Origin of the sequence: Marinobacter sp. 1-4A, assembly GCF_016597725.1 — a bacterium.
Classification (GTDB): domain Bacteria; phylum Pseudomonadota; class Gammaproteobacteria; order Pseudomonadales; family Oleiphilaceae; genus Marinobacter.
In genome coordinates this window covers 516,877-574,547 of sequence record NZ_VCGY01000003.1, presented here as the reverse complement: position 1 = coordinate 574,547, position 57,671 = coordinate 516,877, and the positions used below count along the sequence as shown (strand labels likewise).

At 50.5% G+C, this 57,671-nt stretch carries 48 protein-coding genes (2 of these 48 only partly in view); 24 read left to right on the top strand and 24 right to left on the bottom strand.

The window, feature by feature from the left end:
• The 8 genes from FE845_RS09585 to FE845_RS09550 all read right to left on the bottom strand — a co-directional run.
• On the bottom strand, positions 1–583 hold the 5' portion of the coding sequence (locus FE845_RS09585; RefSeq protein ID WP_200364004.1) for a ParB/RepB/Spo0J family partition protein. Its footprint begins 293 nt before the window's first position; only the first 583 of its 876 coding nucleotides appear in the window; it begins with the start codon at positions 581–583; the stop codon falls past the left edge of the window.
• A 60-nt stretch (positions 584–643) separates the two neighbouring features.
• Positions 644–1,438, bottom strand: coding sequence for a ParA family protein (locus FE845_RS09580; protein WP_200363840.1), 795 nt, complete (start codon positions 1,436–1,438; stop codon positions 644–646).
• A gap of 76 nt (positions 1,439–1,514) precedes the next feature.
• Entirely contained in the window at positions 1,515–2,156 is a 642-nt protein-coding gene (gene rsmG, locus FE845_RS09575) for a 16S rRNA (guanine(527)-N(7))-methyltransferase RsmG (RefSeq protein ID WP_200363838.1), read from the bottom strand.
• A gap of 8 nt (positions 2,157–2,164) precedes the next feature.
• Positions 2,165–4,051 (bottom strand): tRNA uridine-5-carboxymethylaminomethyl(34) synthesis enzyme MnmG, encoded by a 1,887-nt coding sequence (gene mnmG / locus FE845_RS09570; protein WP_200363836.1) that lies wholly within the window; start codon positions 4,049–4,051, stop codon positions 2,165–2,167.
• Positions 4,052–4,409: 358 nt separating this feature from the next.
• The gene (locus FE845_RS09565) at positions 4,410–5,690 is read right to left on the bottom strand and encodes an MFS transporter (RefSeq protein ID WP_200363834.1); all 1,281 of its coding nucleotides are present in this window, start codon (positions 5,688–5,690) and stop codon (positions 4,410–4,412) included.
• 28 nt (positions 5,691–5,718) lie between these two features.
• Positions 5,719–8,832, bottom strand: a complete 3,114-nt coding sequence (locus tag FE845_RS09560; protein WP_200363832.1) for an efflux RND transporter permease subunit — start codon at positions 8,830–8,832, stop codon at positions 5,719–5,721.
• 3 nt (positions 8,833–8,835) lie between these two features.
• Positions 8,836–9,930 (bottom strand): efflux RND transporter periplasmic adaptor subunit, encoded by a 1,095-nt coding sequence (locus FE845_RS09555; protein ID WP_200363830.1) that lies wholly within the window; start codon positions 9,928–9,930, stop codon positions 8,836–8,838.
• Positions 9,931–9,967: 37 nt separating this feature from the next.
• A complete protein-coding gene (locus FE845_RS09550; RefSeq protein ID WP_200364002.1) occupies positions 9,968–10,516 on the bottom strand; it encodes a DUF3833 domain-containing protein in 549 nt (182 codons plus the stop codon).
• A gap of 290 nt (positions 10,517–10,806) precedes the next feature.
• Here FE845_RS09550 and FE845_RS09545 point away from each other — a divergent pair, with 290 nt between their 5' ends.
• The gene (locus FE845_RS09545; protein ID WP_200363828.1) at positions 10,807–12,627 is read left to right on the top strand and encodes an acyl-CoA dehydrogenase C-terminal domain-containing protein; all 1,821 of its coding nucleotides are present in this window, start codon (positions 10,807–10,809) and stop codon (positions 12,625–12,627) included.
• Positions 12,628–12,692: 65 nt separating this feature from the next.
• Here FE845_RS09545 and FE845_RS09540 read toward each other — a convergent pair whose 3' ends face one another.
• The 3 genes from FE845_RS09540 to FE845_RS09530 all read right to left on the bottom strand — a co-directional run bounded on the left by FE845_RS09540 (position 12,693) and on the right by FE845_RS09530 (position 15,556).
• Positions 12,693–13,439: a substrate-binding periplasmic protein gene (locus FE845_RS09540; protein ID WP_200363826.1), complete on the bottom strand. Its 747-nt coding sequence runs from the start codon at positions 13,437–13,439 to the stop codon at positions 12,693–12,695.
• Positions 13,440–13,667: 228 nt separating this feature from the next.
• A complete protein-coding gene (locus FE845_RS09535) occupies positions 13,668–14,723 on the bottom strand; it encodes a cytochrome-c peroxidase (RefSeq protein ID WP_200363824.1) in 1,056 nt (351 codons plus the stop codon).
• A 164-nt stretch (positions 14,724–14,887) separates the two neighbouring features.
• Entirely contained in the window at positions 14,888–15,556 is a 669-nt protein-coding gene (locus FE845_RS09530; RefSeq protein ID WP_227714206.1) for a DUF2959 domain-containing protein, read from the bottom strand.
• Between the two features lie 78 nt (positions 15,557–15,634).
• On the opposite strand from FE845_RS09530, the gene FE845_RS09525 reads away from it, so the two are divergent.
• The 3 genes from FE845_RS09525 to FE845_RS09515 all read left to right on the top strand — a co-directional run bounded on the left by FE845_RS09525 (position 15,635) and on the right by FE845_RS09515 (position 17,077).
• A complete protein-coding gene (locus tag FE845_RS09525; protein WP_227714205.1) occupies positions 15,635–16,093 on the top strand; it encodes a YchJ family protein in 459 nt (152 codons plus the stop codon).
• Between the two features lie 352 nt (positions 16,094–16,445).
• Entirely contained in the window at positions 16,446–16,739 is a 294-nt protein-coding gene (locus FE845_RS09520; RefSeq protein WP_126756103.1) for a type II toxin-antitoxin system RelE/ParE family toxin, read from the top strand.
• Positions 16,740–16,753: 14 nt separating this feature from the next.
• Positions 16,754–17,077, top strand: a complete 324-nt coding sequence (locus FE845_RS09515) for a HigA family addiction module antitoxin (RefSeq protein ID WP_200363821.1) — start codon at positions 16,754–16,756, stop codon at positions 17,075–17,077.
• Positions 17,078–17,285: 208 nt separating this feature from the next.
• Here the strand turns inward: FE845_RS09515 and FE845_RS09510 are convergent, their stop codons facing one another.
• From FE845_RS09510 to FE845_RS09490, 5 genes are all read right to left on the bottom strand, one after another.
• A complete protein-coding gene (locus FE845_RS09510; protein WP_200363819.1) occupies positions 17,286–21,044 on the bottom strand; it encodes a hypothetical protein in 3,759 nt (1,252 codons plus the stop codon).
• Positions 21,045–21,170: 126 nt separating this feature from the next.
• Positions 21,171–22,370, bottom strand: coding sequence for a Wadjet anti-phage system protein JetD domain-containing protein (locus FE845_RS09505; RefSeq protein WP_200363817.1), 1,200 nt, complete (start codon positions 22,368–22,370; stop codon positions 21,171–21,173).
• 35 nt (positions 22,371–22,405) lie between these two features.
• A complete protein-coding gene (locus FE845_RS09500) occupies positions 22,406–25,828 on the bottom strand; it encodes an SbcC/MukB-like Walker B domain-containing protein (RefSeq protein ID WP_200363815.1) in 3,423 nt (1,140 codons plus the stop codon).
• On the bottom strand, positions 25,825–26,463 hold the full coding sequence (locus tag FE845_RS09495) for a DUF4194 domain-containing protein (RefSeq protein ID WP_200363813.1): 639 nt from the start codon (positions 26,461–26,463) through the stop codon (positions 25,825–25,827). The genes FE845_RS09500 and FE845_RS09495 overlap by 4 nt, the downstream gene beginning before the upstream one ends.
• A complete protein-coding gene (locus FE845_RS09490) occupies positions 26,453–27,943 on the bottom strand; it encodes a Wadjet anti-phage system protein JetA family protein (RefSeq protein ID WP_200363811.1) in 1,491 nt (496 codons plus the stop codon). Before FE845_RS09490 ends, FE845_RS09495 begins: the two co-directional genes overlap by 11 nt.
• Positions 27,944–28,030: 87 nt before the next feature.
• Here FE845_RS09490 and FE845_RS09485 point away from each other — a divergent pair, with 87 nt between their 5' ends.
• Entirely contained in the window at positions 28,031–28,834 is an 804-nt protein-coding gene (locus tag FE845_RS09485) for a WYL domain-containing protein (protein WP_200363809.1), read from the top strand.
• A gap of 91 nt (positions 28,835–28,925) precedes the next feature.
• On the opposite strand, the gene FE845_RS09480 is transcribed toward FE845_RS09485, so the two are convergent.
• Both FE845_RS09480 and FE845_RS09475 read right to left on the bottom strand, forming a co-directional pair.
• Positions 28,926–29,663, bottom strand: coding sequence for a hypothetical protein (locus FE845_RS09480; RefSeq protein ID WP_200363807.1), 738 nt, complete (start codon positions 29,661–29,663; stop codon positions 28,926–28,928).
• 92 nt (positions 29,664–29,755) lie between these two features.
• The gene (locus tag FE845_RS09475) at positions 29,756–30,103 is read right to left on the bottom strand and encodes a hypothetical protein (protein WP_200363805.1); all 348 of its coding nucleotides are present in this window, start codon (positions 30,101–30,103) and stop codon (positions 29,756–29,758) included.
• A gap of 192 nt (positions 30,104–30,295) precedes the next feature.
• On the opposite strand from FE845_RS09475, the gene FE845_RS09470 reads away from it, so the two are divergent.
• The 16 genes from FE845_RS09470 (at position 30,296) to FE845_RS09395 (ending at position 48,624) form a co-directional block, all read left to right on the top strand.
• Positions 30,296–31,144 carry a hypothetical protein gene (locus tag FE845_RS09470; RefSeq protein WP_200363802.1) on the top strand — a complete coding sequence of 283 codons (849 nt, stop codon included), beginning with the start codon at positions 30,296–30,298 and terminating at the stop codon, positions 31,142–31,144.
• Positions 31,137–31,550 (top strand): hypothetical protein, encoded by a 414-nt coding sequence (locus FE845_RS09465; protein ID WP_200363800.1) that lies wholly within the window; start codon positions 31,137–31,139, stop codon positions 31,548–31,550. Before FE845_RS09470 ends, FE845_RS09465 begins: the two co-directional genes overlap by 8 nt.
• 22 nt (positions 31,551–31,572) lie before the next feature.
• Positions 31,573–32,061, top strand: coding sequence for a hypothetical protein (locus tag FE845_RS09460; protein ID WP_200363798.1), 489 nt, complete (start codon positions 31,573–31,575; stop codon positions 32,059–32,061).
• Between the two features lie 124 nt (positions 32,062–32,185).
• A complete protein-coding gene (locus FE845_RS09455) occupies positions 32,186–32,815 on the top strand; it encodes a recombinase family protein (RefSeq protein ID WP_200363795.1) in 630 nt (209 codons plus the stop codon).
• Between the two features lie 52 nt (positions 32,816–32,867).
• A complete protein-coding gene (locus FE845_RS09450) occupies positions 32,868–33,023 on the top strand; it encodes a hypothetical protein (protein WP_200363793.1) in 156 nt (51 codons plus the stop codon).
• 108 nt (positions 33,024–33,131) lie between these two features.
• Positions 33,132–33,704, top strand: a complete 573-nt coding sequence (mobI, locus tag FE845_RS09445) for a conjugative transfer protein MobI(A/C) (protein WP_200363791.1) — start codon at positions 33,132–33,134, stop codon at positions 33,702–33,704.
• A 197-nt stretch (positions 33,705–33,901) separates the two neighbouring features.
• Positions 33,902–34,858 (top strand): transcriptional regulator, encoded by a 957-nt coding sequence (locus tag FE845_RS09440; protein ID WP_200363789.1) that lies wholly within the window; start codon positions 33,902–33,904, stop codon positions 34,856–34,858.
• Positions 34,859–34,885: 27 nt separating this feature from the next.
• On the top strand, positions 34,886–37,144 hold the full coding sequence (locus FE845_RS09435; protein ID WP_200363787.1) for a type I restriction-modification system subunit M: 2,259 nt from the start codon (positions 34,886–34,888) through the stop codon (positions 37,142–37,144).
• On the top strand, positions 37,144–38,496 hold the full coding sequence (locus FE845_RS09430; protein WP_200363785.1) for a restriction endonuclease subunit S: 1,353 nt from the start codon (positions 37,144–37,146) through the stop codon (positions 38,494–38,496). The genes FE845_RS09435 and FE845_RS09430 overlap by 1 nt, the downstream gene beginning before the upstream one ends.
• A complete protein-coding gene (gene dinD, locus FE845_RS09425) occupies positions 38,489–39,355 on the top strand; it encodes a DNA damage-inducible protein D (RefSeq protein WP_200363783.1) in 867 nt (288 codons plus the stop codon). The genes FE845_RS09430 and dinD overlap by 8 nt, the downstream gene beginning before the upstream one ends.
• Positions 39,356–39,395: 40 nt before the next feature.
• Complete coding sequence (locus tag FE845_RS09420; protein WP_200363781.1) at positions 39,396–42,434, top strand: type I restriction endonuclease subunit R; 3,039 nt, start codon at positions 39,396–39,398, stop codon at positions 42,432–42,434.
• Between the two features lie 98 nt (positions 42,435–42,532).
• Positions 42,533–45,067, top strand: a complete 2,535-nt coding sequence (locus tag FE845_RS09415; RefSeq protein WP_200363779.1) for a TIR domain-containing protein — start codon at positions 42,533–42,535, stop codon at positions 45,065–45,067.
• A 250-nt stretch (positions 45,068–45,317) separates the two neighbouring features.
• The gene (locus FE845_RS09410) at positions 45,318–45,524 is read left to right on the top strand and encodes a hypothetical protein (protein WP_200363777.1); all 207 of its coding nucleotides are present in this window, start codon (positions 45,318–45,320) and stop codon (positions 45,522–45,524) included.
• 807 nt (positions 45,525–46,331) lie between these two features.
• Complete coding sequence (locus tag FE845_RS09405; RefSeq protein WP_200363775.1) at positions 46,332–46,529, top strand: helix-turn-helix transcriptional regulator; 198 nt, start codon at positions 46,332–46,334, stop codon at positions 46,527–46,529.
• 13 nt (positions 46,530–46,542) lie between these two features.
• Positions 46,543–48,219: a DUF927 domain-containing protein gene (locus tag FE845_RS09400; RefSeq protein ID WP_200363773.1), complete on the top strand. Its 1,677-nt coding sequence runs from the start codon at positions 46,543–46,545 to the stop codon at positions 48,217–48,219.
• Positions 48,220–48,279: 60 nt separating this feature from the next.
• Positions 48,280–48,624 carry a helix-turn-helix transcriptional regulator gene (locus FE845_RS09395; protein ID WP_200363771.1) on the top strand — a complete coding sequence of 115 codons (345 nt, stop codon included), beginning with the start codon at positions 48,280–48,282 and terminating at the stop codon, positions 48,622–48,624.
• Between the two features lie 44 nt (positions 48,625–48,668).
• Here FE845_RS09395 and FE845_RS09390 read toward each other — a convergent pair whose 3' ends face one another.
• The 6 genes from FE845_RS09390 to rpmH all read right to left on the bottom strand — a co-directional run bounded on the left by FE845_RS09390 (position 48,669) and on the right by rpmH (position 54,094).
• Positions 48,669–49,856: a site-specific integrase gene (locus tag FE845_RS09390; protein WP_200363769.1), complete on the bottom strand. Its 1,188-nt coding sequence runs from the start codon at positions 49,854–49,856 to the stop codon at positions 48,669–48,671.
• A 170-nt stretch (positions 49,857–50,026) separates the two neighbouring features.
• Positions 50,027–51,415: a tRNA uridine-5-carboxymethylaminomethyl(34) synthesis GTPase MnmE gene (mnmE, locus tag FE845_RS09385; protein WP_227714204.1), complete on the bottom strand. Its 1,389-nt coding sequence runs from the start codon at positions 51,413–51,415 to the stop codon at positions 50,027–50,029.
• 93 nt (positions 51,416–51,508) lie between these two features.
• Complete coding sequence (gene yidC, locus FE845_RS09380; RefSeq protein ID WP_200363767.1) at positions 51,509–53,239, bottom strand: membrane protein insertase YidC; 1,731 nt, start codon at positions 53,237–53,239, stop codon at positions 51,509–51,511.
• A 4-nt stretch (positions 53,240–53,243) separates the two neighbouring features.
• Positions 53,244–53,537, bottom strand: coding sequence for a membrane protein insertion efficiency factor YidD (gene yidD / locus FE845_RS09375; protein WP_200363765.1), 294 nt, complete (start codon positions 53,535–53,537; stop codon positions 53,244–53,246).
• A complete protein-coding gene (rnpA, locus tag FE845_RS09370; protein WP_200363763.1) occupies positions 53,537–53,944 on the bottom strand; it encodes a ribonuclease P protein component in 408 nt (135 codons plus the stop codon). Before rnpA ends, yidD begins: the two co-directional genes overlap by 1 nt.
• Positions 53,945–53,959: 15 nt before the next feature.
• The gene (gene rpmH, locus FE845_RS09365; RefSeq protein WP_008172542.1) at positions 53,960–54,094 is read right to left on the bottom strand and encodes a 50S ribosomal protein L34; all 135 of its coding nucleotides are present in this window, start codon (positions 54,092–54,094) and stop codon (positions 53,960–53,962) included.
• A 697-nt stretch (positions 54,095–54,791) separates the two neighbouring features.
• Between rpmH and dnaA the strand changes: the two genes are divergently transcribed.
• The 3 genes from dnaA to FE845_RS09350 form a co-directional block, all read left to right on the top strand.
• On the top strand, positions 54,792–56,258 hold the full coding sequence (dnaA, locus tag FE845_RS09360; RefSeq protein ID WP_200363761.1) for a chromosomal replication initiator protein DnaA: 1,467 nt from the start codon (positions 54,792–54,794) through the stop codon (positions 56,256–56,258).
• A gap of 92 nt (positions 56,259–56,350) precedes the next feature.
• Entirely contained in the window at positions 56,351–57,454 is a 1,104-nt protein-coding gene (gene dnaN / locus FE845_RS09355) for a DNA polymerase III subunit beta (RefSeq protein WP_200363758.1), read from the top strand.
• A gap of 10 nt (positions 57,455–57,464) precedes the next feature.
• On the top strand, positions 57,465–57,671 hold the beginning of the coding sequence (locus tag FE845_RS09350; RefSeq protein ID WP_200363756.1) for an ABC1 kinase family protein. The gene runs 1,065 nt beyond the window's last position; only the first 207 of its 1,272 coding nucleotides appear in the window; the start codon lies at positions 57,465–57,467; the stop codon falls past the right edge of the window.

Here is a 57,671-nt window from a genome sequence, read left to right as displayed (position 1 = left end):
TGGCCCGGCCATGACCCATTTCCAAGTCGCCGTGTTCCAGCATTAACCGTACATCTTCGGTCAAGCCAATCAGGCGTAGTAGGTTGGTAATAGTGGTGCGGGACTTCCCAACGGCTTCGGCTACCTGAGCTTGGGTTAAACCAAATTCTTCCTGCAATCGTTGGAGTGCGAAAGCCTCTTCAATAGGGTTGAGGTTTTCCCGCTGGATGTTTTCAATAAGCGCCATGGCAATGGCAGCTTCGTCTGGCACATCGCGAATGATGGCCGGAATACTGTCCAACTCTGCCATCTGGGTGGCGCGCCACCGGCGCTCACCGGCAATCAGCTCATAGCGACCTTCGGCAATCGGGCGAACAACAACAGGCTGCATCACGCCCTGCTGGCGAATGGAATCCGCCAGCTCCTGAAGAGCAGCAGGGTCCATATCACGCCGGGGCTGAAAACGACCGCGCTGGATCAGATCAATGGGAACCTGTCGCAACTCACCGTCGTGATCTTTCAGTTCCTGATCCAGATTCACTCTGGAACCGGCTAGCAAGGCTCCCAGCCCACGCTCGCCCAATCCTCGTTTCTTCGCCGCCATGGTATCAGTCATTCTTCCCGTTGATGGTGGTTGTATCTATAAAACCTAGCGAGGGGTATGTTACACCGCAACCTGAGCCGGTGTCTTTTTTGCCCCGTGGCGACGCACCATTTCTCCGGCTAATGCAAGATAGGCAATAGCCCCTTTGGATGCTTTATCGTACTTTAAGGCTGGCATGCCATAGCTCGGCGCCTCTGCAAGGCGTACGTTACGAGGGATAACCGCTCGATAGACCTTTTCACCAAAATACTCATTGAGCTGACTGGACACATCCAATGTGAGGCTGTTCCGAGGGTCATACATGGTTCTTAAGATGCCCTCTAGCTCCAGATTTGGGTTCACGGATTCCTTAATTTGCTCCACGGTATTCATCAATGCCGCCAAACCCTCCAGCGCGTAGTACTCGCATTGCATGGGTATAAGCACCGAGTCCGCTGCTGATAGGGCGTTCACGGTCAGCAAACTTAGTGACGGCGGGCAATCGATCAAAATATAGTCGTAATTGTCACGAACGCCGTTAAGGGCAAGCCTAAGCCTGTGTTCCCGGCCAATTTCGTTCATTAACTCCACTTCGGCAGCCGTCAGATCGCCGTTGGACGGCATAATGTCATAGCCGGAAGCTTCTGCCGGGATAATCACTTCAGCAGCGGAAGCGCGTTTGGTCAGCAGGTCGTAGCCGGAAAGTTGCAGAACGTTTTTGTCCACGCCACTGCCCATAGTGGCGTTGCCCTGAGGATCCATGTCCACCAACAGAACCCGACGTTTGGTGGCGGCCAATGAGGCAGCAAGATTGACGCAAGTGGTGGTTTTGCCCACACCGCCTTTCTGATTGGTCACTGCAATCACGCGCGCCATTTCTCGTCTCCTTGTTCGTAAATACTGTTACTGAAGACCGCTGCCGAATACAGTTGCGGGTTACCGGGGCTAATCTCTAACTGGACTCTGACCGGGTTACCACCAGCAGGTGTCTCTCACCGCCAGCACCGGGTACTTCCAGAGAATGACTGGATGATACCTGCCAGCCTGCAGGAAGGGCAGCTACCTCATCATCCGGATACTGGCCTTTCATGGCAAGGAAGCTCCCGTCACGCGCTAACAGGTCACCACACCAAGCTACCAGATTATCCAAAGCGGTAAACGCCCGGCTGCTGATTTGGCTATATGGGTGCTCGGGGTTGCAGTCTTCAGCGCGGCCGTGAATCACTTCCACGTTTTTCAGGCCGAGCTCCAGAACACACTGCTGCAGGAAGCGAGTTTTCTTGCCATTGCTGTCCAACAATGTGAAACGCTTTTCAGGCAACACAATAGCCAAAGGGATGCCGGGCAAGCCGCCGCCAGCACCCACATCTAACAAGTGCTCTGTGGTTACCCAGGGGAGAATGCTAAGGCTGTCGAGCAATTGCCGGGAAACCATTTCGCTTTCATCCCGCACCGCGGTGAGGTTATAGGCCCGATTCCATTTATTGAGCAAAGCCAAAAACGCCAGCAGTTGTTGTTGCTGGTCTTCGTTGAGGGAAAGTTGCATTTGCGCCAGCCCCTCAGAGAGCTGGCGCTGCCAGAGCGATTGAGTCATAGCCGCGTTCAGGCGCTCTGTTTGCGCAAAAGTTCACGCTTCTTCAGATGCACTAGAACCTGCGAGATTGCTGCTGGTGTAACGCCCTGAATGCGGGATGCCTGAGCAACCGTCTCGGGACGCACCTCTTTGAGCTTTTGTTTGATCTCGTTAGACAGGCCACCGATCACATCGTAATCCATGTCGATAGGCAGCGCGGTATTCTCATTCCGGCGCAAGCGCTCAATTTCATCTGTCTGACGCGAAATATAACCTTCGTATTTGATTTCGATTTCCACTTGCTCTGCCACAACCGGGTCATTTGCCTGAGCGGCACCGATTTCAGCAACATGGCTGTAAACAATTTCCGGCCGACGCAGTAACTCTGCCAGAGTGTGGTCCCGGGTCATGGGTTGCTTGAGGAAGGCATTGGCGCGCTCGCCTGCTTCGGTTGCGGGATGAATGCGGGTGGACTCCAGACGTTTGCGCTCCGTGGCAATGGCTTCACACTTTTCACTGAACTTCTGCCAACGCTCGTCATTGACCAGACCTAGCTTGCGGCCAGTCTCTGTTAGGCGCAGATCGGCGTTGTCTTCACGCAGAATGAGACGGTACTCGGCGCGGCTGGTGAACATACGGTAAGGCTCTTTGGTGCCCATGGTGATCAGATCGTCCACCAGCACCCCAAGGTAGGCTTCATCCCGGCGTGGATACCACTCGCTCTTTTCCTGAGCGCGCAAAGCCGCGTTGATGCCCGCCAACAAGCCCTGTGCACCCGCTTCTTCATAACCCGTGGTGCCGTTAATTTGGCCAGCGAAATACAGACCCTGAATAAACTTGGTTTCGAGCGTGTGGCGCAAATCCTGAGGGTTCAGGTAATCATACTCAATGGCGTAGCCCGGCCGCGTGATATGGGCGTTTTCAAAACCCGGAATAGAACGCACCGCCGCAAGCTGGATATCAAACGGTAGGCTGGTGGAAATGCCATTGGGGTAAAGTTCATGGGTGGTTAAGCCTTCAGGCTCTACAAAAATCTGGTGCGAATCCTTGTCGGCAAAACGGTTAACTTTGTCTTCAATAGACGGGCAATAGCGCGGCCCAACACCTTCTATATTCCCTGCGAACATCGGTGAACGGTCAAAGCCACTGCGGATAATATCGTGGGTCTGCTCGGTAGTGCGGGTTACGTAGCAGCACACCTGCTCAGGGTGCTGGTCGCGGCTGCCGACAAAGGACATAACCGGTGCCGGGTTGTCGCCCCACTGCTCCTGCATCACAGAGAAATCGACAGTGCGGGCATCGATGCGCGGTGGTGTACCGGTTTTCAGGCGACCTACGTTAAAGGGCAACTCCCGTAACCGCTGCGCCAGCGCGTTGGCGGGTGCATCGCCTGCGCGACCTCCGGAATGCTGCTGCATGCCAATGTGAATAACCCCGCCAAGAAAAGTGCCGGTGGTCAGCACAACCGTTTTAGCATGGAAGCGGATGCCGGTCTGGGACACCACACCGGTCACCTGATCGTTTTCTACAATTAGATCGTCTGCCGCCTGCTGGAACAGGGTGAGGTTTGGCTCATTTTCGAGCGTATGACGAATCGCTGCCTTGTACAGAACCCGGTCTGCCTGAGCGCGGGTAGCCCGCACCGCCGGACCTTTGCGGCTATTGAGCACGCGGAACTGTATACCTGCAAGATCAGTTGCCCGAGCCATGGCGCCGCCAAGGGCATCGATTTCCTTTACCAGATGGCTTTTGCCTATGCCTCCGATGGCCGGATTGCAGGACATTTGGCCCAGCGTTTCAATGTTGTGGGTCAACAGCAGGGTTTGAGAGCCCATGCGTGCCGCCGCAAGCGCGGCTTCGGTACCGGCATGGCCACCACCAATGACAATAACATCGAAACGGGTTGGAAAATCCACAGCTCACCTCGGAAATCGGGGGATAAAATCAGGGCGGGGAGTATAACGTTTCACTTGAGAAATTGCAGTCAGAATGTGCAATTTTTAACCAGAAGCGACGGTGGATTGCTTCCGTTAAATATTGAACCTCGGGAAAAAGGTCTGGTCCTTGCCGTTTGTCGCATTGTGGAAAACCGAAATTACCGGCTTTTCATAGGCTTGGGCAACTCTCCTAACAAAAGTTTTCAATAAAGTTATCCACAAAAACTACCACTTACCACGAAGCCTTTATTGACAATCAAACCCTTGTTTTAATTGAATTTATAAAAACCTATTCAGAGCTTGTCCGCAGCTTATCCCAATAATTATCCACAGACTCTCACCCGGCTTTACGCCTCAGGCGCCACACGGCTATGAGCATAATCCCGTTAACCAACGACAACAGCAGGAAGAAGCCCGGAATAGCTACTTCGAGAACGCCAAGCACCAATATGCCCGTCAGCGCACTCACCACCATGAACAGCGCGTTGATCACATTCAGTGCTGCAATAATGCGTGCCCGTTTGTTTGGCGGGGTTTCATGCTGGATAAAGGCATAAAGGGGCACGATGAACAAACCACCACAAACCCCAATGCCCACCAAATCAAGCAATACCCGAATGTAAACGGGGTCGGTCATCAGCGTCCACCAGGTTGAAGGTTGCGGGTTCCCCGGCACCGCAAAAAACAAATCCACCCCCAGCAGCGTCAGGCCAAGGGCTCCCCATGGCACAGGCGCAAGAGTGATGCGGTGTTTGGTAAGCCGTTCGCACATCATGGAGCCGATGGAGATACCCACAATAAACATAGACAACAATAGAGTGACCACGGTTTCATCACCCTGAAGGTTGCTGTAGGCAAAGCTGGGGAACTGGGTGAGATAGGCGGCACCCAGAAACCAGAACCAAGAGATAGCTAAAATGGCCCAGAGCACAGGTTTACGCTCAGCCGCGACACTCATCAGATGCCAGGTTTCCAGAACCGGGCGGAAAGGTATTACTTGCCCGCTGCTAGCTATGCCAGTTTGCGGCACTTGTCGCGCCGCGAGATAACCTAAAACCGCCATTGCCAATACACCGACTGCTGTGAGTTTGGCCGCCGCCTCATGACCCATCAGCAAACCAGCTGCTATGGTTCCGAGCAAAATGGCCACGAAAGTGCCCATGCTCACTAGGCCATTACCGCCCACCAGCTCGTCGTCACTCAGTACCTGTGGCAAAATGGCGTACTTTACCGGCCCGAAGAAAGTGGACTGGGTGCCCATCAGGAATAGCAGTATCAATAAGCCTTCATACCAACCAAACCAGAGCGCCAGAGCCGCCATGGCCATAATGCCTATTTCAGCCAGCTTTACCTTGCGAATAATGGCCGACTTCTCATAACGGTCTGCCATCTGGCCCGCAATGCCGGAAAACAGGAAAAACGGCAAGATGAACAAAAAAGCTGCCAGATTAATCACTGTATTAACCGAAAGCCCCATCAAACCGGTGGTCTGGTAGGCAATCAGCAGCAGCAGCGCGTTTTTATAGAGATTGTCGTTGAAGGCCCCGGAAAACTGGGTGAGATAAAACGGCAAAAAGCGCCGCTGCCCCAATAAACGGAACTGACTGTGTTTGGCCATGTAAGCATCCGGGTTGCTAGGTTTCGCTTCAGTCTAACGAGTTTGCTTGAGGCAGAGATGCCTGACGTTCCAACTCATGCTCAACCGCATTTGCCGATTTGGCAAAGCCAGCCAGCAGATTATAGAGCACCGGAATGATAAACAAGGTAAGCGTGGTCGCAAAGATCAGCCCGCCCAGAATCACCATACCAATCGCCGCCCGACTTTCCGCACCGGCTCCCGTCGCTATAACCAGAGGTACAGCGCCAAAGACAGTGGATATGGTGGTCATCAACACGGGTCGGAAGCGCAAGGAGGCGCCCTCCAGAATTGCATCCTTCACCGCGTATCCTTCATCCCGCAGCTGGTTGGCAAACTCCACAATCAATATGCCGTTTTTCGACATAAGCCCTAACAGCATGATGATTCCTATCTGGCTGTATATGTTCAGGCTTATGCCGCTCCACCATAGCGCCAACAGTGCTCCGGTTACCGCCAATGGCACCGGGAGCATGATGATCAGCGGGTGAATCCAGCTTTCAAATTGGGCTGCCAGAACCAAAAACACGATAATAAAGGCCAAACCAAAGGTGACATAAATCGCCGAGGACGATTCCTGAAATTCCCGGGACATGCCCCGGTAGCTCACCCTTGCTTCGGGGGGCAGGTTATCCACAGCCAGATTGTTCAGGTAGGTGAGTGCCGAGCCTAAGTCGTAGCCATCCCCCAAAGAAGCACTGACCACCACCACAGGCAGTCGGTCGATACGGCGCAGATCGGGGTTTGCGCCAAGTTCGTCAACCGTTACCAGAGCCTGTAGGGGTATGAGTGTGCCGCCCTCTCTAGGCCGCAGAAAAATCTGCCCTAAATCCGCTGGCGTAGCGCGGTCGGCGTCCGCCGCCTGCACGATCACATCGTATTCACGGCCACGATCCTGATAGGTAGTCACCTGACGGGATGCCAGCATGGTTTGCAGGGTTAGGCCAACATCCTCAATGGTAATATCCAGATCGGCCGCCCGCTCGCGATCAATTTTCAGGAGCAACTCTGGACGGGTGAGTTCAAAGTCCGTTTGCACATTCAACAAGTCCGGGTTTTCCTTGGCCAAGGCAACAATTTCCTCACCCCAGACTCGGGCGGATTCGTAATCCGGGCCAGCAATAACAAATTCCACGGGTTGGCTAAAGCCTCTCTGGCCCAGCCCCGGTGGGTCTATGGCTACAATCCGAACCCCCGCAACCTCACGCAGTTTGTTGCGTATTTCACTGGTAATCTGTTGCTGTTTTATGTCCCGCTCTTCCCATGGCGCAAGGCCCATGATCATGAAGGCGCTGTCTTCCTCATTCCGGAAGCCAACGATGGAAAGCAGGCGACTGGCAACACCGGATTCAAGATAAGGTAAAAGTTTCTCTTCAGCCTTGCGTGCGTAGTGGTCAGTAAACTCCACCGTGGAACCCCGAGGGGCATTGGCGGGCATGATGATAACGCCCCTGTCTTCCGTAGGCGCTAGCTCCTGGGGCAACTGCGGATAGATAACAACAGCAACTACCAGCCCCACAAGCCCCAAACCCAGCACTAAGCCCGCTTGATTGAGGGAAAATCGCAGCAGCCGTTCATAGCCGTTGGTAAGGCCGTTCAGAACTTTCTCACTAGCGGCCCAAAAACGATGCCCTTCCGCGCTCTCCGGACTGTGTCTGAGCCATTTGGAACAGAGCATAGGGGCAAGGGTAAGCGCCACCAGACTGGACACTACTACCGCCGCCGCCAGCGTAAAACCGAACTCCGCAAACAGTCGCCCGATGTTGCCACCCATGAATGAAATGGGCACAAACACCGCCACCAACGTGAGCGTGGTAGCAATAACCGCGAAGGCCACCTGTTTTGCGCCGCGATAAGCCGCTAGCAACGGCGGTTCCCCTCCATCAATGCGTCGCTGGATGTTTTCCAGCATCACAATGGCATCGTCCACCACCAGACCAATGGCGAGAATCACCGCCAGCAAAGTGAGCACGTTAACGGAAAAGCCCAGAAATCCAAGGCCAATAAAGGCACCGATCACCGCTACAGGAATGGTTACGGCCGGAATCAGAGTGGCGCGCCAGGAGCGCAGGAACAGGAAGATCACGAGAATGACCAGTGACACAGCAATGGCCAGAGTAATCATGACTTCGCTAATGGAAGCACGGATAAAAATGGATTCATCGTAGCTTTCGGTAATAGAGATTTCCGGGGGCAGGGTTTCCCGTATTTTGTCCAGCTCAGCTCGTACAGCATCGGATACCGCCACAGTATTCGCCTTGGACTGGCGAATAATACCCATGCCGATAGCCGTTTGGCCGTTGGCCCGCAAACGTCCGATATCGGACTCCACGCCCATGTGCACATCCGCTACTTCTCCAAGACGCAGTAACTGGTTGCCATCCCGGCGAATCACGAGTTCACGGAATTCTTCAACTTTGGTCAGGCGACCTTCTGTGCGAACTGAAAAGTTGCGGGTGGAGGAGTCTACCGAGCCCGCCGGTAATTCCACGTTGTTGGCACGTAAGGCCCGCTCCACCTCGGCCACGGTAATGTCCCGGGCGGCTAGGCGTTCCCGGTCGAGCCACACGCGAATGGCATAGCGGCGCTCGCCACCAATACGCACATCGGCAACGCCGTCCACCACAGCCAATCTATCCGCCAGAACCCGGTCCGCATAATCACTCAATTCGGCACTGTCCCAGACCTCACTGCGCAAGGTAACCCACATCATCGGGCGGGCATCTGAATCCGCTTTGCGGATAATGGGTGGGTCCGCCTCGTCCGGTAGCTGGTTGGCAACCCGGGATACCGCATCGCGCACATCGTTGGCGGCGATATCTACATCCCGGGAAGTGGAAAACTCGATACTGGTGCGGGAATCCCCTTGTTCTGTAGACGACTCAATGGTGCGAATCCCTTCGATACCACTGATCGCCCCTTCAATCACCTGAGTAATCTGGGTGTCCACTACATCGGCGGCAGCGCCGGTGTAATTCGTGGAAATCGACACTATGGGCGGGTCAATATCCGGGTATTCACGCACCGGCAGGCCCATTAGGGCAGTCAAGCCAAACACCACAATCAGCAGGCTGAGAACCGTGGCAAAAACCGGGCGTTTTATGGAAATATCGGAAAGAATCACCGCTTACGACCCCACAACACTGGTGAACCGATTATCGGGAATGGCGGTTTCATCATCCACCACCCGAATACGTTCACCACTGCTCAGCCGATCCTGGCCGCTTACAATCACTTGGTCATCGGCGGTCAGGCCTTCGGCGACCTCTACACTCCCGGGCATGCGCGCGCCCAAGGTGACGCTCACACGCCGGGCGATCCCGTCCTCCGCGACAAACACGTATTTATTGGCACCACGTAGCATCACCGCCTGCTCCGGAATTACCAAAGCCTGCCGTTCACGCAAGGTCAGGTTCACAGACATGAATTGCTCGGGGCGCAAGCGGCCCTCAGTGTTATCGATCAGGGCGCGGACCGGTAGGGAGCGGCTTAGCTCGTCAATACGGCTGCCCAATTCAACCAGTTCGCCACTGAACGTCAACTCCGGATAGGCGGGGGATCTGCCCTGAACTTTCTGGCCGGGGCTGATCTGGCCTAGAAAGCGCTCGGGAACGGAAAAATTGAGTTCCATGCGGGAGGTGGCATCCAGTGTGGTTACCCGTGTACCCGCCGTTAAATATGCACCAATGCTAATATCACTGAGGCCTGTTACACCGGCAAACGGCGCTTCTATAAGATGGTTTTCAAGACGAACACGGGCTGCGGTATGTTGGGCTTCAGACACTTCTACGGCTGTTCGGAGTTCATCCACCAAAGACTGGGAAATGCTGTTCTTGTCTCTCAGGCTCCGGGCGCGCTCGTACTGGCGCCGGGCGTCTGCCAGCTGCGCTTCGATAACACCCAGATCTGCCCTCGCCTGCCGGTCATCCAGCCGCAGCAGCACATCACCCTGCTTCACCTGTCGGCCGGATTTTAGGTTAATCTCCATCACACGGCCGCTTGTTTCTGTGGTTAACTCAACGGCATTCACCGCTTTCAGGTTACCAACCGCCGCCACCTGATCGCGCACGGTATCGGTTACTGGCAGTACCGTATTAACCACACTGGCTGGCCGTTCTCGGGCAGCTTGCTCCTGCACGGGGCCAACGAAGTTGCGATAAGCCAGAGCACCACCAACTGCCAATACCACCAGCAGCAAACCGATCAACCATTGCTTCAACATACAATTTCCCAGCAGACAGACCGGCTAACGCCGGGTGTTATTTTTTCTGAATCACAAGTACAAGCTCACCGACATCAACCCCCCATTTGCTCATAGTGGTTTGGTTGATCAAGGTATCGGGCGTTACAAGATACATCCAGTCGTCCATTCGCACATCCACAGTTCCATCACCATAGGCTATGCGAAGCACGTAATTCATGTGAATGGTATTACCACTCCAGCGCATAGTGCCGGGCTCTACCACATCGCCCGCCTCGGCATGATAGCTATCGGCAGTATCCGAAGGTGTTAGGGTCCAAATCCGGGTTTGGACTTCGCCGTCATCAAAACGGAATTCTTCATCCAGCGTACCCACCCCGGTGTTGTCCCAAGATGCTGAAATATCCGCATCAAATGTGCGAATCACTTCACCGGACATGTCCTTGACCACACCACGGGCACTAAGTTCACCGCTAAAAAAGTTTTCCGGAACAAGCTTGGGGCCACGCTCGGCGTAGTCGGTTAAAGCTGGCCCTGAACACCCACTCAACAACCCCAAAACCGTTATAAAAATGAGTATAGAGCGCTTACCTACTTTGGGAATCATAGAACGCGGGTTTTGCATCTTTTTTACACTAGCCATAAGGCTCTCCAAAGGGCTTTTTAAGTCAGAAATTCCATTAAAAATTCACAGTTCAACGCGTGTTACATAAATACGCCCAAGGGTAGGTCTTCGATCAGCAGATACTTAAGGCAGAACCCACTGACTGTCTTTATTGACATTGCGTCGGGCGCTTTTCGTCAATGGAAGCCGGAGCGGAATGCCGTAAAACAACAACCAACTTTGCGATGAATAGCCCTACTTTCAGATTTTCAGACCTGTACAGAGGATTGATTATGCCGGTATACAAGGCGCCTTTGCGTGACATGAAGTTTCTGCTTAACGAAGTGTTTGATTACCCGAAACACTACGCATCACTGGCCAGTGGGGAGAACGCAACCCCGGATATTGTTGACGCTATCCTCTCCGAGTGCGCTCGCTTCTGCGAAGAACAGCTAAGCCCCCTTTACCAGCCCGGTGATGAAGAAGGCTGTACGCTGAAAGATGGCGAAGTAACCACCCCGAAAGGCTATAAAGAAGCCTATAACCAATATGTGATGGGCGGCTGGCAAGGGCTTTCTGCCCCGGAAGAATTCGGCGGTCAGGGTCTACCTGCCTCCATGGGCCTGCTAAAGCAAGAAATGATGGGCACCGCGAACTGGTCATTCTCCATGTACCCGGGCTTGTCCATGGGTGCCATGAACACCATCTTTTTGCATGGTACTGACGACCAGAAAGGCACCTATCTTACACCGATGACCGAGGGCCGCTGGGCCGGCACCATGTGCCTGACCGAGCCTCAGTGCGGCACCGATCTGGGCCAGGTAAAAACCAAAGCCGAACCACAGGCAGATGGCTCCTACAAGGTTACCGGCACCAAGATCTTTATCTCTTCCGGCGACCACGATCTTACCGAGAACATTATCCACATTGTTTTGGCCCGTCTGCCGAACGCGCCCAAAGGCACCCGCGGTATCAGCCTGTTCATTGTGCCCAAGTTTGTACCCACAGCCGAAGGTGGTGTAGGTGAGCGTAACGCCGTGGTATGTGGCAGCCTAGAAAAGAAAATGGGCATTAAGGCATCTGCTACCTGCGTTATGAATTTCGATGGCGCAACCGGCTATCTGATTGGCCCAGAGAACGAAGGCTTGGAGTGCATGTTCACCTTTATGAATACGGCCCGTATCGGCACCGCTATTCAGGGTGTAGGCCCGGCTGAACTTTCTTACCAGTGGGCTTTGGACTACGCCAAAGAACGCCGCTCCATGCGCGCACTTTCGGGTAAGAAAGAGCCGGATCAGATTGCCGATAGCCTGATTCACCATGCCGATGTGCGCCGTATGCTGCTCACCCAGAAAGCCATCGCCGAAGGTGGTCGCGCCATGCTCTATGATGCCGCCCGCCTAGCCGACCACATGGTTGAGGGTCATACCGCCGGTGATTCTGAAAAAGCGGATAAGTACGATGACAAGCTCGGCTTCCTGACGCCTATCCTGAAAGGGTTCCTTACCGAACTGGGCAATGAAGCCGCTAATCTGGGTATGCAGGTTTTTGGTGGACACGGCTACATCCGTGAACATGGCATGGAGCAGATCGCCCGGGATACCCGGATTGCCACACTTTACGAAGGCACCACCGGTATTCAGGCGCTGGATCTGCTTGGCCGCAAGGTATTGCTAACCACCAAAGGTGGCGCAGTTCGTGATTTTACGGCTCGAATTGCCAATTTTGCCCGCAAGCACCTAACCGACAGCCGGGTACGTCCCTTCGCTCTGGAACTGCTTAAACTCACGGCTCAATGGAACCTGCTCACCATGCGGATTATGTTTGCAGCGCGCAAAGATCGTGACGTTGTCAGTTCCGCTTCGTACGATTTTTTGATGTATAGCGGCTACGTGACCATGGCTTACATGTGGGCTCGACAAGCTGCTGCTGCAGCAAATTGTCTGAATAAGGGGGGCGATGAATCAGAGGCTTTCTATAACGCCAAGCTGGCAACTGCAGACTTTTACTACGAGCGTTTACTTCCCAGAGCTCAGGCACACGCAAGCAGTATGCTGAGCTCGAGCAAAAACCTGATGCAAATAAGTGCGGACGATATGGCCTTCACTGGATAAGTTATCCGGTGATTTTTGTCCCGGGTAGTTTCTACCCGGGAATTTTTCGCGATGCGAGCTCGTGCTTAAAGGCCGTATTTGGTACCAATAGCGTCAAAAGTTCCATCTTTCTTTGTGGCTTCAAGAGCCTCGTTGAGCTCTTCGATAACCTCATCGGGTGTATCCGGACTCATTGCCAGATATAGATCAACGTCGTTAAACGAGAATACCGGAACCAAACCTTCAACATCCTGTTGCGAGGCCAGATAAGGTCCCGCAAGACGCTCTGCAATCCAAAGATCAATCTGGCCTAATGCCAAACGCTTTGGATTGAGATCGTCACTGTCGATCACAGACACATCATATCCACGTTTCAGGAGATATTCGCTACGGACATCGTTGCGATAGCCTCCAATGGTTTTACCTTTCGCATCCTCAAGCGTTTCCATTGTGAACGTGCTTCCCGGGGGAGCAAAAACCGTCCATAGATTCTGCGCCAATGGCCCCACCCACTTAAACAAGGGTGCACGCTCTTCCGTATAAGTTGTACAGAAAATGCCGTGGTTGGCTTTAGACAAGGCCCGGTTGTAGCCATAATTCCAGTTACGTAGTTTGATCCGGTAATCGAGACCAGACTTATCCAGAACCGCTTTCGCCCTTTCCGTGCATATGCCATCAATATTATCAGCGCTATGTTCGAACGCCCGGCCTTGTGTGCTCATGTTGTAGGGCGGAAAATTCTCGGTATAGATATACAGCCTTTCAGCCGCAAACACTTGCTCGGTGCTAAAAAATGCGAGCATTGCCAAGACAATCAATGAAATGAATTGCATGGAAAGGTCTCCTTTAAACCACGTTCCGACGCACAGAGATACAATTAGTTAAAAATATTGTTAAACCGGAGTGTAGTTGAAGGCGCTTAGAGTTTGTATTTAAAGGTGTATCGTTATGTAAAGCAGCATTCGGAGGTGTGGATATGGCCAAGTTAGAATGGCTCTGTCACCCCGAATAAGCAGAGTTCGGAATAACAGAGCCAAACAAATTTTAACTCATTGCTTAGCTCACTGCGGCGCGACCATGGATTCCGGTTTCGGGGTATCGTCGGTGCTTGGTGGCAGCTCGGGATACCGTACTTCCGGAATTTTTCCGGTCAGGGTTTTCAAGAAAGCAGTGATGGACTTAACTTCCCCATCATTCAGTTCTGCACCCAATTGAGCGGTACCCATAACAGCAACAGCTTCTTCCAGGCTCCAAACCGCCCCGGAGTGGAAATAAGGCGCTGTCAGCTCAATGTTACGCAGGGGTGAAGCCCTGAATACATACTCGTCAGAAGCGGTGGAAGTCACCGCAAAACGGCCTTTGTCGCCAGTAGGCAAAATGTCGGCACCAGGTTTGGTCACCAGACCAAACGGATAGTACGCCTGACCGCCCAGATTCACGCCAGCATGGCAGGCCACACAGCCCTTATCCATAAACAGCGCCAAGCCTTCCTGTTCCTGCTTATTCAAAGCTGTTTTATCGCCGCGCAGGAATTTGTCAAAATCGGCATCCGGCGTAATCAGCGTAGCTTCATAGGCCTCAATCGCGACAGCCATATTGTTAAAGGTTACCGGATCATCCTCACCGGGAAAGGCTTGGCCAAACTTCTCAACATAAGCTGGCATGCTGGACAAGGTCTTTACAACACGCTCCGGCGTGCTGCTCATCTCTACGCCCGCCTGAACAGGCCCTTTCGCCTGTTCTGCAAGGTCCGCCGCCCTGCCGTCCCAGAACTGGGCGGCGTTAAAAACAGCGTTGAACACGGTAGGCGAGTTTCGTGGCCCTTTCTGCCAACCGTGGCCAATAGAAACTGGAAGGTAGTCGTGCCCACCCATGCCTACGTTATGACAGGTATTGCAGGAAATCAGGTGGCTTGCAGACAAGCGCGGCTCAAAAAATAGCATTTTGCCAAGCTCGACCTTTGCTTCGGTCAGCTCATTGCCATCAATAACCGGTGGGTACTGAGGAATCGCCGAAAACATTTCCCGCGCACGATCCTGCAAGTCTGCCGCTATTGCGGTCCCTGCAGTAATACTCAGGCTCACAGCAATAGCCAATTTAAGTGTATGCCGTTTCATTTTTCTGCTCCCTCATTTTCGGGTAGTTACTAAGCCCAAGCTATCAGAAGGTTAACGTTTGTAAATGAAAGGAGCGCTGCAGGCGACACTACCTGCAGTAAAATTGACGACCGTCAAATTCAAGAATTCAACGCTTGGTTTTATTAGCTCAAGCCCCGAGCGGGTTATTCACGAAACCGCTGTATAAATGCTTCAGATTCCGCAATGGATGCTTCCATGTCACGAACAAGGCTATCTACATCCTGTCGAATCTGCCCCAACTCGTCCTCGAGGGAACCTATCGCCTGAGCGTTAAGGTTATGCTTTAGAAAAAGCACCTGATCTTCAAATGCTTCGAGCACAGGGTCCATTCGCTTTTCAACCTGGTGCATTCGAGTAATCAAGCTGCTGTATAATTTGCGGGTTTCATCTAGCCTGCGCTTACTGGTGTTCCTAAGTGAGGCACTTTCGTACAGATCCAGTTCATCTTCCCACTCGTCAAACAAGGCTTCGGATACATCTTCAACCGCTTCGATACGATCCCGTACCTTATTTGCCGATTTGAGGCTGTCATCATAAGCGTCACTGATGACATTATATTTTTCCTGTAGCGTGGTGTCCGGTGTGTCCACCACGCTCTGAAATTGCTCCAGAGACGAGCGGAAGGTTTCGCGGGCATCACTCTGGGAATCTCTGGCATCCCCCACTCTATCCACCAGAATATCGCGTTTTTCAACGCCGAACTTTTCCATCGTGCTGTAATACATTGAACTGCAACCACTGAGTACCAGCATCAGACAAAATAAGCCGGTTAGCCGGGTAAATACAGAAGCTTGAGTGGTTTCGGTAAACATGGTTTGAATCAATCCTTTGGTCACTGGGCGCGGTTGTTATACTGCAAACTTAATCCCTGACGCAAATGCTACGAAATAATGACAGAGCAAACTACTATCCCACACTGCCCTTGTGACAACCAGAGGCCATACGCAGACTGCTGCCAACGCTACCACCAAGGCGCAATTGCTCCCACTCCCGAGGCCCTGATGCGCTCACGCTTTAGCGCATTTGCGTTAAAGCTGGAGGACTACCTACGCGTAAGCTGGCACTCCAGTACCCAGCCAACCGTTCTGGATCTGGACGAATCACCAGACTGGGCATCGCTGCGTATTCTGGAAAGCAGCGAAAGTGGCGATAAGGGTCGCGTACACTTTCAAGCCATTTACCGGCTCAACCCCGGCTGGGGCTTCCTACAAGAGGATTCAGAGTTTGTGCGGGAAAATGAGCGCTGGGTTTACCTAAAGGGTGAACCGCAAGAAGGTATTTTAAAGCCCGGGCGCAATGACCCCTGCCCATGTGGTAGCGGCAGGAAGTTTAAGGCGTGTTGTTTGTGAGGTTTTTGGTTTTACTTCCCAATACAGAATCTAATACCTCATTTAAAAACAACAAGTTATAAAATTAATGGAGCACATACGGAGTGCGAAAAACTGCGAAAAAAGTGCAAATATTTGTATGTTTTTTCAGAACCGGATCCTGATCACCCAATTCCATACTGGGATAAGTGGGAAACTGGGAACCCTACATGTGCTTCAATTGTAATATCCGGCTGTTGCGGCTGCCTCGTAGCGCCTTCATGTTAGCCTTAACTATAGTAACATCACACCATAAACAGATTCATTCTCATTTAAACGACGTTGACGCACAACATTGTTGTGCATATAATGAGCAAAAAGTGATCAGGCAACTATGGCGGTTGAATTCAGGGATGCGTGGCTGGAAGCTTTCTACGAGCAAGACCGGAGCCATAAGAAAATACCCAGCACCATTGAAGGTGCTCTGTTCAGGAAGATTCAGATTCTGGATGCCGCGACGCAGGAGTCAGACTTGAGGGTTCCACCGGGTAACCGGTTTGAGCATTTGCAGGGAAACCTGTCGGGCTGGTGTTCCATCCGGGTAAACAAACAGTATCGCCTGATCTTTCGCTGGGAAGACAGCACCGCCCTGGATACGTACCTAGACCCGCACGCGTACAAGGGTTAGAGGAGGTTATAGTTATGAGAACTACAAAACGTCGTCCCGTGACCGTGGGCCAAATGCTGGTCACCGAGTTCCTGGAGCCGGTGAACATTGAAATCAGTGAGCTTGCCGAAGCCATGGGTGTGCACAGAAACACCCTCAGCCGAATCGTACACGACAAAGGCACCCTGACAGCACCCATGGCAATCAAACTCGCAGCGGCTTTGGGGAATACGCCGGAGTTCTGGCTAAATATTCAGCACGCGGTTGAGTTATGGGATGTTCGTCATCAAGCCTACGAGCAGGAAGCGAAAAATGTGAAACGTGTAAAGCCTCACGTTCTGCCGATGAAGCAGGCCTGAAAAACAACTTGATTCCGCCGCGCTTCCCGTTCTTCTCGAAATCTACAAATAGCTGGCATAAGAGATGTTACCGGTACCAGGTTTTTTTGCACCTGGTTAAAGCAGCGATCAGTATGCGCATCATATAACTCCGATCTACGGCACGAGAATCGTCCAAATTTTCCATTCCTATCCAAATGTGATCGAGTTCTTAATATATTAAAGTTCTTTACCACTCTTGGGCCCATAATCCGTCTTCATCATGACGCCGGGCGTCTTGTTCGTATGATCCGGCAAGGCTTTCGATCATAGCAGCAACGTTGGGTTTAGAGTCTTTCCATTGAATGGAGAAACGCCTGAATTCCTCTGCAACCTTTCGCTCCTGCTCTCCGCCGTCGTATGGCATACGAGAGGTAACACCTCGGGAATTATGTACTCCTGTATGGAAACCTCGCCTGATGTCTTCACAGTCATCCCGATCCAATAGCTCAGCAATAATAAGATCTGGCCAGTACTCCAGTTTTTTGTTCAGTGGCCAGTCGGAAAGCCAGGTACCCACCGTTAGGTCGGTGACAGCTTCTCGATCTTTCTCCTTTGCCAGATTTCGCACTCTGTTGATCCAAGATAAAAATAACTCTCTGTCAATTTCTCCGTTGGGGCTTTTTCCCGGAACACCGCGTCCACGGTGGATCAAAGAGCCGGCTGTTTCCGCGGCTGCATGCAGGTTTTCGGGTATCGGTTCGCGCTCGGCGTTACGAGGTTTGAATGCAAAACATATCAGTTCCATGAATGATTCTGGCACGCTCAATATCTCCGCCATCAAATGGGGCACTCCATACTTATCATTTTCCAGAATCGAGTAGAAAGCGAATTCCAGGCTGACCATCTCAGCTTGGCTGCAGTCAGTTTTGGAAAGCGCCTCGAATACACGAGCGATATGCCAAGACTGTGCAAGGGCAGTACCGTCTTCTTGACCAGAAGCTATCCCCTTGAGCATTCGGATCAGTAGTTCACCTGGTAGTTCGGTTGCGCGATTTCCCATGGCTTCCATGGCGGTGCGCGGCCTGCCAGCAGTCAACAGCTTTTCCATGCAGAAAGACAGATGATCGCTGTCTGAGCGGATGAAGGATGGTCTGACAATCGACCAAAAATGATCGTGAACCGCCGGCGGCTGGTTTTCGATAAGTTCCCACAACGCCTTGAATTGGGGAGCATTGGATATAAACCCGGATACTTTCTCTGGAGATTCAGTTTGCTTCCCAAGCAGGTGCAGGCATGTTTGCAGGAAATCAATGCATTCTTTTTGCGGCACCGCATGCAGTACCCCCCAGGTCAATGAGTCGAAAAACGAGGTGTTTTGCAAATTGACATACCATCGACATAACCACGTTGACACATCGATGCGTTCAAATGGCTCCTTGACAAGCTCCCAGCCCACAAGCCTTGGATCCTCACATTGTTTGGCTAATTTGTTGATACCTTGCCAGCCCAGATTTTCGTATATTTCCCGAATTGCCATGGTGCGCAATGTCCCTCTCGCTTTGTCAGCTTCTTCGTGGTTTTCCTCCCGTCCGTCAGGGAGCCCCACCCAGCCACTGGAGAAAACCCAGACATGTCGGATGACCAAATCATCGGGGGCCAGTGCGTCGAATAACGGCCTCAGTGCATCGGCTGAATAGCGATCATGCCTGTTACCGTCCTGATTAAACGAGTTCTCCCAGTTCAGGAATTCCCTGGTTGCACTGCGAACAATTTCCCGATCTTCATCGGGGAAGCTTTTTGCGCTGACAACCAATGCTATGACCTCGTCACGGAAATTCGTATCCAGTTCATCAATCTTGGGTATTAAATCGGCTATGCGCTTGGCATTTTCCTGAGCTTGTTCGAGCAACAAATTTGCGACTGGAAGTACGAGCTGCTCTATTTCTCCATAGGTGACAACTTCGCCTGCGCCAGCGTCATCGTCGCGCCACTGTGGCTTTGCATTAGGTGAAGCCACATCGTGTCGCCCTGGTAGCAATGCCAACAAAAGTTTCCATGCTGTTTCAGGATGTCGCTCGGTTATGTTTCTGGCTGCACGAAGTCGAAGTTCGACCGACGCTGCCGTCTGCGGGTACCATGGTCGAAAAAGAGAAACCAACGAATTGAACGGTGTGTTGCCCCAATTACCTTTTACTTCCACATCAGACAGTTCAGCAAGGATGTTCGCCACTTGGCCGAGCCGGACGGGGTACCACGCCAACAACTCCAGTGCCCAAAGCAGGGTGGCATGCCAGCAGCGGCCAGATACCCCCGATGATTGTGTTTCTGTAATTAACCGAGCAACCGGTTTGTCAGGCTTACGCAAACTGTTTTCGAGCGCGCGCAGGAACTCATCGGGAGCGGCCTCGGCGAATGACCTTAGAAAGGATGAAATTGAAAGCCAGCGCTCTCCGCTAGCTTCTTCAAGAAGCTGACCAACGAAGCGCCTCACATGGTCGCTGATAACAGTTGAGCCCACGCTATCAGAAAAGTAACCCAATTTCGCAATTGACTCCGCCATGGCTTCCATCACAACACCGGAATGCTCACGAACCTTGCCATAGATAGAAGCCATCCAACGCTTATCTTCCTCGAGATCCAAGGCCGGGTCAGGTTCTTCGAACACAGCCCTAGCGACCTCGAAGAATCTCATCAATATATCGCTCGTTATCCGAGGGGCTATGAGATGCAACAACTCTAGCGGTGCCTTGGCTTTCCATAGGGAGCCGATTTTTATCACGGGCGCATCATCGAGGGCGACTAGTCGCAGTAGTTCGTTTTCGATGTCCTCATAAGCGCGGTTGGCAATCTTTGAGATGCAAGCCTTGTCACCATCTGAGGCGCTATTCCAGGCACCTACGAGAGTCAGAATAAGCAGGCTTGTGGAATCGGCAGCCTCGATCCATTCCGGCTTCTTGATGGCGGGATTTAGCGCATGCCAACGGCGAAAAACGGTCCACGATCTTCCCATTGTACGAGCATATCGGGCAGCATCAGATGCTGCTATACCCAGTTCAATCAGGGATCTCTCGAATTCATCAGGCTTTGGACGTCGGAGCTCTATATTTTTCTGCTCTATCGCTCTTCCACCAATGCCCATGAGATTGAAGGCCTGATCTCCAAAAGCCATAGGGACTATTAGGCTAATTCCATTACGCGGGGAACGATGGTAGCTCAGTCGGTTATCGGTGATGACTACCACTTCAATGCCAGGGTTAGCATCGACAAATTGCCAGCCTTCTTCTGAGGTTACGCAGGCGGCGCGTGTGGAATATCCTTCATCAATCAATAGCGCGCATACAAAGGCAACGGCTTCGGACTGACTGTCTGCCGTAACAGAAATCAACGGTTCATGCTGCTGGATGCTGTTCTTTAATGAAGTCCTGGATTCCTCCCGACCGACAAACAAATTAGAGGCTGTTACAACCGGTTTGGATTGGTTGCCCCAGTGCGCCCAGTGGTTCTCTACAGCCTCTATGCCGTGACCGGCGATATCCAACTGAATACCCAACCACAACGCGGTTGCCGGAGAGGTTTCCAGCCAGGCTTCGAGATCGTCTCCATCCCACACCCAAACATCAGCCCAAGCATTGAGGCTTTTCACGCTTTCCCGCCATGCGTCTTTTCCAGGCCAGCGACGAGAAGTCACAAAAACGAAAATGGCCCGAGCAGCATCCGCTTTGGAAATCTGTTCCAGACGTTTGTTGAAATCACTTCTCGCTTTTAAAGCCGGATCTTTTGAAGTGCCCAGTTCCCAATAACTGACTCCACTCGGAACCCAAGGGTTTCCCTCTACCGTTTCTATAACACCGTCCCAGCCAGGTATATTGACCGAGTCGCCGCCCGGCATGACAAGTGCCGTGGTACGAGCTGTTGCCGAAATCAATCTTCTCACCATTACGGGAAGCATCCCCTGGGCTTCACGCCTGTCTGACCACTGTGTGAGATGGGTTGCTGTTATACGCATGGAGAAAAGCCTCCGCAGTAATTGTCGGCAACTTTCTTTAAATCCGGACGCCGGAGTCCATCACCGAACTGGGAAAAGTGGAAAACTGGGATAACACCACTGTGTTTCAATGAGTTATGTTCTCGTTTAATCATTCGGAGGAGCCCAGTCGAGGAACTCTTGCTCCTGAAATACTGGGTTGCTCCGTAATCCTTCGGCTTCTTTGTTCCAGCCGTATTTCTCGCATATTGTTGATGCTTCTTCGATTTTCTTTTCCGGGACGGTCTTTTGCTGTCCCGAAGCTACTTCCAATGGATTCATCCGCCAAAGCTTAAGACTATGGCCGGTAGACCTGATGCTATCGGCTAATCTTGCCGCAATCCTAAACCCACCTACATCTATGTCGCCCCAATGCAGGATTTCGGTGGGCTCCACGGATGAAAGTATTCGATTGTATGCCGCGAGAAAAGATGGTGTAGGATTGCCGGCAAGATAAACGATCAACAAGTCCCTCGCTTTTTCTGCGTTGTCGGCAGCTTCATTGAAGCTCGCAAGATTCTCAATGGTGAGAACACGCCGAATAGGACTATTTGAAGTAGTCAGACCATTAATAGTGTCAGGCCTGAAGCCAAGGTACGGGTACGCCAGTGAAATGGCTGCCTCATTAACTTGAATGCTGCAACCCGGTGGGCCGCTAAGAAGCATAGGTTGAGGATGTTTAACCAGACCTAAACGTGCAAAAACATCGTCTTCTTCAGTCTCTGTGGGCTCTCCAAGAAGAAAAGCAAGCTGACGAGCGAGTCCTTCTATCCGTTTACTATCGCTAAATAACCGGGCACTTAGCCTCCGGAGCAACACATCTTGTCCACCTTCAGAAAGCTTCTGTGCGGCATCGATGATTCTCAAGCTATCAACCAGTTGATTCGCACGCTCTGCTGACACTCCGGCAGGGGCCTTCCCACGGCGCCACGCATCAACAATGTGCGCAATATCAGGAAGCCCTTCTTTAGCGACAGATTCTATTCTTGCGATGGCTCGCGATGCGACTTCCCAAGGCAATTCTTCACCAAGAATGCTCATTACTGCTTTAGGGTCGTGCAGCGTTACTCTCGAAAGCTGCCCTCTCTCTCCTGCACCGACGTCCCAATCTACCTTTATCGCTTTTGCATTTGAGTAGATTTGAAGTCGCGCATGATACTCCTCCCGGTCTGCAAATCGCTCAAGGCGATAGTACTCCCGCAAGCTCGAATTCGTCGCTGGCAAACTTACCGAAATCTTTTCTACAGACGGTTCAAGTTCGCCATCTGCGAAAATAGCACGGGCAGCTTTTTTGATAAGGCGACGCATACTCTCATCACATGCATCTGCTCCTGAGCGCAGCATCATTGCCCACCATTGTTAGAAACTGCATACTCTGCTGGCTGTTCAAGACCGAGTTGCTGGTACGCACCTTTCATAACCTCAGGGTTCTCGTCAGGCATATCGCTTACCATCAGTTTGTTGGCTTCCTCCTTGAATTTGGTCCGTTCCATTTGTAAATCCAGCCCTTCTCGATCCAGGTCATAGATGGTCTGGGTTACAGGTGCCAGCTTGGTGCGTTCAAGCTCGGGCCCCGCCATGATGAGTTGCAAGCCGATACTTTGCAGAAAGCGTGCTGTGGCTATGGCATTAATTGTGTCCATGCCATGAAAAGCCTCGTCCAGGCAAATAAGCCCAATACCGCGTTGCTTTCCTTTGTTACTGTGGAGCCTATAAGCCTTTGCAAGAGCAGCACCCGCGGCAACATACATAGGCGCTATGTGTTCACCATTGGAACCTGCCCCTTGCCGGTTACTCATACGATCGACTCTTTTACCATCGACCAAAATGTCTAAATCAAAGGTATAAAACTGTCGGTAATCTAGAACACCACTTGCGTTACCTGAGTCAGCTGCGGCTTCTACGAGATCGCGAAGCGTTTCATTAATCTCATCGGGGTTTTCTGCAAACAAAGAAAAGTTGTTATCGTCTTGGGCAATCTGGTTGATGTATCGCACCAAAGCTTCATATTGCGGCACAACCTTGGCCGTGAACTTGTAACGTTCTCCACCGGTGAATGACGGACATGACTCAAGTATTTTATTTCGCTCCCGACGCTCCAACTCCATTTCTTTGAATCGGTCATGGAGCGACATAGCTATGTCTGATCGCAACGTTTCCTCAGATGCTTGACGGGCTAACTCAGCTTCTTTCTCGTACCGATGCAATTCCGTATTAAACAGCTTCGCTTTCTCTTCCAGTGCCCATTCATGGCGATCATGCCATTCCATATCTGGAATCTGAACATCCAAACGCTCCTCCTGAACATAGCGAGCAAGTTCAAGAGAGGCGTTTTCCTCGGCCTTCCGCAAGCGGGGAGAATGAAAGTCGATTTTTCTCTCCACCTCTTTAAGGCGAAGCTCGTAGCTAGTTTCGGAGCTCTCAATTTCATCTTTCATACTATCCAGCCACTCGCTATTAACCAATGGATTGGCTACAGCCTCTTTTTCAGCATGGCGTATTGCCGGCAGCTGTTCTTCCAGTTGTTCCTTCTGTTCCCGACGTTGCTCTATTTGCTGTTTAAATCCGGCTGCAAGTCGATCGTGCTTCGTATACTGCCTCTCATACTCGGAATGTTGCGAAGCTGCAGCATCCAGAAGAGACCGCAACTCGTCTAGGTGTGAGATATCCAGACTCTCTAGTTGCTTATTTGCCAGGTCAATCATCTTATTTGCTTCAGCAAGTCTCTCAGTGACACCTTGTTCGTCATCGTTGGATTTAGTAGTTAGAGCTTTGTCAAGCCCTTCCACGCGTGTCCTCTGCTTCTCAAGCCGATTCAGTTCCCCCTGGAGTTCCGACGCATGTCGTGATAATTGCGATGTGTCCTGGACTTCCTTACCTATACGAAGATCACTAATCGGTGCGATGCGGATGGATTTGGTCAGACCTCCCTGACTCAGCATTCCGTCGCGGGTAATTGCTCTTGGATGAGTCTCGAGCTCCAGTTCGGTGTCGACTAAGCGCATGTTTCCGAATTTCTGCCAAACGAAACGACGAGCCGTATCGTCATCGGTCTCAAAAACACCTAATGCGAATTCCTCGCCTTTAGCGGGAGTGTCGACATTGCGTAGATGAAATGGCTGGATGATAGCGGCACCGTTTACCTGGATGCCTTGCTGCCTAGCCTGGCGCAATAGTTTGACCGCCTCACGGGTCTCTCCTTCCGTAATAATCAGAGCATCACGATCACCACCTAAATAGGCCTCCAAAGCCGGTGCCCAGCTTGGGTCCGAAATTCGTAGTAACGCCGACAGGGGCTTAGCTTCCATACCGGCGCGATTAAGTATCTCCAATAACCGCGCTGCACCATCATTCAACAACCGTCCGGTTTGAGCTGCTGCTGAAATCCGACGTCGAATTGCATCACGTTCTTCACTCAGTTCATTTTGCTTTTTTTGGATCGAGGTCAGATTCGTCTGAGAGAAGACCCGAATTTGTGAGAGATCCCCGTCGAGCTTCCCGATTGATTTGCTTAGCGCGCTTCCGGAGTCTTCACTTCCCCGAGCCTCGGCCAGTTCATCAACGACGGTTCTCATAAGGCTACGAATAGCGGAAAAACTCGGATCGTCGATCAATTCTCTTACCGAACTGATCAGGCGGTTGGCCCGGGATACCTCTGGATGTTGGTAGGCTGTGATTATTTGGCGCTGGGAGCTAATCTGATCTTCGAGGCGTTGCCGAAGTTGCTCATTTTGGTCGCTTTCCAAGCGAACCTTTAGTTGGGTAATTTCATTTTGTTTGAGATCTCGCTGTTCCTTCGCATCAGTAGCAAGGCCTTCTGCAGTTTCAGTCTGGTCTTTGAGTGTATCGATCTGGGTTTCAATATCGTCTATCTTCTCTCCCAGCCATTCGACATTGAATATCGCCTTTATGGCTTCAAGGGTTGCGATTCGACGCTCTGCCTGCCGCGCTCGGTCAAAGTCAGTAATGATTCCTTCAAGCCGCGAAATTCTTGCCTTTGTTCTCATGATCAGATCGCGTAACGCGATAAATTGCTCGACCTGTTTGCGAAACGTCGCAATATCAACCGGATTGGCTTCAACGACGTAATCGCGGACAAATTGGTCGATAGAGTCGACATTCTTCAGGGTCATCGACTTCACAAAAGACGACATGAATCGTCGGGAGTTGGGCATCCTTTCACCATTCAGTGCGTATAGCAGCTCCTGAACATACTCACTCGATTTATCCGTAAATATGGGAGTTCGCCCGCTCTTCCGAGCTCGCTCGCGTGCATTTTCTCGAAAGTCTGCAAACGGAATGGGGCGTCGATCATTACCGTCATAAACAATGCAGTCGTCAGCCTTCAAAGCTATACCAGGAAGGACAAAAAGGCCTTTAACCTCATGCTCATTGGTTTCTGCATCAGCTTCAACGCAGATTCCAGCAGAAACCCATTCCGTCTTCGTGTCGTTGCCAAAGACCAAAACAATGTAGGTCCGTGCCTCGTCGCGCGCACGTCCAATCACTTCGCTATCTTTCTCTGGATTACGGAGCATGCCAAGGCAGTAGCCTGCTAAGTTACGCCGCTGCTTAGTCGATACTGACTGGGTGTTAAAACGTGTGTACTGCTGATTTCCTCCAAGCATTGCGATCTGTATGGCGTCGAGTGTCGACGATTTGCCAGAACCATTCGGTCCCAAGAAGGCAGTTGCTCCTTCTACCTCGATATCAACTGCTTCATGGAGATAAAATTGAACCAGTGAGATGCGTTTGAGCTGTTTCACAAAGAGCTCTCCTTTTGTTGTTCTTTATCGACCCATCCTTCAGGCTCATACAGAAATTCGGCATGTGATTTCAGCATGGCGAGTGTTCGCTCGTTGATCAGGCTCTGAATTCCGGGGAGAATCTCCGCGAACCATGCTGAGTCTCCTAAATTCTCAGTTCTAACCAAACGAGCTATCCCCCACCTCTTCATTGCATCCATCATCCCCTGCAGTTCCGATTGGGGCTTCATTGGCAATTCACGCCCGGTTGATTCCTGAAATGCCGCTTCTAGTTCAGGCAAGCTAACTCCCGCAATGCCTGCGTGAAGTGACCCACTGTTCATGTGATGGTCATAAAGTTTTCGCAGTACTAACGCTAACAAAGTGTGCATCAGAGGAATCTTGCTCACCTCAGTGACTGTCGGAACTGCAGCTGCATATCGCTCCTGGACATTCAGATCAAGCATGCAGCCAAAGAGATCTAGCGCTTCCGCGAAGGCACTTTCATGGGCCGCCACCAAATCATAGTCTGCTCTCTGCTTCGGGTTTGCTTGGTACAATACTTGGTCAACGATCAGGCGTTTCGCCGCTTTTTGAAAATCCCGTACAGTGTGAGCTTCGTCTTGCTCTGCAATACGTTTCCAGCTAATCGGCATTATTTGGACTCCCTTTTTCCCGGCGACGAACCCTTACTACAGGCGCCTCTAAGTATTCGTTCTCAAAACGCTCACCTGTGAGCTCAATTTCAATATGTCTGCTGAGTTCCTTGAACAATTTCGGGCGGAAAATACCTTGGCGAGCATTCCTTTGCGTTCGTTCAGCTATCAACCCTAGTCGAGTGAATGCTGCCAAGACGCAGAGATCGTTGATGCTACCCACTTCCATGGAACTGCTTTCCAGGACCCCTCCGGGATCAACGTGACGATCGATGTACTGAATGATCCGCGTTTCCGAAACCTCCCGATTTCCCTTCATGATTTGGCGGACCAAACGTCGTGCTTTTGCCTCTGGTGATAGATGACGTTTCTGGATGACTGCCCCTTTGCGCTTCTTCGGTTTCTTGGTCGGCATCTTCAACGCCTCCTCGCTCAAGAGCCTTCCTTGTGACCAGCCTGTCGGTAAACACAAAGATTCGTCGTTAGGCCGAGAGTCTGCAGACCGCACGATCGCCTTTATGACCTGATCCGTCTTCATATCGAAATTACCCTGGGAACGAACCTTGTATTGGAGATAGCCAAGGGCTTGGTCATTTGCGCGGGTTACCGCGTCTTTCAGGCGTGCGAGCAATCGGTCGACTTCACGCAGTGCTAATACGCGAGCAGTATCACCCTCTATCCATGCATCTGCTTCCTCATTAGAACGGCAACGTAGGTTTTTGCGATACCATCGACGCAGTTGCTCCCGACTTTCTGGCTCTTCGGTAATTCGGGTAGCGAGATCAACAATATCCCAGCGCGATGCAAGTGGGTGGTTGCGGGAAAACAGGTCAGAGTAATCGCCGATATAGAGACTGGAGATATAATCTCCAAAGAATTTTTCTAGGAATAGATGTGTTGATTCCTGGGTGCGCAAGTATTCGCTGGCCTCCCGAACCCTCATTCGTGTGGTGTTCAGCATCCGAAGAAGTGCTGAGCATTCTTTGGCAGCGACTTGGAACACAGCAGCGTTCTTTTCAGGATCTGCCTGTACCTGCAGCAAGTTGTTTCGGACCGATTGCACACGCCCACCAATAAACTCGGGCCCTTGCTCAGCAAATGTTTTGAGCAACTCAAACAGGTTTTGGACTGTCGGGCGCATGATTACGAATTGGGTAAAGCCAACTCGATCGATGCTCAGCCAACCACTATCGAGGAAGCTTGATAGAGCGTCATGCGCGCGTATGTTTACCGGAGTCCCTCGCTCCTCAACATTGGTTTCATGCTCATCATCCCACCGGACCAAGAAACGCTCAATCGATGCCACCACGCGTTTCTGTGTCCAGCCTTCTCCCTCGGGAGGATCAGCCTCAGGTGCAAAGAAATCGTTATACAGATGGTTTAGGAGCGACCAGTTACGACGCGCATGCTCGTGCGCCCCGAGCGGTCTAAAAATATGCTCAGGTACACGATCAAATAGGTTGTCCGCATCTTCAGGCATAGGCCACCCAATCTTCCTAGACTTTGAGTTAACATTAATGTTAAATTAACACTGATGTTAATACAAATCCAGCAGAGAGTTACGCCATTGGATAGCCGCACGAGACTGCAGTTTGAGTTCATTGAGATGTTGCTAGCATATGAAGGGGAGATAACCAATCAGCGCCTTAGGGAAAAGTTTGGTATAACGAGTGTGCAAGCATCGCGAGTATTAGCCTCGTATCGAGACGCATATCCGTACAACACGCAAACTCTTAAAGGGCGAGGCCGTGGGCGCTATGGTCCTTCAGCTCGATTCAAACCGGAGATCGCCAACCTTACTATCGAGGCCTATTTCCGGTTGGTGAAGGACCAAGTGACTCATGTCAAAGTTGAGGACACCCAAATAGACTTTACCAACCTCGATCCCGCCTTGTTTCGAGTGATTCATTCAGCCATGGATCAGTGTTCAGCTACCAGAGTCATCTACAGGTCGATGAATAATCCAGATGGCGTTGAACGCGTCATCCATCCCCATGCTTTTGTATTCGCTGGAAGAAGGTGGCATGTAAGGGGCTTCGATGAGCTCACGGAGCAGCACCGAGACTTCAACCTAGCTCGAATCTGGCGTGCGGAATCAGCCTCCAAAAGTATAGATACGCCCACGGATGTCGACTGGGAAGAGAAAGTTCAACTTGAGTTACGACCGCACCCAGCACTGACCGAGGGACAAGAGAAACTAATTCGAGACGAGTTATTCAAAGGTGCCATTGGCAGGCGCATTACAACTCGACGTGCCTTAGTAAGATATGTCTTGAGGGATTTAGAGGTTGCGGAAAAACCTGAAGCCCAACATCCACCAGAATTTCAGATTTACTTGTTCCGGACAGAATCAACTAGAGAGGACGAGTGAGAGCCACATGTTGAATAGTGGTGTATCATAACGACCAGTCCTACCAGTGCCGCAAATATAGCAGGCTATATTTGCGGCAATCCATTGACTATTAATAGTAGTAGCCAGGATATTTTGGTTCCGGGCCGTCCAGAATAGCATCGGACACCGCTATCAACGGGTCAATGCAGTCTGCTTTGATCCGCGCCCAGCTTATCCAGTCCTTGAGTTCTTCACGGAGTTCCCCATTCTTGATAGCAGACATTTCTACCGCATCGATATAGTTCCGTAGCTGTTCAGCTTCCCGCCATTGCGTGGCGCTCGCCTTCAACTTTTCAAGTTGCTCCAGTTCCTGCTTTCGAAGCTCAACCTGATGATCGTGTTTATCTTTTGCTTTCTGCCATGCCTGGTGTCTGCGTTCCTGTTCCTCTGTGCGGATACGTTCCTCTTCGATCAGGTCCAATGCACCGGCAACCACTTGGTGTAGCCTTTGCTCCAGCAAGGTCTTGGGCGTATCCCGCCAACTTCTGGAAGGATAGCCGCCAATTGAAATTCTCAGTTTCCCGGTTGGGTGGTAGTCGTAGTCAGGCGGCCTTGGGTAGTGGTATCCCGCTCCCCAGCGATTCGGAGAACGTTGCCAGCGCTCAATTGCCTTTTTCTCTGCTGCGGTGACCTCATGCTTGGTTCTGGCGACATGCTCGCTAATGGCTATGGTCAATGAAGTTTCGCCCAGTCCGATCAGGGTACGACTCTTCTCACGATCCACCCAAACCTTCATGCCCTGACGTTCCAGCGCTTTTATCAGTGCGTCGCCTATCAACACTGCTCGATCGATGGCATCGCGAGTCACTTCGAAATCAAATATTTCCCCCGGCGCTGAACGCAGGCCTTTGTAGTTGTCCCACCCAGTCTTTCGCCTCAGTCGTTTGGATGCCTTCGTAATCAAGGGGTGTGGTGAATCGAGCGCTTCACAAAGCCTATTCGCTCTTGGGCAGTGGTCGCCTTTTTCCGCGAGGCTTCGGGATTGTCGGGGTTATAGGTACGTGGTCGGCTGAGCGGTAGGGAGTAATTTTCAAACTCCTTGGCGGTAGGAAGCGGGACTTTTTTCGGTGAATGTCCGGCGTTGATTTTTGCCCAGTACCCCCGTGGCGGCAAAGGTATCTTGTGCTTGCGACAAATCTTTCCCAATGCAACACCGGATATTCCATAGCGCGGTGCAACCCTGGTGACAGGCTCTGCCCATACCTCTTCGTAAAGTGATTCTCGAGTAATTGCGGCGATGCTTTCCATCGATAACCTCTGTTGAGCAAAGTGCCATTTCTTTTATAGCCAAATATAGACCGGCCTGGATAACTTATTACCGCATTAGAAGCCCAACTTTGTACTATTAATACAAACTATTGATTTATAATGATTATTTTTAGTTTATCTCTTGCATATTCTCAATCTCATGAGAGTATTTAATAAAAGCAGGAGGACATAATGAAAAGACTAGCACCCTTAACGACGGCAATATTAGCCGCTGCCTTGGCTGGCTGTGCGGCTACGCCACGGGCTTACGATGCCGAGCAATCTGAAGCTCTAAACCTGGCAAGAGCCGGTGGTATCTATGACATGGATTTGCGGGACTCTGAGGATGGCACCCGCTCCTACAGAAAAGGGATATTGGGGCCATTACTGGATCTCGCCAGCCTGGCGACTTCATTCGATGCACCGCTTCGACACCTGTCCGGCACCCAGACGTTTGTGTTCAACGCCACCGATATCATGATGACCCCCGACAAACCCTCGGCAAGACCAAGCCTTATGGGGTGGATGCCTGCGTCGAAGGTTACCTCGGAGGATCAGGCACATAAGCAGTATGTAGAACTGGTAGACCAGGCCATCCAGCAAGTGGCCAAGGATATGGCGTTGGATGCCAACAAGCTCAGCAATGTGAAGACGCCAGAAATCGACGACCACCCGCTGATGCTTTGGTCTGTTGAAAGCGCTGAATACGGGTGTGATGCAGGCCAATGTGTGGTTGCCTACAACATTAAAACTCCGGTTTACTGGAAAACACCCGCCTATATAAAAGGTGGTGAGCCGGAAAGCTACAACATCGCGGCCAATCACCCAAAAAAATACTCTCGTCTGGTTTTCTGGCAAGCCGGTGACCAATCCAGTTTCCCTGTGGATAAATTCTATCGTGCAATCAGCGGAGCCCTGCCACCCTGGATGGTGATGTATTTCCCACCGGGCTTCGTCATTCAAGAAGGCGAGCCACTGTCGTACCCGGTGATGTACGAACAAGGACAGCAATTGATGTTCAAGGAGCCCCATCATGAGTGAGTGGCACGATGAACTTGAGCTCGCGCTGTTACTGCTTGAGGGTGCCAGAATCGACAGCGATTGCATGACCTTTGTAATCAGCAGTGTTTTGAACAAGTACGGTATCTTTCATCAGTGCCGACTGGGCTACGCTGAAGACCTGCAAAGCGGCACTATGACCCTTCCACACTGCTGGATTGAACTCGAACAGGGCTGGTTTATCGATCTCGCTCTCCGCAGGTGGCTCGATGATGAGAATGACATTCCTCATGGTGTTTTCCAGCCCTCAAAGTATCCAAGGGTTCGGTATCGAGGCTTGCCACTGCAGGCACCAGGGTTGGATGAAGACGAACTTACGAGTTTCACCGACGGGCGTTACAAAGAAGTGAGGATATCGCACCTGTTAACACATGCTGCTCAGTATTGAGATACAAGCGCAGTGAAGTTATATGAAAAAGAAGAGTCATATGTGCTTAAGAATAAGACCGTGGGAATGGTATGTCAGTGGAGGAGTTGCGGTCACCGGTCTTTTGGAATTGTGGCTGAGAGACTTCAACGACGTCCCCTTTTTTTGGGTAATCCTGTTCTGGCTGTCAGTACTTCGGATTTACATCTATGGACTAGGTCAGCTCTGGCGCATGCTAACGGGGAAAGATATGCAGAAAGCGGGAAAGGAGCACGATGAGCTGGTCAATAGTTTTCATGCAAAGATCAAGAACGATATTGAAATGTTTGGTCGAAACTTTCTCAAGGACAAAACTATTGATGATTACAAAAAGTCACACCCTGAAAGCTTCAAAGGGAGAAGGTTTATAGCGTGTCATGAGTGTGGCGGTCGATCAGTCTGGGTTAAACAAATGGGAAGCACTCGCTATGGCATCCATAACCAGCACATCTGCAGAACTTGCGGTGTAGCCTTGTGGCGCTCAAACCTATGATAAGGCTGGTTCTAATTGGGTACACATCAAGGGAACCTAATAACCAGACCACTCAACATGCTAAAGAACCACTTATAACAGACCGGGAAGGCGGAACCATTTATAACAGACTAGGGAAGTATTCATGTTTATACGCGCCTACTTGAGAGCATCAACCCAGGAACAAAATGCCGAGCGGGCCAAAGCATCGCTAATCCAGTTTGCCGAGCAACACGGTCAGCGCATTGCTGCCTTTTATACCGAGAACGTCTCCGGTGCCACATTGCATCGCCCCGAACTGATGCGACTGATTGCCGAGTCAGGCGAGGGTGACATTGTGCTGGTAGAACAGATAGACCGGCTTGCCCGCCTTAAACAGCAGGACTGGGATACGCTTAAACAGAAGCTGGCAGCCAAGCGCTTGGCCATTGTCTCACCGGAGCTTCCCACGAGCTGGCTGGCACTGGAGAAGAAGCAGGACACCGGCTTTACCGATTCTATCTTGCAGGCTGTCAACAGCATGATGCTTGACATGCTGGCAGCGGTCGCCCGTAAAGACTATGAAGACAGGCGCCGCCGACAAAACGAAGGGATCAACAAGGCCCGCAGCGAGGGCAAGTACCAGGGCCGCCAACCCGATCTGAAAAGACGGCAGCACATCGCCAGTTTACTGCGCAGCGGGCACAGCTATAGCGAAATACAGGATATCCTCAGCTGTTCTCGACATTTGATTGCCTCTGTAGCAAGAGAACAGCGCCAGTCTGATGCAGCATAAGTATGAGGTACCCCCGGAAGTTACACGCAAAAAATAATGGAGGAGAACACACATGATCGATATGTCCGCAGCATTCATCGCCATTCTCTGCTTCATCGTTACGATTTTAACGACCTGTGGCGTTGCTTACCTCAACGCCGACAGGCTGGAAGCATTTCTTAGCCGGAAGTTTGCAAAGCATCCCTCTGCTGATAAACATCCCAAATAATTTGGGGTAAACGGCTGCTTTTGCCCAAATTGGCCAATTAGAGACCCGTGGGTTTGATTCAGTGGGCGGTAGCATTTCTCTTGAATATCAACCAAGAGGAGATTCCCCATGGACAACCCCAAAAACCCAAACGAAATCGCCGAGCAGTGGCATCAGGCCGCACGATCCGAAAAGCTAGACCACGAGAAAAGCAGCCAAATAGCAATTGAACAATGCAGGCAATATTTACTGGCGCTATCAGAAACCCTCGACATAGAGCGGGCACGTCTTCGATACATCGCTCAGCGATTTTCTGACCATTTTTGGGCACAGAATCAGGCGCACCGTACCAAGGAAACGGATGGTTACCCTGGGCACTATGGCTGCCGGGTAAGAATACTGCGCGGCAGCCTGGAAATGCACTGGTATTACAATACATTTGTAAAAATGAAGAACGGCGACGGGCACGCTGTTTTCAGTAAACACATCCGCCGTGCACTGAAGCACCGCTATTCAAAACCCGCTTTTAACCGCGCACACGACTGGGAACGAGCCGCCATCGAAGAAACCGAAGCTGGGTTTGAGATGGTGCGTATCATGAATGCAAACCTCACGCACATGCGCCGTCTCATCAGAGCAAACCTGAAGCGTTTGGATGAATTGGAAGAGCACCTGAACAGTCTTAACTCTTCTGAATCCTGAGCGCAAGATAAACCAACTCAAACCTGCCCGCTGATCTCCAGCGGGCTTTTCACACTGTTATCTCCATTGGGAAAGAAGCAAAAACTTTCACATGTGAAAGTTGTATAGAACAAATCAAAATGATTGCATGGTGAAGGTTTGTGTAATAAGGTGGCTAACAATTTTAATAAGACATTGAGTCACAAAAAGGTGCAAACGTGCAGGAGAATGCCGCCTTAACACTTGAAAATCATTCATATGCCCAGCGTGAGCGCTTGGCGTTTATTGATTTCTGCCTGCAATACCATGGAGAAATAGGCCGGAATGAGCTGATGGCGCATTTTGGCACTGCGGTTGCCTCCAGCACCCGGGATTTCACCCTTTACCGTGAACTGGCTCAGGAAAATCTGATTCTTCGTCACGAAAACAAGCGCTACTACCGCACCGACAGATTCCAGCCTCTGTTTCACCATGCCCCTCGTACCGCCTTGAAAGTGCTGACGGATGGCTTTGGCTACGGAATATCGGCAACGCCTGAACAGTCTCCGTTTTGTGAAGACGCCCCCGACTTAATTTCACCACCCCAACAGGTGCTGGCCACCCTAAGCCGTGCCATCAGCCAGAAACAGGCTGTGCAAGTCTCCTACCAGTCTCTCACTTCAGGCGCGAGCAAACGTGTGCTCGTACCACACAGCATCGTCAACAATGGCCAGCGCTGGCATGTACGTGGCTACTGTCGAAAGCGTAGTGAATTCCTCGATTTTGTCTGCAATCGCATTACCAGCGCCCATATTGATGAAAAGAATAGCGATACAACGAGGATTGCAGAGTATGAACAGCAAGCAGCGGATGCCCAATGGAACCAGCAACTGACCCTAGAACTGATGCCACACCCAAACCACAAGCACCCGCAGGCCATTGCGCTGGACTATGGCATGCAGGTAACGAATACGTCCCGGCGGAACAACCAGCCGGTCCGACAGCTCAGTATCCGTGCCGCTCGCGCTGGCTACCTGCTACGCCACTGGAACGTGGACTGTAGCCCTGATCACCGGTTGCCAGAGCAGGAATATCACCTGTGGCTGCGTAACCACAACATTCTTGAACACTGCGCTAACGCTGTCCTGGCACCTGGCTATGCCGGCACCGGTGACGAGGCAGCGCCAAGTAGTTAACAACAGATATTAAATAGCGAGAACAGCATGCAACAAAACCATCATCAAAACCTTGTCGGCTTCATCTGGAACATCGCTAACAAGCTGCGAGGCCCGTATCGGCCACCCCAGTACCGGCGGGTAATGCTACCAATGATCGTCCTGCGTCGGTTTGACCTGGTATTGGCGGAAAACCAGAAAAAGGTACTGGCTGAGAAGGAACGCCTGGAAGCGCGTGGCATAACCGGCCCTGCATTGGAAAAGGCGCTTTCACGCATTGCCACCAGTGGCCGCAAACAGGAACTGTTCAACACCAGCGGCTTCACTTTCGATAAGCTGCTGGCTGATCCGCCGAACATTGCGGGCAACATGATTGCCTACATCCAGGGTTTCTCACCCCGCGCGCGGGACATCTTTGACAAGTTCGATTTCGAGGCGGAAATCGCCAAGCTGGATGAGGCCAACCGCCTTTTCCTGATTCTCAAAGAGTTCTGTAGCAACGAAATTGACCTCTCACCCAAGACCCTCAGCAACCTACAGATGGGCTATCTGTTCGAAGAGCTGGTCAGAAAGTTCAATGAGCAGGCCAACGAAGAGGCCGGGGACCACTTTACTCCCCGTGAAGTCATCCGGCTGATGGTGCAGTTGTTGTTTACCGATGAAGAAGGCATCTTCGCCCCAGGCATTTACCGGAGTATCTACGACCCCACAGCCGGTACCGGTGGCATGCTCTCGGAAGCTGAAAAGTACATTTGCGGTGACGGTACCCATGAAGGATTGAACCCCGATGCCCACATCGAGCTGTTCGGCCAGGAGTACAATCCGGAATCCTACGCCATTTGTTGCTCAGACCTCCTGATCAAAGACGAACCCATCGACAACCTCATTTATGGGGACACGCTGGGCGTGAAAGACGCCAAGAACAAAAACAACGGCTTCGTACCTCACGATGGCCACCAGGAGAAGAAATTCCACTACATGCTTTCCAACCCGCCTTTTGGGGTTGAATGGAAGCCGGAAGAAGATTTCGTTCGTGAGGAGTACGACGACCAGGGCTTTTCAGGGCGCTTTGGTGCCGGTCTGCCCCGTATCAACGATGGCTCGCTGCTTTTCCTGCAACACATGATTTCAAAGATGCACAACCCGCCGAAACTGGTGGATGGCATTAATGAAGGTGGTGACGGCTCAAAGATTGCCGTGGTTTTCAACGGCTCCCCGTTATTTACCGGCGATGCCGGTAGTGGTGAGAGCAATATTCGACGTTGGATTATCGAAAACGACCTGCTCGATGCCATCGTGGCCCTGCCAGATCAGATGTTCTACAACACCGGCATTTACACCTACGTCTGGATTGTCAGTAATCGCAAGCCGGAACACCGCCGAGGCAAAGTGCAGCTAATCGACGGCACCCGCCATTACAAAAAGATGGACAAAAGCCTGGGGAACAAGCGAAACGAGCTGGCCGAGGAGCATATCCGCGAACTCGTGCGCCTCTACGCCGAACATCAGCATGACGCGACTTCAGTAGCGCCGGTACATACCAAAGGATCATCGAGACCGACCGGAACCGAAACCCGTACCGTCAGCAAGATCTTTGATAACCACGAGTTTGGCTATCTGAAAATCACAGTGGAACGCCCTCTAAGGCTGAATTTCCAGGCCAGCCCACAGAGAATTGCTCGACTCGACGAGCAACGGGCCTTTGCTAACCTGGCTACCAGTAAAAAGCGTAAGGACCAAGCGGCCTATCAGGCGGAAATTGAGGCGGGTAAACAGACTCAGGCTGCCATAAAAGACCTGCTAGAAGAGCTGGATGGCAACATCCTTTATCAGAACCGGGACGAATTCGAAGCCGTATTGAATAAGGCTTTGAAGAAGGCCGACCTCAAGGTAGGTGCTCCGGTGAAGAAGGCGATACTGGCGGCGCTGTCAGAGCGAGACCCAGAGGCCGACATTTGCCGTGACAAGAAGGGCAACCCAGAGCCAGATCCGGAGTTGCGCGATACCGAAAATGTAACTCTGCCCGACGATATCAGCCTGCCCTTACCGCTGAAATACGACAACGAAACCGGTCATGACAAGCTGCTTGCGTTGGTAAAGGACCATTGCGAGGCCTATCTGGCCGCTGAGGTGTTGCCGCATGTATCTGATGCCTGGATTGACCATAGCAAAACCAAGGTTGGTTACGAGATTCCGCTGAATCGCCATTTTTACGTATACGAGCCACCACGCCCGTTGGAAGAGATCGCTGGCGAAATTAGTCAGTTGGAAAAGGAAATCGTCGCTATGTTGGCGGAGGTGGTTTGATGGGCACCTACGAAAGCTATCAGGACTATAAGAACTCTCAGAACAGCTGGATAGGAACTATTCCAAAGCATTGGAATATTCAGCGAGCTGATTTCTTAATTCAAACCAATAGGCGACAAGTATCGGCCGAATCCTTGGATGGAGTGGAGCTTATTCATTACTCCATTCCAAACGTTCAAGAGTTCGGGACCGGAAAGATGGAAAACGGTGATCAAATTGACTCAGCAAAACTTCTAATTTCAGAGCAACAACTTCTTGTTTCTAAACTGAATCCCAGAAAGTCGACGCTGTGTATAGCGGTGCCCAACGATCAATATACAGTTGTTGCTTCATCTGAGTTCGTGCCACTGCTTGCTGGGAAAACTCACCTTGAGTACTCCTACTATGTTTGGGGGTCAGATAAAGTCACAAAGCTTTTATCGAGCATGGTCCAATCGGTTACACGCAGTCACCAACGTGTAAACCCCAGCGATATTCTGAAAATTTACTGGGCATGGCCTCCTTTACATGAGCAGAAGGCTATTGCTCACTTCCTTGATCATAAAACTGCTCAGATAGATGCACTGATCGCCAAAAAGCAGTCTCTCTTGGACAAGCTGGGTGAGCAGCGTAGCTCTTTAATTAATCAGGCCGTTACCAAAGGCGTTAATGTTGCAGTTCCCATGAAAGAGTCTGGCGTCGCCTGGCTCGGTGAGATCCCACGGCACTGGGAAACGAAGCGACTTAGATTTCTTATGACCATGAGCGGGGGGCTTACTCCAAGAACATCCGAACCAAGATATTGGGGAGGTGACATTCCATGGGTCAGCCCAAAGGATATGAAAAGTGAGCGGCTATCAAGCTCAATCGACACGCTTACTGAAGACGCGCTCAACGAAACAACGCTTCGTCTTTACCCGCCAGGTAAAGTTCTTATTGTTGTCAGGGGTATGATTCTTGCGCACACCTTCCCTGTAGCCGTTAATGAAGTACCCGTGACTGTAAACCAGGATATGAAAGTTCTGGAAACAACGATGAACCCGGAATATCTAGCGGTCCTCCTGCGAGGTATACAGAGCTTGGTACTGAGCATAGTCGAAGAGTCAGCGCATGGCACAAAGGTGCTTCGCACGGATCTCCTGAAAGATATGGTTTTGCCAGTGCCTCCGCGTGTGGAGCAAGACGAAATTGTTAGTGAGGTGGCCAGAATCTCCTCACGAATCGACAAAATGGTGAGCACGGTCACGGCCGTAATCACCAAGCTTCAGGAATACCGCTCTGCCCTGATCACCAATGCTGTCACCGGCAAAATCGACGTGCGGGACTTCTCCATACCCACTACCACTGAGCAAAGGGAGGTTGCCCATGGCTGATACGCCGTCCGCCAATACTCACCACGAGAGCTTTGAAGGCATCCGCAGAGAGGATGACCACGGTAACGAGTTCTGGTCAGCCAGAGAGCTGGCCCCCCTGCTGGAGTATCCGCAGTGGCGGAATTTTGTCCCGGTTATTGATAAGGCCAAACATGCCTGTGAAAGATCCGGGAACGTCGTTGCAGACCATTTTGCGGACGTGCGCAAAATGGTTGGTATCGGCTCCGGAGCGCAACGTGAGGTACCGGATGTCCACCTATCACGCTATGCCTGCTACCTGATCGTCCAGAATGGCGACCCTACGAAGCCGGTCATCGCCAACGGCCAGACCTACTTTGCTATCCAGACACGCCGACAGGAGCTGGAGGACAGCGAGCAGTTCACCGCGCTTTCTGAGGATGAGAAGCGCCTGGCAATCCGTAAGGAGCTTATTGCCCACAACAAGTACCTGGCGGCGGCTGCCCAGGATGCTGGCGTGGAAACCCCCTTGGATTACGCCATTTTTCAGGATCATGGCTACAAAGGGCTATACGGGGGGCTGGGTGCCAAGGATATCCATGCCAAAAAGGGCCTGAAGAAAAGCCACAAGATTCTGGACTACATGGGGAGCACAGAGCTGGCTGCCAACCTGTTCCGCGCTACACAGGCAGAAGAGAAGCTTCGCCGGGACAACATTCAGGGTAAGCAGAACGCCAACAAAACCCATTTCGAGGTAGGCCAGAAGGTTCGGCAAACCATCGGCGAACTGGGCGGCACCATGCCAGAAAACCTGCCCACCCCGGATAAAAGCGTCAAACAAGTAGAAAACGCGCAGAAGAAGCTGGGAAAGAAGCAGAACGACGATTCAGACCATGAGTAGTCGCTGGAACCCAGCCAAGTTTTAAAAAGGAACATAGGTTATGCACAAAGAAATCGACTTTGAGAACGCCATCGAGCAAGCGCTGATCACCCAGGGTGGCTATCAGAAGGGGGATCCCACCAGTTTCGATGCTGAAACCGCCTTGTTCCCGGCGGATGTCGTGAGCTTTGTGCAAAAGACACAACCCAAGATCTGGGAGCGGTTGAACAACCTGGATGCGAGCAAGGCCGAGAGCATGCTCCTGGATGCCTTAACCAAGGAGCTGGCCGCAAAAGGGTCACTGACGGTGCTGCGAGAGGGTTTCAAATGCGTCGGTAAGTCGGTGAAGCTGGCTTATTTTGCTCCCAATACGAGTATTGATACCGGCGCGGCAGAACGCTACGCCGCGAACAGGCTTACCGTGGTTCGTCAGGTACATACAAAAACCGGCGCAATTCCTGACATGGTACTGGCTGTGAATGGTCTCCCTGTTGCCACACTGGAGCTGAAAAATGCCATGTCGGCGACCGGGTGGACCGTTGAAAATGCCAAGTCCCAGTACCGCTTCGAACGAAACCCCAAAGACCCGCTGTTTGCCTTCAAAAATCGCTGCCTGGTGCATTTTGCAGTGGATACCGAGCAGGTATTTATGACCACGCACCTGGAGGGAAAGAATACGTTTTTCCTGCCCTTTAACCGGGGTTTCAATCACGGCGCTGGCAACCCGCCGATGGAAGGTGATGTTCGTACCGCCTACCTCTGGGAAGAGGTACTGGAGCGGGACAGCTTGATGGATATCCTCGCCCGTTTTCTGCACCTTCAGGTAGAAGAGAAAACAGTCGTGACCGAAAAGGGAATCAAGCGCCACCGCAAGGAAACGCTGATTTTCCCCCGGTATCACCAACTGGATGCCGTAAGGTCTCTGACCCAGCACGCAAAAGCCAAGGGCTCCGGCCATAACTATCTGGTACAGCACTCTGCGGGTTCCGGTAAATCCAACTCTATTGCCTGGTTGGCTCATCGTTTGTCCAGTCTGCACGATGCCAACAACGAGAAGGTATTCCATTCCGTGGTGGTGATTACTGACCGCCGGGTACTCGACCAGCAATTGCAGAACACCATCTTCCAGTTCGAGCACAAGTTGGGCGTCGTCCAGAAGATCGACGAGAATACTCAGCAACTGGCCAAGGCGCTGGCTGACGGCGTGCCGATCATCATCTCGACTATCCAGAAATTCCCCTTCATCAGTCAGGCCATTCGCACGCTGGAACAGAAAGGCAAAGGCATTTCAATTTCGACGGAAGGCAAACGCTTCGCGGTGATTGTTGATGAGGCTCACAGCTCGCAAAGTGGCGAAACGGCCATGGAGCTGCGGAAAATTCTCAACAAGGATGGCATCGAGTCAGCCATCGCTGAGCAATTGCTGGACATGGAGGACGAGAGCCTTAGCGAAGAGGCCAAAAGGGAGCTCATCCGGGAGCAGCTCAAACGTGCTAAGCAGCCAAACCTGAGCTTTTTTGCGTTCACCGCTACCCCCAAGTTCAAGACCATGGCGGTGTTTAACGAGCCGGGACGAAACGGCGAAGCTCCGTTCCATCACTACAGTATGCGGCAGGCCATTGAAGAGGGCTTTATCCATGACGTTTTGGCCCACTACACCTGCTACAAGCGTTATTACAAGCTGATCCAGAAGGTGGAGGATGACCCTGAAGTGCCACGCCGCAAGGCAGCAAGGGCGTTGGCTCGCTTTGTTTCCTTCCACGACTATGAGATAGCGCAGAAGGTTGAGGTGATCGTTGAGCACTTCCGCACCCATACCCGCCACAAAATCGGTGGCCGGGCAAAGGCTATGGTAGTGACCAGCTCTCGTGAACATGCGGTGCGCTACAAGCTGGGCTTCGACAAGTACATCAAATCTAAAGGCTATACGGATGTGAAGTCCCTCGTAGCCTTCTCGGGAGAGATCGCTCTCAAGGAATATGCTGACAAGACATTTACCGAAGTCGGTATGAACGAGGGCATTAAGGAGTCTGAGCTACCGGATAAATTCAACACCGAGGAATACCAGGTGTTACTGGTCGCTGAAAAATACCAAACCGGCTTTGACCAGCCACTGCTTCACAGCATGTATGTGGATAAGAAGTTGTCCGGCATTCAGGCGGTGCAAACGCTGTCACGACTTAACCGAACGGCCAGGGGCAAGACAGATACTTTTGTCCTGGACTTCGTGAATGAGCCGGATGAAATCTACAAGGCGTTCAAACCCTATTACGAGGTGACCACCAAGGAAGAGGATACCGACCCTCAGCAGCTCAATAACCTGGCCCACACCCTGTCCACCTGGCAGATTTTCACGGAGGGTGAGGTGAGCGCGTGGTGCGAGATCTGGTTCCGTAACCGACTGAACCCGACGGGCGGCGAACACAAGAAGCTGAACAGTCTGATTGACCTGGCTGTCGAGCGTTTGAAGAAATTGAGCGAAGAAGACCAAGCCCTGTTCAAGGGGCAATTGGTCAGCTTCCGTAACCTGTACGGCTTCGTTGCCCAGATCATTCCTTATCAGGACTCGGACCACGAGAAGCTATACACCTATTCCCGCTTCTTGCTCACCAAGCTGCCTTACACCGCTGATACGCGCACAGTGCAGGTTGATGACGAAGTAGAGCTGAAGTACTACCGGCTTCAGAAAATCAGTGAAGGCGCCATCGACCTGAAAGTAGGCGAGCCGGAAGCCCTCTATGGCCCGACCGAGGTCGGTACCGGCCAGGCAGAGGAAGAGGTGCAGTTATCGACACTGGTCGACAAGCTCAATGAGCGATTTGGTACAGAGTTTACCCCGGCGGACCAGCTGTTCTTCGATCAGGTGAAGGAAACCGCCGTTGCCAACGAGCAGCTTCGCCAGGCCGTCATGGCCAACAGCCTGGAGAACTTCGAACCGGTATTTAACAAGCAGCTTGAGAACTTGTTTGTAGAGCGCATGGACGGCAACGAAGACATTTTCATACGCCTGATGAACGATGCGTCTTTCCGCAACATCGCTTCTCAGTACCTGATGCGGGCTGTGTATAACCAGGTCAAAACCAGCGTTGATTCTGGATAAAAACAAAAAACATCATTATCGATAGCGATTTCTTACAGTCTTTAGCTAGGGAGTTCTCAAGTTGACTTCCTACTCAGAAAGCAAAAGAGGAAGATCCATTGAGCACCAAAGTATTTATTAGCTATGCCCATAAAGATGAGAAGTACAAAGACAACCTTGTAGAACATATTTCAGGCTTAATTCGCTCAAATTTAATAGAAGAGTGGAATGACAGGAAAATTGTCCCTGGGAAAAACTGGGAAGAAGAGATTTCAAGCAACTTAGAACAGTCTGAAATTATTCTCTTCTTAATTAGTTCAGCGTTCATGAACTCTGACTATTGTATGGGCATTGAAGTAAAAACTGCGCTACAAAGACATAAAGAAGGTAAAGCTAGATTAATTCCGATTGTAGTACGACCTGTAGTTTGGTCAGATTCAGAGCTGTCAGAAATTCAAGGGCTACCTAAAGATGCAAAGGCAATTTCATCTTGGGATAATGATGATGAAGCTTGGGTTGACGTCGTAGGAGGAATTAAGAAACATATTGAAGAATTTAAACCAAAAAGAGATTTACCTACCTTCGAAAATAACTATGGCGTTAACATCAAAAACCAGCTCCATGAATGGCTTCTAGACACCGAAATTATGCTGGCCCACAGGAATATAAATCAGGTCACATTAGACGATATTTTTGTGATACCAGATATTGATCTCGAGAGTGAAGATGAAGTCGTGAACATAAAGTCCGCATCTTATCTACTAAGCAACTTAGGTCACTATATAATTTCGGGCGAAGAGCAGCATGGAAAGACCTCTCTTTTAAAATACATCTATAAAGAATTATTAAGGCTCAACCTAATTCCAGTTTATATTAACGCCTCAGATATTAAGAAGGCATCTGCGAACCAGGAACTAAAAAGAGCAATTAATAATCAATATGATGACCTTGAATATGACAATTTTCTTAAGGAAAAAAAGATAGTAGTTTTGATTGACAATATGGAAGAGATCGGACTAAACAAAAAATACTCTATTAAGTTTTTAGAAGAAATTAACTCAATTACAGAATACACATTTTTAACTTGTCATAAATCATATAGCTTCATATACGGAGAGATTCCGGCATTAGACGAACACGAACGTGTCGAGATGTTAGGCTTAGGTAATAAAAAACGTGAAGAGTTATTGCAAAAGTGGATATCCTTGGGTGTAGAGGAAAGCATAGAGGATTATGAATTATATTCGAAGTGCGATGAGCTTAAAGCCAGACTTAACACCGTAATAAAGAAGAACATTGTACCACCGAAACCAATTTACATATTAATGTTACTTCAAATGTTTGAGGCAAACGCGCAGTTGAACTTGGATCTTACGACCTATGGTCACTGCTATCAACAGCTTATTTATCAGTCATTCGACAAGGCAGCAATTGCAAAGGCCGATTTTGAAAAATATCTGAACATTCTCACTGAGCTGGCATGGAGAATGTTCAAATCAAACAAATCTCTTAACTTTCACGAAATCGACTTATTTTTTAATGAATACAGTGAAAATTATTTAACAGTGGACCAAAAAACAGTTCTAGATAAATTGGTCTCGCATTCTATACTAAGCAACAACGGTATCGATATAAGCTTCAAGTACCCATACATCTATTATTTCTTCGCTGGAAAGAAGATAGCTGAGTCTTATCGTGACAGCGAGGAGGTTAGACAACAAGTTGAAAACCTTTTATCTAAGCTTCATCGAGAAGACTTTGCAAATATTCTAATCTTCATAACTCACCACACTAAGGATTCGTGGGTTTTGAATGAGATAAAATCCGTCCTTAGAACTTTATTTGATGATCATTCGGAAGCGACCTTAAACAAATCACAGCTATCTTTTATGTCAGATTTCATGAAAGCAATTCCGGAATTGATCCTGGAACAAAGAGAAATTCAGAAAGAGCGTGATGCACACAACGAAGAACTTGACCGTATAGAGCAAAACAAGGATTTTGACGAGGAAGAAAGCGAACCGTTAGATATTCTAGCAAATATAAATAAAACCTTTAAAGGAATGGAAATAGCAGGCCAGATTATCCGTAATAGACACGCGTCTCTAACTAGGAAAGCTATGGAAGATTTGGCAAAAACTAGTACTTGTGCGGGGCTTAGATTTCTTGAGTATTTTATTAAAATTTCAGATACGGCCAAAAAAGAAATAGTTAAACTGATTTCTAATCAGCTTTCAGATCACCCCAACCTAACCGATAAAGAGATAGAGAAACACGCTGAAAATGCATATTTGCATTTGACTTATGGCGTTATCAACGGGGTTACTCGAAAGATAGCGTCTTCGATTGGCTCAAAGGAAGCATTAGAGGTTTACCGAGAAATGGAGCGTAATACGGGCACACCTGCTTTTCACCTTATAAGGCAATCAATCGAGCTACAATTCAATAAAGTTATAAACATCGAACATATTACAAGTTGCGTTGGCGCCTTAAAAGGTAACCAAGTTTGTTTAAGAATACTAAAGGAAATGGTCATACAGCATATATATATGTTTCCTGTTGATTACAAGGAGAAACAGCAATTATCTCATTTGCTCGGCATTTCGGTACGAGGACAAAGATTAATGGATAACAGAAAAATAGGAAAAGGTTAATTTATAAGCCAAATTTTAATAGTAACCGGAGGTGTGGGGCTAAACAGATACGAGACAGGTTATGGCTTTAGTAGTTCAAGACCGGCTCTTCACGAAGCGACGTATGGTGCCTTCCTTTCCTACGACCCTGACTGTCACGAAAGGCTTTGTATCCAGCGCTTTGTAATAAGCTAGCATGTCTCAGCCTAAGAGGTAAGTAATAGCCAGGTTGAGCCTGTGGGGCGAGCAATCGCATTGTTCGGCAATCTGGGTGAAGACTGACGAGGAAGCCGATCATGATGCCTTGAAAAACTCCGGCTTCAAAATGCATTTGATGGAGTTGCTGGATATCTTGCTGATTTATCGCGCCAAGCACGATAAACCAAACGCTGGTCAGGGCGTTGTGAAAATACGCGGTAACGACATAACAATCGAGTGGTTACCCAAAAGCGAGTTTGAAGAGCTGCGGGCCGTGTAAGCTTGTACTGATGGAACCTTGATGGGGCTGCATAGCAAATCGGCACCGGTACATCTCCAAGGCAACGGCATAACCGCCCTGGAGCACTTTCCAATCGCTACACATACCTATCTGATTTGGATAACTGACGCCCCATTCCATAAGATTGCAAAAGGCGGCTCCTGGAGATGCCTGTTTCCCCTACGTTATTAATCTGGATAAGTTGCCGCCGGAATCCCAGTGCGTAACTTCTCCAAATTGGCTGGAGGCTGCGGGCTGCTAAGTGGGTACTTCCCGGTAATGCTCGTGCGAACCCCTTATTCTAAAAGGCCTCAGAAAAGACCCACTGTACCATTTCTGCTGTTTTCCAGGCCCGGTTCTTACTAATGTCCCCCGGATGAGCTCTGAAAGGGCTTTTACGAGCCTGTTTGGAGTTAGCTGGGTGTTGCGTTGCGGAAGAATGCTCGAAACAGCCTCCTAAAAGGCCTTTGCTGAAGACTATGTCGTGGCTGGGTTCATCTTGATTAATAACTTCGCTCTGCCATTCATCAGTGAACCATAAAGTGATACTGAGGCTAAGAAGTGACTTTCACATGTGAAAGTCAGATGGCTATTTTGCTCATAAAACGCACAAAACCCTGCCAAAAAAGCTCTAATTATCCTAGAAAACGTTATTTTTACTGTTTTCTTGGTTTTTAAATCTTTCAATATCAATAACTTACCGACCATCTCCGCCTTTGTGCCCTTTACGGGCAACTCCACGGTTCTCCCTCAAGACGAATATTTCTGATCATTGCTCTGACGATTCAAAAGCAAACAGGAGTATTTATGACTAAACAATCAAACACCACCACAGAGCGTCTGCTGACCTATGAGGAAGTTTGCACGGTTGTGAGAATGTCTCAGGCAACACTACGCCGCTATGTAAAACAGGGTCGGTTTCCCGCACCAGTAAAACCGAACCCCCGTGGGCGAGCGGTGCGATTTCGCTACCAGGATGTAAAGGCCTGGTTGGAAAATTTGTGAGTGGGGTGAGGCAATGCAATATAAATTGAATGAAAATGGTTTGTTTTACCTGCATTCCGAACGTTGGCAACGTATTGGCGACTGGATGCGAGTGCTATCGCGAACACGCCTACCAGACAAACGGCACGGACACGGGGCTCTTTTGGAGTGGAAAAACTATGACGGTGAAATTATTCGGGAAGTTGTTTATGCCCGTGACCTCAACAGCGATCACTCCCGACAAATCAGGGATATGTTGGTTGATAGTGGCTACCCATTAGCACCTGGTGGAGCGAACTGGAACCGTCTTCAACACTACCTGTTAGAGCAGATGGCGCTGGCCGAACCAGCGACAGTGGTGAATCGCACGGGTTGGCACGGCTCCGTATTCGCTACGAGTAACTGGACGATTGGAGCCGCTGACGAACCACACCATTTTGTAGGCCAGCTGTCCGGTTCTCCTACGTTGCAGGAGTCCGGCACCCTGAGCGATTGGCAAACGTATGTTGGTCAGCTGTGCCAAGGCAACCCATTAGCGATATTTAGCATCGGAACAGCGCTAGCTGCGCCACTGATTGCGCCTGCGGGAATGGAGAATGGGGCCATTCACATGGCTGGTCCCTCGTCCAGTGGGAAAACGAGTATGTTGAAATTGGCGGCCAGTGTCTACGGGAGCAACCGCTATGTTCGCAGTTGGATCTCAACCAGCAACGGACTAGCGGCAGTTTCATCAGAGCACAATGACATGTTGTTGCCGTTGGATGAGATCGGTATGGCCCGTCCGGAAGACATCGATACGGCGATATATCAGATCATGAACGGCTCAGGGAAACTACGCGCAAACGTTTCGGGCGAGCTGGCCGCAACTTCGCACTGGCGAACGTTGGTGTTGAGTAGCGGTGAGGTTTGGATTGCTGAGCTACTTCAGCAGATCGGTAAACCGTTGCGCGCAGGCCAGCAGATTCGCCTGGTGGAGCTCCCGGTTTTTGGGACTTACGGTGCATTCGACGAACTACATGGTCACAACCATCCTCAGCACTTTGTGGATGAGTTGAACTCAGCTTGTCAGCGTTACCACGGCACTGTTATCCGAGAATGGATTGCGTTACTGACCGAGCGCCATGACGAACTGAGCAGCTATCTAAAACACGAGATTGACCGTCTGAGTAGCAGTTGGACGGACGATCAGATGGCATCACAAGTACGGCGTGTTATCCGGCGGTTTGCCTTGATTGGGGTTGCGCTTTGTCTCGGTAGTAGAAACTTTCTCCTCCCATGGAGCGAGGAAGAGTCTTTGGCAGCCGTCCATCGAACCTTGAGGGCCTGGTTGGATAATCGAGGACACACCAGAAACTCTGAGGAGTTCCGGCTTCTTAAATCGCTACAGCGAGCCATGCAGGTATGGGAACGCAGACTCAGTGATATTGAACAAGCCACTGGTCAAGGGGGAGCGGGTTTTCGACGCTCACACGAAGGACGTGAACTCTGGTTGATCTATAAGTCGGATTTCCTTAAGCGGCTCGGGCTGCCAACCCACTATATGCGGGAAGTCGAAGTGCTTTTACAGCGTGACTGCCTGGTGAGTAACGAACGCGCACGAGGCACTTACAAAACCAGAGTTAACGGCCAGTTTCAGAGGTTTTTCGCGCTCAGGCCAGATCAAGTTAGGCGGCAACTTGAACAACTGGAGAGGGTTGAGCATGACGATTGAACCTATGTTCCCAATTTCCCAGTTTTCCCACATTGGTTTTGGCGGTGTAGAGGTAGTGCAATGACAGAAAAAGAAATGCTGCAGCGGGTGTTGCAGGACATGATGGTGCTTAAAAAAATCATTCTGGACCACGTTAAAGGCAGCAAAGTTCCGGAGTCCGACAAGGAGATCATGAACCTTGAAGAGTGTGCTGAATTCACGGGGCTGAAAAAAAGTACCTTGTATCAGTTAACCTCACAAAAGAAAATTCCGTATTTTAAACCGAATGGTAACCGGATCTTTTTTAAGCGGGCGGATGTGTTGCAATGGCTCCAATCTAACCGAATTGCTACTGCGGACGAGATCGAACAGGCAGCGGCACAACACCTGGTCAGTCATCGAAGACCAGGACACAGGCGTGTTTGACGCGCGAGAGAGACGAGAGGGGCTATAAGGGCCCCTCTTGCCATTTATACAAACTCTCCTGCTTCTTCCAGTGTCTCCTCAAATATGTCTGGAAAGCTCCTCATGGCTTCAGTACGGCGCGTTTCGAGGATATCCGCATAGATCTCCGTTGTGCGCAGCTCGCTGTGACCTAACAGGCGCGACAGTGAGTAGATATCCACACCCCTGGCCAGTTGGTTTACCGCAAAGGTGTGCCGTCCGGCATGGAAAGTCACATTCTTGGTAATACCGGCCCGCATGACCCACTGGGCCAAGGCCACGTTAGTGTAGGAATCATATTTCAGTCCCCTGAAAACACGGTCAACCGGCTTGCCGCGATTTTCCAGGTTCAGCAATTTCACAGCTGAATCAGGAAGGTCAAGGTATTGCAGCGAGTTCCCGGCATTCACCAGTTTTTTCTGCCGGAAAATAATGCGGTAATGATCATCGCCGAATTGCTCTATCTCACCCCATACCAGCTTGTGGATATCTGACCAGCGCAGGCCTGTGGTGCAGGAAAACAGGAATGCTCGGCGTAGAACGTCATACCGGCATTCGGCTTTGGTCAGAGCCCGAACTTCTTCCAGGGTCAGATAGGTTCGTTTGGTGTTTTCCGGTTTGATGGACTTGACCTGTTGAACCGGGTTATGGCGGATAATGCCGTCCCGATAGGCCTGGTTGAGCGCCGCTCGAACCTTATTGAAATAGCTGCTGGTGGTGTTCTTGGCCAGTTTGGTACCGGATTTGGTGGTGGCTTCATGTAGAAGGTAATGTCGAAAGCCTTCCAGGAATCGTTTGTCGACTTGCTCAAAAGTCAGTTCACACAAGCCATGATACCGGTGCAAGTGATGACGTGTGGAGATCCAGATTGAATGATTGGATCTGCTTCCGGACACTTTCTCGTCAGTCAGCTGGTCGAAGTAGTCAAAGAAGCTGGCAGAAAGCTTGGTTCGATCATCCAATCCATGCCGTGACGATTCACTTTCCAGCAATCGTTTTGCCCGGATGGCCTCAGCCTGACGATTTACAGTCTTGTTGTGCTCGCGCTCCTCGGGAAGCCGGGGTTTGTCATAGAGAAACAGGTCTAAAGTCTCATAGGAACGTTTCTGCGAACGCGAGCCGTTTTTGTCTGTTTTGGAACCGTGGTAGTAAACCAGGCGAAGGGCACGGTGTCCGTTCTTGTCTGGTTCGCGCTTCTGGATAGTAATTTTCATGTTTTGCTCCTTTTGTGCTCCATGTGCTCCGAAAACTTATACTCGGAGCACACACGGAGCAAGAGGGGACAAAACAGATCAAACTGCTTGTAAAGAAATAAAAGAAGTTTACTTATAAAACAATAACTTACTTTTATTCAGTTGGATGCTTTTCGATATTTTTGAGCGTTTTACTTCCCGATACAAAACGACCCAAAGATCTTCCCAAGCAATTCATCCGGCGTAATCTGCCCGGTAATTTCACCAAGCGCATCCTGAGCCACCCGTAAATCTTCAGCCAAAAGTTCGCCAGCGCCATAGCCCTCAAGCTGAGCCTGACCTTGAAGTAGGGATTTCCGAGCGCGCTCCAATGCATCCAAATGCCGCCGCCGAGCTAGAAAGCCACCTTCGGTCGTGCTGGCAAAACCCATACAGTGTTTAAGGTGATCCCTAAGTACCTCGAGGCCCTCTGTGGACTTGGCAGCGAGGCGTATCACCGGAGTTGTTTCTCTGGATGGCTCTGAAATCCCGACGCTCTCTCCGCTCAAATCTACTTTGTTACGAATGACGGTAACCGGCGCCGAAACGGGTAGCTGGTCGATAAAATCCGGCCAGATTTCATGGGGTATGGTTTTATCCGTGGTGGTGGCGTCCACCATCAGCAGAATCCGATCGGCTTGGCGAATTTCGTCCCAAGCCCGGGCTATACCGATCTGTTCCACTTCATCCGGGCTATCGCGTAGGCCTGCTGTATCAATGATGTGCAGGGGCATGCCATCAATGTGAATATGTTCCCGCAGAACATCCCGGGTGGTGCCTTCAATGGCCGTTACTATGGCCGCTTCGCGACCGGCCAAGGCATTCAGAAGGCTGGACTTTCCCGCATTGGGGCGGCCAGCAATCACTACCTTCATGCCGTCCCGTAGAATTGTTCCCTGCTGGGCTTCAGCCAAAATACCTTCAAGCTGTTCCAGCAGTGTCTGCAGATCCGTTGCAACCTTTCCATCAGCCAGAAAATCGATTTCCTCTTCGGGAAAATCGATGGCTGCTTCAACGTAAATCCGTAAGTGCGTCACTGCTTCAACCAACGTATCTATCCGACGGGAAAAAACGCCCTGCATGGATCGAACGGCACAGCGAGCGGCTTGCTCTGAACTGCTTTCAATGAGATCTGCAATAGCCTCAGCTTGGGCCAGATCCAGTTTATCGTTCAGAAATGCCCGTTCAGAGAATTCACCGGGGCGCGCTAACCTAGCACCAAGCTGGCAAACTTCCCGCAACAGTAGATCCAGAATGATGGTACCGCCGTGCCCCTGCAATTCGAAAACATCTTCGCCGGTAAACGAATGGGGGTTCGGGAAAAATAGACCAATGCCTTCGTCAATTAGCTCACCGCTCTGATCCAAAAAGGCTCCGTAATGGGCGTATCTGGGCTTTGGTGTATACCCAAGCATTGTCGTGGCAATGTTTTTCGCCAGCGGGCCGGATACCCGAACAATACCCACCCCAGCCTGACCAGGTGCCGTGGCTATGGCTGTTATGGTTTCAGGCGTATTGGAGATAACAGAGTTCTGGCTCATGAAGTTTGCCTCTTACACTACAGTTTAGTGCATTCCTTAAACAGTAAAGGCCCCTTCACGGAGCCTTTACTGGATCATCAATTAGCCACTGAATCAGTGTTTTTTAGTGGCCATTTCTGCTTCGATTTTCCGGGTAATGTACCACTGCTGGCTGATCGACAGAATGTTGTTTACCAACCAGTAAAGTACCAAACCAGCCGGGAACCAGAGGAAGAAGATGGTAAATACGACAGGCATCAGCTTCATGATTTTCGCTTGCATCGGGTCTGGAGGTGTCGGGTTCAAACTCATTTGCAACATCATGCTGGCACCCATCATGATCGGCAAAATGAAGTAAGGATCCATGACGGAAAGATCCTGAATCCACAGCATGAAGGGCGCATGGCGCAGTTGTACGCTTTCGAAAAGTACCCAGTACAAGGAGATGAATACCGGCATCTGTACAAGAATTGGCAAACACCCACCCAGCGGATTGATTTTTTCTTTTTTGTAAAGCGCCATCATTTCCTGCGACATACGCTGGCGATCATCACCGTACAGCTCTTTGAGTCTGGTGAGCTGAGGGGCCACGGCACGCATGCGGCCCATGGAGCGATAGCTGGTAGCGGAAAGTTTGAAAAATACCGCCTTAACCAGAACGGTAAGCAGGATAATGGAAACGCCCCAGTTGCCTACTAGGCTGTGGAACCATTCCATAATGATGAACAAGGGTAGTGAGATAAAAAATAGCCAGCCGAAATCCACAGTGCGATCAAGGTTGGGGGCAACGGCTTCAAGACGGTCGATAATCTTCGGACCAATATAAGCACGGGCACCAATGTCTGTGGTTTCTCCTGGCGCTACGGTTGTTGCAGGGTAAACAAAGCCCATGACATGCAGTGGTCCGCGGCGGGTAGTTTGGAACTGTGCCGGTTGATCTCTTTCTGGTACCCAGGCTGCAAGGAAGTAATGTTGTAGAAACGCCATCCAGCCGTTGGTAACGGTTTCATTGATGCGCTTATCTTCTAAATCACCAAAATCGAACTTTTCATAAGGGTCTTCAGGGGAACTTGTTACTAAGCCGAGAAACGCTTTAATACCCATGCTCGGCCCGGAGGTAGGATCCGGCGACTGGTCACGAACAATTTTGCCGGTAAAGTTTGCCTGCCAGTTTTCACTGGATTGGTTATTGATCAGATAGCGAACATCAATTTCGTAGCTGTCACGGGCAAATTGGTAACGCTTCGTGATTTGAACGCCATTTTCCATGGTGTGTACCAGGTTAACGGTCAGTTCGTTTTCACCCTCAGCGAGTTCATAGCTGGTTGCTTCGGTGGTATAGACAGGTGCTGGACCATTCTTTGCACTATCTGGTCCGTTTTGGCCTATAAGACCACTTTCAAGTACATAAAACCGATTTCCTGTGTTGTTCAGAAGTTTGAGTGGCTCCTTACTATTCAACGTTTTGTTATAAGCAAGTAGCGAACTCCTAACGAGATTCCCGCTAACACGGTCAATCTCTAGATCGAGTAAGTCAGTGCGAACGTTTATATATTGGTCGCTAACCGTAACGTCAGAGTTGGCCGAACTGGATACGGTTTGATCGCTTTCAGGGGTTGCGAACTCTTCGCTCGAAGAATTTCTGGCGCTATCAGTAGATGTTGACGCTTCACCCGGAAGCACCATGGCATCGCTGCCCGCAGAACTGTTATCTGTCTGGATGCGCCCAGTTTCTGCCACCTGCTCAGCAGGAACCGGCTGGTGATAGTCTTCATTCCAGGCAAGCACCATCAGATAACTGACAATAGCCAGGCCGGCAAATAATACGATGCGTTGAATATCCATAGAGTTACTGTCTGGTCTGGGTTGTTATAGATGGGTTGTCAGCCTGAGGGCAACAGGATGTTGTATCGTCTGGTACAGAGTGCCCCGTATCAGGAACCGGGTCATAGCCGCCTTCTGCCCACGGATGGCATCTCAATAAGCGTTTTACGGAAAGATAAAGGCCTTTCAGTGTACCGTGATGAGAGATAGCTTCCACTGCATATTGTGAGCAGGTGGGGTAGTGACGGCAATGACTAGCCATGAGCGGGCTGATGGCATATTGGTAAAAACGGATGGGGAAGAGAAGCAACTTACGCATTAACCTTTTCCCTCACCGGTAGAAGGGGAATCTACTGGTCGAGATGGCGGTAACTGATGATATTTCTTTGCCAGCCGTTGCCAAAGGCCATTCAATGAGGCTTGGACGGTTTGATTGTCCAAAACTGCAAGCCCCTGACGCCCAAGAACAATAATATCCATTCCCGGAAGTTCAGGTTGGTGACGGAATGTTTCCCGCACCTGACGTTTGATCCGGTTTCGCTGAACGGACAGTTTCAGATTCTTTTTTGCAAACACAAGACCGATTCTGGCATGTCCGAGATTGTTCGGAGTAGCCAGAATCAGAAAATTCCTGTGCGGAACCTTCAGCTGTACGTCGTTGAAGACTTTGCCGTAATCAGCAGGTCGCAATAAGCGATGCGATTTCGGGAAATTCAAAGCCTTCACAAGGCGAACGACAGATTACGCAGACAGACGTGCACGGCCTTTGGCGCGGCGACGGGAAATGACTTTGCGGCCGTTAGCAGTTGCCATACGGGCGCGGAAACCGTGAACGCGCTTACGCTTCAGTACGCTTGGTTGAAACGTTCTTTTCATGGTGACTATCTCACAATTCGTGTATTGGACATTCGCGTGTATTAAACATTCGAGAGTTGGCTGAAAAAATTAATAGCCAAAACAGGAGCGGCATTCTATGCAAATTCTCCGTCGGGTTCAACGTTTATCGGTAGTGGCTTATGCCGATGCTGGATTACGCGGCGGCATTTGGAATTGAGCGAAGCCAGCTGACCTTTGGCGCTGGGCAGAATAATAGTAACTATAGGTCTTTTTAATATTCTTTAAAGAATTCTATTATTACTGTTATTACGCAGATAGTTTTCTGTGGGAAAGTCTACTTTTCTAATAAATTTCAATAATCTGCAGCATTTACAAGTCGTCGGAAAACCTCACTTGAGCCCTGTGGACGAGACCATTAAGGATTGTGGATAAGTTCAGGCGCAACGAGCTTCTTGAGTTATCCACCCGAAGATAGGGTAGTTGCGCACAGGGCTGAAGGTCGGTTGTACACACAGGTGTGTGTGTAACTTTTAAGAAGGATTTATCTGTACACAAGCCTGTATATAAGTTTGTAAGATGATGAAAAAAAACATTATTAATTTCCACAGGCTGTTTATGACGGGGCATTTGCTCTTTCACTGAAGGGGCTGGCAGGTTAGAATTCGTGGTCATCTTTCGGGATCGGACAGTCGTTGTCCGGTTCGAGAAACTAATGGGTTATCGGGAGCGGACTGTCGTGCCGAACAGATTGTGGCATCAATGTCTTGAAGTACTCCGGGACGAGTTTCCCGCACAACAGTTTAATACCTGGCTCAGGCCCCTACAGTCTGACCACCGGGAAGGGCAATTGATGTTATTTGCACCTAACCGGTTTGTGATGGACTGGGTTAGCGAAAAGTATCTTCGGCGTATAGAAGAAGTACTTAAAGATCTAAACGGAGGGCAGGCACCCAGAGTCGGGATGAAAGTCGGTTCTGCTCCCCGTGAAAGTGAGCCTGTAGTTCGCTCGGAATTGGTTCAGCAGGAGACGACCAAGCAAACTCAGGAAGAATCCGGTGGTAAGGTTACGGAGGAGGAACGTGGTGTCGCAGCTACGTCCGGAGGTAATCGCCAAGCCCAGCTCAATGAATACAGGTCCAACGGTGGACGCCGCCCGGTTCAGGTAGAAGGCGATATCAAACACCAGAGCTTTCTAAATGAAGGATTCACGTTCGATACCTTTGTAGAAGGTAAGTCGAACCAACTTGCCCGAGCCGCTTCCATGCAAGTTGCAGAAAACCCCGGTGGTGCCTACAACCCACTGTTTTTATACGGGGGCGTGGGTCTCGGTAAAACCCACCTTATGCACGCGATTGGAAATGACATTGTGCGGCGTAATCCCAACGCCAAGGTGGCCTACCTGCGATCGGAGCGGTTTGTTGCCGATATGGTAAAGGCACTGCAACTAAACGCCATTAACGAATTCAAGCGGTACTATCGGTCCGTTGACGCTCTATTAATTGACGATATCCAGTTTTTTGCCCGTAAAGAGCGGTCTCAAGAAGAGTTTTTCCATACCTTTAACGCGCTTCTGGAAGGTGGGCAACAGGTCATCGTAACCTGTGATCGGTTTCCGAAAGAAATTGTAGATATGGAAGAGCGCCTAAAATCCCGATTTGGTTGGGGACTGACGGTAATGGTCGAGCCGCCAGAATTGGAAACGCGGGTAGCGATTCTGATGAAAAAGGCCGAGCAGACCAATGTTAAATTGAGCAGTGAAGCTGCCTTTTTTATCGCCCAAAAAATTCGCTCAAACGTAAGAGAGCTCGAAGGTGCGCTGCGGTTGGTGATAGCGAATGCTCACTTCACCGGCTCGGAAATTACCCCACCGTTTATTCGGGAAAGCTTGAAAGATCTACTGGCCCTGCACGAGAAGCAGGTGAGTATAGATAACATTCAACGCACGGTGGCTGAGTATTACAAAATCAAGGTTGCGGACTTGCACTCCAAACGCCGAACCCGTGTAGTGACCCGGCCCCGGCAAGTTGCTATGTCGCTCTCCAAAGAGTTGACTAACCATAGTTTGCCGGAGATCGGGGATGCGTTTGGTGGCCGAGATCACACCACTGTTTTACACGCGTGTAAGAAAATCGTGGAACTTCAGGAAACGGATCCCGGTATCCGCGAGGACTATCAGAACTTTATGAGATTGCTGACTACCTGAATTGTGATCCAACGATTAAATTGGTTCAGTGAGGCGGGCGAGTTGCCCAAGCAAATAACATTCATCCTTCCAACAATAGAAAGCTGAGTGACATGAAACTGACGATCAGCCGTGAATCCCTGCTCATACCCTTGCAAAGCATTGCCGGTGTTGTAGAGAAAAAACAGACCATGCCGGTACTGTCTAACGTGCTACTGGTGGCCGAAGATAATACTTTGGTTTTGACTGGTACAAACATGGAAGTCGAGCTGGTGGGGCGGGTTACGCCTGTCCATGTCGACCAGCCGGGGAGAATTACCGTTCCTGCCCGTAAGCTCTCGGATATTTGCCGGGCACTGGGTGATGAAGCGCCCATTGAGCTGGTGTTGGAAGGTGATCGCTTGCATGTGCGCTGTGGTGCCAGCCATTTTACCTTGTCGACGTTACCTGCAGAGCATTTTCCCAACGTGGAAGATGAGCCCGAGAGCTTCCGCCTAGAGTTACCGCAAAAGGAACTCAGACGCATGTTCGACGCTACGGCTTTCGCCATGGCGCAACAGGATGTTCGTTATTACTTGAACGGTTTGCTGTTTGAAGTGGATAAGGATCACGTTCGCACGGTTGCAACCGATGGCCACCGTTTGGCGATGGCGCACGTGGAATTGAGCACGGGGTGTGCAGAGCCGCGTCAAGTAATCGTGCCGCGTAAAGGTGTTCTAGAGTTGTCTCGTCTTTTGGATGATGTAGAAACGCCGGTTACGCTGGTTATTGGAGACAACCATCTGCGCGCTACGGTTGGGTCTTATACCTTTACTTCAAAGCTTATTGAAGGCAAGTTTCCGGACTACAACCGTGTGATTCCGCGGGGCGGCGACAAGGTGGTCTTGGCGGATCGTGCGACCCTCAAGAATACTCTTCAACGTGCGGGCATTCTCTCCCATGAGAATATTCGTGGTGTTCGCCTCAATCTCGCCTCGAACGAACTCCAAGTGTTTGCCAACAACCCGGATCAGGAACAGGCCGAAGACGCGCTACCAGTTGACTATCAGGGCGAATCCCTGCAAATCGGTTTTAATGTAGGCTATTTGATAGACGTTATGAACGCGCTGGATGAAGATCAGGTCAGGATTACCTTGTCTAACCCCAACAGCAGCGCTCTGATCGAATCGTACAATGATAACCGCTGTCTTTATGTGGTTATGCCGATGAGGCTATAGGAGAGAATTGATGGGCACCGTAACGAACGGAATCAAAGGCGTTTTCAGGATTGGACAAACACTATCTGTATTGGGCCGCACCGGTGTCAAATGGGTTGGTGGGGAGCGCCCCCCTGCCCCGCGCTTACTGCGTGAGACATTTGAATCGTTGGGTGCCACCTACATCAAGTTGGGGCAGTTTATAGCCAGTTCACCGACCTTTTTCCCGAAAGAGTAC

Coding starts and splice junctions, on each gene's coding strand:
- FE845_RS09580 (WP_200363840.1), bottom strand. CDS start 1,438: ATGGCGCGCGTGATTGCAGTGACCAATCAGAAAGGCGGTGTGGGCAAA.
- rsmG (WP_200363838.1), bottom strand. CDS start 2,156: ATGACTCAATCGCTCTGGCAGCGCCAGCTCTCTGAGGGGCTGGCGCAA.
- FE845_RS09565 (WP_200363834.1), bottom strand. CDS start 5,690: ATGGCCAAACACAGTCAGTTCCGTTTATTGGGGCAGCGGCGCTTTTTG.
- FE845_RS09555 (WP_200363830.1), bottom strand. CDS start 9,930: ATGTTGAAGCAATGGTTGATCGGTTTGCTGCTGGTGGTATTGGCAGTT.
- FE845_RS09550 (WP_200364002.1), bottom strand. CDS start 10,516: ATGATTCCCAAAGTAGGTAAGCGCTCTATACTCATTTTTATAACGGTT.
- FE845_RS09545 (WP_200363828.1), top strand. CDS start 10,807: ATGCCGGTATACAAGGCGCCTTTGCGTGACATGAAGTTTCTGCTTAAC.
- FE845_RS09540 (WP_200363826.1), bottom strand. CDS start 13,439: ATGCAATTCATTTCATTGATTGTCTTGGCAATGCTCGCATTTTTTAGC.
- FE845_RS09535 (WP_200363824.1), bottom strand. CDS start 14,723: ATGAAACGGCATACACTTAAATTGGCTATTGCTGTGAGCCTGAGTATT.
- FE845_RS09530 (WP_227714206.1), bottom strand. CDS start 15,556: ATGTTTACCGAAACCACTCAAGCTTCTGTATTTACCCGGCTAACCGGC.
- FE845_RS09525 (WP_227714205.1), top strand. CDS start 15,635: ATGACAGAGCAAACTACTATCCCACACTGCCCTTGTGACAACCAGAGG.
- FE845_RS09520 (WP_126756103.1), top strand. CDS start 16,446: ATGGCGGTTGAATTCAGGGATGCGTGGCTGGAAGCTTTCTACGAGCAA.
- FE845_RS09515 (WP_200363821.1), top strand. CDS start 16,754: ATGAGAACTACAAAACGTCGTCCCGTGACCGTGGGCCAAATGCTGGTC.
- FE845_RS09510 (WP_200363819.1), bottom strand. CDS start 21,044: ATGCGTATAACAGCAACCCATCTCACACAGTGGTCAGACAGGCGTGAA.
- FE845_RS09505 (WP_200363817.1), bottom strand. CDS start 22,370: ATGCGTCGCCTTATCAAAAAAGCTGCCCGTGCTATTTTCGCAGATGGC.
- FE845_RS09495 (WP_200363813.1), bottom strand. CDS start 26,463: ATGCCGATTAGCTGGAAACGTATTGCAGAGCAAGACGAAGCTCACACT.
- FE845_RS09490 (WP_200363811.1), bottom strand. CDS start 27,943: ATGCCTGAAGATGCGGACAACCTATTTGATCGTGTACCTGAGCATATT.
- FE845_RS09475 (WP_200363805.1), bottom strand. CDS start 30,103: ATGGAAAGCATCGCCGCAATTACTCGAGAATCACTTTACGAAGAGGTA.
- FE845_RS09470 (WP_200363802.1), top strand. CDS start 30,296: ATGAAAAGACTAGCACCCTTAACGACGGCAATATTAGCCGCTGCCTTG.
- FE845_RS09465 (WP_200363800.1), top strand. CDS start 31,137: ATGAGTGAGTGGCACGATGAACTTGAGCTCGCGCTGTTACTGCTTGAG.
- FE845_RS09460 (WP_200363798.1), top strand. CDS start 31,573: ATGAAAAAGAAGAGTCATATGTGCTTAAGAATAAGACCGTGGGAATGG.
- FE845_RS09455 (WP_200363795.1), top strand. CDS start 32,186: ATGTTTATACGCGCCTACTTGAGAGCATCAACCCAGGAACAAAATGCC.
- FE845_RS09450 (WP_200363793.1), top strand. CDS start 32,868: ATGATCGATATGTCCGCAGCATTCATCGCCATTCTCTGCTTCATCGTT.
- mobI (WP_200363791.1), top strand. CDS start 33,132: ATGGACAACCCCAAAAACCCAAACGAAATCGCCGAGCAGTGGCATCAG.
- FE845_RS09435 (WP_200363787.1), top strand. CDS start 34,886: ATGCAACAAAACCATCATCAAAACCTTGTCGGCTTCATCTGGAACATC.
- FE845_RS09430 (WP_200363785.1), top strand. CDS start 37,144: ATGGGCACCTACGAAAGCTATCAGGACTATAAGAACTCTCAGAACAGC.
- dinD (WP_200363783.1), top strand. CDS start 38,489: ATGGCTGATACGCCGTCCGCCAATACTCACCACGAGAGCTTTGAAGGC.
- FE845_RS09420 (WP_200363781.1), top strand. CDS start 39,396: ATGCACAAAGAAATCGACTTTGAGAACGCCATCGAGCAAGCGCTGATC.
- FE845_RS09405 (WP_200363775.1), top strand. CDS start 46,332: ATGACTAAACAATCAAACACCACCACAGAGCGTCTGCTGACCTATGAG.
- FE845_RS09400 (WP_200363773.1), top strand. CDS start 46,543: ATGCAATATAAATTGAATGAAAATGGTTTGTTTTACCTGCATTCCGAA.
- FE845_RS09395 (WP_200363771.1), top strand. CDS start 48,280: ATGACAGAAAAAGAAATGCTGCAGCGGGTGTTGCAGGACATGATGGTG.
- FE845_RS09390 (WP_200363769.1), bottom strand. CDS start 49,856: ATGAAAATTACTATCCAGAAGCGCGAACCAGACAAGAACGGACACCGT.
- mnmE (WP_227714204.1), bottom strand. CDS start 51,415: ATGAGCCAGAACTCTGTTATCTCCAATACGCCTGAAACCATAACAGCC.
- yidC (WP_200363767.1), bottom strand. CDS start 53,239: ATGGATATTCAACGCATCGTATTATTTGCCGGCCTGGCTATTGTCAGT.
- yidD (WP_200363765.1), bottom strand. CDS start 53,537: ATGCGTAAGTTGCTTCTCTTCCCCATCCGTTTTTACCAATATGCCATC.
- rpmH (WP_008172542.1), bottom strand. CDS start 54,094: ATGAAAAGAACGTTTCAACCAAGCGTACTGAAGCGTAAGCGCGTTCAC.
- dnaN (WP_200363758.1), top strand. CDS start 56,351: ATGAAACTGACGATCAGCCGTGAATCCCTGCTCATACCCTTGCAAAGC.